This window comes from Arthrobacter methylotrophus (genome assembly GCF_039539965.1).
GTDB classification, from domain to species: Bacteria; Actinomycetota; Actinomycetes; order Actinomycetales; family Micrococcaceae; genus Arthrobacter; species Arthrobacter methylotrophus.
In genome coordinates, this window is the sequence record NZ_BAABED010000001.1 from 1,596,109 (window position 1) to 1,643,887 (window position 47,779).

82 protein-coding genes and 1 pseudogene (2 of these 83 running past the window's edge) are annotated in these 47,779 nt (G+C 63.7%); 10 read left to right on the forward strand and 73 right to left on the reverse strand.

Features of this window, described 5'->3' with window-relative positions:
- The 3 genes from ABD884_RS07775 to ABD884_RS07785 all read right to left on the reverse strand — a co-directional run.
- Positions 1 to 3,148: the 5' portion of an LAGLIDADG family homing endonuclease gene (locus tag ABD884_RS07775; RefSeq protein WP_345042202.1), read on the reverse strand. It extends 2,735 nt beyond the left edge of the window; only the first 3,148 of its 5,883 coding nucleotides appear in the window; its start codon is at positions 3,146 to 3,148; its stop codon lies off the left edge, out of view.
- Positions 3,149 to 3,209: 61 nt separating this feature from the next.
- Entirely contained in the window at positions 3,210 to 3,863 is a 654-nt protein-coding gene (locus ABD884_RS07780) for a nuclease-related domain-containing protein (RefSeq protein WP_345042226.1), read from the reverse strand.
- The gene (locus ABD884_RS07785; RefSeq protein WP_345042234.1) at positions 3,863 to 4,018 is read right to left on the reverse strand and encodes a hypothetical protein; all 156 of its coding nucleotides are present in this window, start codon (positions 4,016 to 4,018) and stop codon (positions 3,863 to 3,865) included. The genes ABD884_RS07780 and ABD884_RS07785 overlap by 1 nt, the downstream gene beginning before the upstream one ends.
- Before the next feature lie 99 nt (positions 4,019 to 4,117).
- On the opposite strand from ABD884_RS07785, the gene ABD884_RS07790 reads away from it, so the two are divergent.
- Entirely contained in the window at positions 4,118 to 4,456 is a 339-nt protein-coding gene (locus tag ABD884_RS07790) for a hypothetical protein (RefSeq protein ID WP_345042239.1), read from the forward strand.
- A 12-nt stretch (positions 4,457 to 4,468) separates the two neighbouring features.
- Here ABD884_RS07790 and ABD884_RS07795 read toward each other — a convergent pair whose 3' ends face one another.
- The 3 genes from ABD884_RS07795 to ABD884_RS07805 form a co-directional block, all read right to left on the reverse strand.
- Positions 4,469 to 5,866 carry a hypothetical protein gene (locus ABD884_RS07795; protein WP_345042254.1) on the reverse strand — a complete coding sequence of 466 codons (1,398 nt, stop codon included), beginning with the start codon at positions 5,864 to 5,866 and terminating at the stop codon, positions 4,469 to 4,471.
- The gene (locus ABD884_RS07800) at positions 5,860 to 8,325 is read right to left on the reverse strand and encodes a type IV secretory system conjugative DNA transfer family protein (protein WP_345042262.1); all 2,466 of its coding nucleotides are present in this window, start codon (positions 8,323 to 8,325) and stop codon (positions 5,860 to 5,862) included. Before ABD884_RS07800 ends, ABD884_RS07795 begins: the two co-directional genes overlap by 7 nt.
- A 353-nt stretch (positions 8,326 to 8,678) precedes the next feature.
- Positions 8,679 to 9,044, reverse strand: coding sequence for a hypothetical protein (locus ABD884_RS07805; protein WP_345042271.1), 366 nt, complete (start codon positions 9,042 to 9,044; stop codon positions 8,679 to 8,681).
- A gap of 20 nt (positions 9,045 to 9,064) precedes the next feature.
- Here ABD884_RS07805 and ABD884_RS07810 point away from each other — a divergent pair, with 20 nt between their 5' ends.
- Positions 9,065 to 9,466, forward strand: coding sequence for a hypothetical protein (locus tag ABD884_RS07810; protein WP_345042276.1), 402 nt, complete (start codon positions 9,065 to 9,067; stop codon positions 9,464 to 9,466).
- A gap of 12 nt (positions 9,467 to 9,478) precedes the next feature.
- The gene (locus ABD884_RS07815; protein WP_345042283.1) at positions 9,479 to 9,703 is read left to right on the forward strand and encodes a hypothetical protein; all 225 of its coding nucleotides are present in this window, start codon (positions 9,479 to 9,481) and stop codon (positions 9,701 to 9,703) included.
- A gap of 332 nt (positions 9,704 to 10,035) precedes the next feature.
- Here ABD884_RS07815 and ABD884_RS07820 read toward each other — a convergent pair whose 3' ends face one another.
- The 11 genes from ABD884_RS07820 to ABD884_RS07870 form a co-directional block, all read right to left on the reverse strand.
- Positions 10,036 to 10,452, reverse strand: a complete 417-nt coding sequence (locus ABD884_RS07820; protein ID WP_345042288.1) for a hypothetical protein — start codon at positions 10,450 to 10,452, stop codon at positions 10,036 to 10,038.
- A 109-nt stretch (positions 10,453 to 10,561) separates the two neighbouring features.
- The gene (locus tag ABD884_RS07825; protein WP_345042295.1) at positions 10,562 to 10,732 is read right to left on the reverse strand and encodes a hypothetical protein; all 171 of its coding nucleotides are present in this window, start codon (positions 10,730 to 10,732) and stop codon (positions 10,562 to 10,564) included.
- A 79-nt stretch (positions 10,733 to 10,811) separates the two neighbouring features.
- Complete coding sequence (locus ABD884_RS07830) at positions 10,812 to 11,003, reverse strand: hypothetical protein (RefSeq protein WP_345042300.1); 192 nt, start codon at positions 11,001 to 11,003, stop codon at positions 10,812 to 10,814.
- A gap of 104 nt (positions 11,004 to 11,107) precedes the next feature.
- Positions 11,108 to 11,299: a hypothetical protein gene (locus tag ABD884_RS07835; protein ID WP_345042307.1), complete on the reverse strand. Its 192-nt coding sequence runs from the start codon at positions 11,297 to 11,299 to the stop codon at positions 11,108 to 11,110.
- Positions 11,300 to 11,363: 64 nt separating this feature from the next.
- Positions 11,364 to 12,272 carry a Clp protease N-terminal domain-containing protein gene (locus tag ABD884_RS07840; RefSeq protein ID WP_345042325.1) on the reverse strand — a complete coding sequence of 303 codons (909 nt, stop codon included), beginning with the start codon at positions 12,270 to 12,272 and terminating at the stop codon, positions 11,364 to 11,366.
- The gene (locus ABD884_RS07845; protein WP_345042331.1) at positions 12,265 to 12,762 is read right to left on the reverse strand and encodes a hypothetical protein; all 498 of its coding nucleotides are present in this window, start codon (positions 12,760 to 12,762) and stop codon (positions 12,265 to 12,267) included. Before ABD884_RS07845 ends, ABD884_RS07840 begins: the two co-directional genes overlap by 8 nt.
- Before the next feature lie 70 nt (positions 12,763 to 12,832).
- On the reverse strand, positions 12,833 to 13,657 hold the full coding sequence (locus ABD884_RS07850; protein WP_345042348.1) for a Clp protease N-terminal domain-containing protein: 825 nt from the start codon (positions 13,655 to 13,657) through the stop codon (positions 12,833 to 12,835).
- On the reverse strand, positions 13,650 to 13,880 hold the full coding sequence (locus tag ABD884_RS07855) for a hypothetical protein (protein WP_345042355.1): 231 nt from the start codon (positions 13,878 to 13,880) through the stop codon (positions 13,650 to 13,652). The genes ABD884_RS07850 and ABD884_RS07855 overlap by 8 nt, the downstream gene beginning before the upstream one ends.
- Positions 13,881 to 13,898: 18 nt before the next feature.
- Positions 13,899 to 14,429, reverse strand: a complete 531-nt coding sequence (locus ABD884_RS07860; RefSeq protein WP_345042373.1) for a Clp protease N-terminal domain-containing protein — start codon at positions 14,427 to 14,429, stop codon at positions 13,899 to 13,901.
- A 36-nt stretch (positions 14,430 to 14,465) separates the two neighbouring features.
- Complete coding sequence (locus ABD884_RS07865; protein WP_345042381.1) at positions 14,466 to 14,879, reverse strand: hypothetical protein; 414 nt, start codon at positions 14,877 to 14,879, stop codon at positions 14,466 to 14,468.
- A 133-nt stretch (positions 14,880 to 15,012) separates the two neighbouring features.
- On the reverse strand, positions 15,013 to 15,255 hold the full coding sequence (locus ABD884_RS07870) for a hypothetical protein (RefSeq protein ID WP_345042396.1): 243 nt from the start codon (positions 15,253 to 15,255) through the stop codon (positions 15,013 to 15,015).
- Between the two features lie 7 nt (positions 15,256 to 15,262).
- On the opposite strand from ABD884_RS07870, the gene ABD884_RS07875 reads away from it, so the two are divergent.
- A complete protein-coding gene (locus tag ABD884_RS07875) occupies positions 15,263 to 15,451 on the forward strand; it encodes a hypothetical protein (protein WP_345042401.1) in 189 nt (62 codons plus the stop codon).
- Here ABD884_RS07875 and ABD884_RS07880 read toward each other — a convergent pair.
- From ABD884_RS07880 to ABD884_RS07915, 8 genes are all read right to left on the reverse strand, one after another.
- Entirely contained in the window at positions 15,444 to 15,773 is a 330-nt protein-coding gene (locus tag ABD884_RS07880) for a hypothetical protein (RefSeq protein WP_345042405.1), read from the reverse strand. The genes ABD884_RS07875 and ABD884_RS07880 overlap by 8 nt on opposite strands.
- Before the next feature lie 11 nt (positions 15,774 to 15,784).
- Positions 15,785 to 16,270, reverse strand: coding sequence for a hypothetical protein (locus tag ABD884_RS07885; protein ID WP_345042422.1), 486 nt, complete (start codon positions 16,268 to 16,270; stop codon positions 15,785 to 15,787).
- Positions 16,271 to 16,302: 32 nt separating this feature from the next.
- Positions 16,303 to 16,758, reverse strand: a complete 456-nt coding sequence (locus ABD884_RS07890) for a deoxycytidylate deaminase (RefSeq protein ID WP_345042431.1) — start codon at positions 16,756 to 16,758, stop codon at positions 16,303 to 16,305.
- A 5-nt stretch (positions 16,759 to 16,763) separates the two neighbouring features.
- Entirely contained in the window at positions 16,764 to 17,099 is a 336-nt protein-coding gene (locus tag ABD884_RS07895) for a hypothetical protein (RefSeq protein WP_345042444.1), read from the reverse strand.
- Positions 17,092 to 17,367 (reverse strand): hypothetical protein, encoded by a 276-nt coding sequence (locus ABD884_RS07900; RefSeq protein WP_345042450.1) that lies wholly within the window; start codon positions 17,365 to 17,367, stop codon positions 17,092 to 17,094. Before ABD884_RS07900 ends, ABD884_RS07895 begins: the two co-directional genes overlap by 8 nt.
- A 243-nt stretch (positions 17,368 to 17,610) precedes the next feature.
- Positions 17,611 to 17,991, reverse strand: coding sequence for a hypothetical protein (locus tag ABD884_RS07905; RefSeq protein ID WP_345042454.1), 381 nt, complete (start codon positions 17,989 to 17,991; stop codon positions 17,611 to 17,613).
- A 136-nt stretch (positions 17,992 to 18,127) separates the two neighbouring features.
- Positions 18,128 to 18,751, reverse strand: a complete 624-nt coding sequence (locus ABD884_RS07910; protein ID WP_345042459.1) for a hypothetical protein — start codon at positions 18,749 to 18,751, stop codon at positions 18,128 to 18,130.
- Complete coding sequence (locus ABD884_RS07915) at positions 18,741 to 18,902, reverse strand: hypothetical protein (RefSeq protein ID WP_345042467.1); 162 nt, start codon at positions 18,900 to 18,902, stop codon at positions 18,741 to 18,743. The genes ABD884_RS07910 and ABD884_RS07915 overlap by 11 nt, the downstream gene beginning before the upstream one ends.
- Positions 18,903 to 19,025: 123 nt before the next feature.
- Between ABD884_RS07915 and ABD884_RS07920 the strand changes: the two genes are divergently transcribed.
- Entirely contained in the window at positions 19,026 to 19,253 is a 228-nt protein-coding gene (locus ABD884_RS07920; RefSeq protein ID WP_345042472.1) for a hypothetical protein, read from the forward strand.
- Positions 19,254 to 19,703: 450 nt separating this feature from the next.
- Complete coding sequence (locus tag ABD884_RS07925; RefSeq protein WP_345042478.1) at positions 19,704 to 20,942, forward strand: hypothetical protein; 1,239 nt, start codon at positions 19,704 to 19,706, stop codon at positions 20,940 to 20,942.
- Positions 20,943 to 21,218: 276 nt separating this feature from the next.
- Here ABD884_RS07925 and ABD884_RS07930 read toward each other — a convergent pair whose 3' ends face one another.
- Entirely contained in the window at positions 21,219 to 21,356 is a 138-nt protein-coding gene (locus tag ABD884_RS07930; protein WP_345042486.1) for a hypothetical protein, read from the reverse strand.
- A 217-nt stretch (positions 21,357 to 21,573) separates the two neighbouring features.
- Here ABD884_RS07930 and ABD884_RS07935 point away from each other — a divergent pair, with 217 nt between their 5' ends.
- Together ABD884_RS07935 and ABD884_RS07940 are read left to right on the forward strand one after the other, a co-directional pair.
- Positions 21,574 to 21,987, forward strand: a complete 414-nt coding sequence (locus tag ABD884_RS07935) for a hypothetical protein (protein ID WP_345042493.1) — start codon at positions 21,574 to 21,576, stop codon at positions 21,985 to 21,987.
- A 33-nt stretch (positions 21,988 to 22,020) separates the two neighbouring features.
- Entirely contained in the window at positions 22,021 to 22,275 is a 255-nt protein-coding gene (locus ABD884_RS07940) for a hypothetical protein (protein WP_345042499.1), read from the forward strand.
- On the opposite strand, the gene ABD884_RS07945 is transcribed toward ABD884_RS07940, so the two are convergent.
- The 7 genes from ABD884_RS07945 to ABD884_RS07975 form a co-directional block, all read right to left on the reverse strand.
- Complete coding sequence (locus tag ABD884_RS07945) at positions 22,268 to 22,939, reverse strand: hypothetical protein (RefSeq protein ID WP_345042505.1); 672 nt, start codon at positions 22,937 to 22,939, stop codon at positions 22,268 to 22,270. The genes ABD884_RS07940 and ABD884_RS07945 overlap by 8 nt on opposite strands.
- A gap of 415 nt (positions 22,940 to 23,354) precedes the next feature.
- The gene (locus tag ABD884_RS07950; protein ID WP_345042510.1) at positions 23,355 to 24,053 is read right to left on the reverse strand and encodes a hypothetical protein; all 699 of its coding nucleotides are present in this window, start codon (positions 24,051 to 24,053) and stop codon (positions 23,355 to 23,357) included.
- Entirely contained in the window at positions 24,050 to 24,541 is a 492-nt protein-coding gene (locus ABD884_RS07955; protein WP_345042514.1) for a hypothetical protein, read from the reverse strand. The genes ABD884_RS07950 and ABD884_RS07955 overlap by 4 nt, the downstream gene beginning before the upstream one ends.
- A gap of 119 nt (positions 24,542 to 24,660) precedes the next feature.
- On the reverse strand, positions 24,661 to 25,002 hold the full coding sequence (locus tag ABD884_RS07960) for a hypothetical protein (RefSeq protein WP_345042520.1): 342 nt from the start codon (positions 25,000 to 25,002) through the stop codon (positions 24,661 to 24,663).
- Positions 25,003 to 25,007: 5 nt separating this feature from the next.
- A complete protein-coding gene (locus ABD884_RS07965) occupies positions 25,008 to 25,265 on the reverse strand; it encodes a hypothetical protein (RefSeq protein WP_345042525.1) in 258 nt (85 codons plus the stop codon).
- A gap of 35 nt (positions 25,266 to 25,300) precedes the next feature.
- Positions 25,301 to 25,999 (reverse strand): hypothetical protein, encoded by a 699-nt coding sequence (locus ABD884_RS07970; protein WP_345042530.1) that lies wholly within the window; start codon positions 25,997 to 25,999, stop codon positions 25,301 to 25,303.
- An 8-nt stretch (positions 26,000 to 26,007) separates the two neighbouring features.
- Complete coding sequence (locus ABD884_RS07975) at positions 26,008 to 26,829, reverse strand: hypothetical protein (RefSeq protein WP_345042535.1); 822 nt, start codon at positions 26,827 to 26,829, stop codon at positions 26,008 to 26,010.
- 169 nt (positions 26,830 to 26,998) lie between these two features.
- On the opposite strand from ABD884_RS07975, the gene ABD884_RS07980 reads away from it, so the two are divergent.
- On the forward strand, positions 26,999 to 28,351 hold the full coding sequence (locus ABD884_RS07980) for a hypothetical protein (RefSeq protein WP_345042542.1): 1,353 nt from the start codon (positions 26,999 to 27,001) through the stop codon (positions 28,349 to 28,351).
- Positions 28,352 to 28,363: 12 nt separating this feature from the next.
- Here the strand turns inward: ABD884_RS07980 and ABD884_RS07985 are convergent, their stop codons facing one another.
- From ABD884_RS07985 to ABD884_RS08155, 36 genes and pseudogenes are all read right to left on the reverse strand, one after another.
- Positions 28,364 to 28,576, reverse strand: a complete 213-nt coding sequence (locus ABD884_RS07985) for a hypothetical protein (protein WP_345042547.1) — start codon at positions 28,574 to 28,576, stop codon at positions 28,364 to 28,366.
- Positions 28,577 to 28,595: 19 nt separating this feature from the next.
- A pseudogene (locus ABD884_RS26170) lies at positions 28,596 to 28,727 on the reverse strand (helix-turn-helix domain-containing protein); the annotation flags it as partial.
- A gap of 220 nt (positions 28,728 to 28,947) precedes the next feature.
- A complete protein-coding gene (locus tag ABD884_RS07990) occupies positions 28,948 to 29,289 on the reverse strand; it encodes a hypothetical protein (protein ID WP_345042554.1) in 342 nt (113 codons plus the stop codon).
- 31 nt (positions 29,290 to 29,320) lie between these two features.
- Positions 29,321 to 29,782, reverse strand: coding sequence for a hypothetical protein (locus tag ABD884_RS07995; protein WP_345042560.1), 462 nt, complete (start codon positions 29,780 to 29,782; stop codon positions 29,321 to 29,323).
- 284 nt (positions 29,783 to 30,066) lie between these two features.
- Positions 30,067 to 30,363, reverse strand: coding sequence for a hypothetical protein (locus ABD884_RS08000; protein ID WP_345042565.1), 297 nt, complete (start codon positions 30,361 to 30,363; stop codon positions 30,067 to 30,069).
- A gap of 56 nt (positions 30,364 to 30,419) precedes the next feature.
- On the reverse strand, positions 30,420 to 30,884 hold the full coding sequence (locus ABD884_RS08005; RefSeq protein ID WP_345042570.1) for an ATP-dependent DNA ligase: 465 nt from the start codon (positions 30,882 to 30,884) through the stop codon (positions 30,420 to 30,422).
- A 126-nt stretch (positions 30,885 to 31,010) separates the two neighbouring features.
- On the reverse strand, positions 31,011 to 31,886 hold the full coding sequence (locus tag ABD884_RS08010) for a hypothetical protein (protein ID WP_345042576.1): 876 nt from the start codon (positions 31,884 to 31,886) through the stop codon (positions 31,011 to 31,013).
- A gap of 135 nt (positions 31,887 to 32,021) precedes the next feature.
- Positions 32,022 to 32,990, reverse strand: a complete 969-nt coding sequence (locus ABD884_RS08015) for an MmpS family transport accessory protein (protein WP_345042585.1) — start codon at positions 32,988 to 32,990, stop codon at positions 32,022 to 32,024.
- 2 nt (positions 32,991 to 32,992) lie between these two features.
- A complete protein-coding gene (locus ABD884_RS08020; RefSeq protein WP_345042592.1) occupies positions 32,993 to 33,502 on the reverse strand; it encodes a hypothetical protein in 510 nt (169 codons plus the stop codon).
- A gap of 164 nt (positions 33,503 to 33,666) precedes the next feature.
- Positions 33,667 to 33,954, reverse strand: coding sequence for a DUF4031 domain-containing protein (locus ABD884_RS08025; protein ID WP_345042598.1), 288 nt, complete (start codon positions 33,952 to 33,954; stop codon positions 33,667 to 33,669).
- A 161-nt stretch (positions 33,955 to 34,115) separates the two neighbouring features.
- A complete protein-coding gene (locus ABD884_RS08030; RefSeq protein ID WP_345042604.1) occupies positions 34,116 to 34,397 on the reverse strand; it encodes a hypothetical protein in 282 nt (93 codons plus the stop codon).
- A gap of 103 nt (positions 34,398 to 34,500) precedes the next feature.
- A complete protein-coding gene (locus ABD884_RS08035; protein WP_345042609.1) occupies positions 34,501 to 34,968 on the reverse strand; it encodes a hypothetical protein in 468 nt (155 codons plus the stop codon).
- Between the two features lie 172 nt (positions 34,969 to 35,140).
- The gene (locus ABD884_RS08040) at positions 35,141 to 35,290 is read right to left on the reverse strand and encodes a hypothetical protein (protein ID WP_345042616.1); all 150 of its coding nucleotides are present in this window, start codon (positions 35,288 to 35,290) and stop codon (positions 35,141 to 35,143) included.
- 11 nt (positions 35,291 to 35,301) lie between these two features.
- The gene (locus ABD884_RS08045; RefSeq protein WP_345042622.1) at positions 35,302 to 35,913 is read right to left on the reverse strand and encodes a hypothetical protein; all 612 of its coding nucleotides are present in this window, start codon (positions 35,911 to 35,913) and stop codon (positions 35,302 to 35,304) included.
- Complete coding sequence (locus ABD884_RS08050; protein ID WP_345042629.1) at positions 35,903 to 36,112, reverse strand: hypothetical protein; 210 nt, start codon at positions 36,110 to 36,112, stop codon at positions 35,903 to 35,905. The genes ABD884_RS08045 and ABD884_RS08050 overlap by 11 nt, the downstream gene beginning before the upstream one ends.
- Positions 36,109 to 36,345, reverse strand: a complete 237-nt coding sequence (locus ABD884_RS08055; protein WP_345042634.1) for a hypothetical protein — start codon at positions 36,343 to 36,345, stop codon at positions 36,109 to 36,111. The genes ABD884_RS08050 and ABD884_RS08055 overlap by 4 nt, the downstream gene beginning before the upstream one ends.
- An 81-nt stretch (positions 36,346 to 36,426) precedes the next feature.
- The gene (locus ABD884_RS08060) at positions 36,427 to 36,735 is read right to left on the reverse strand and encodes a hypothetical protein (protein ID WP_345042638.1); all 309 of its coding nucleotides are present in this window, start codon (positions 36,733 to 36,735) and stop codon (positions 36,427 to 36,429) included.
- 136 nt (positions 36,736 to 36,871) lie between these two features.
- On the reverse strand, positions 36,872 to 37,156 hold the full coding sequence (locus ABD884_RS08065; protein ID WP_345042642.1) for a hypothetical protein: 285 nt from the start codon (positions 37,154 to 37,156) through the stop codon (positions 36,872 to 36,874).
- Positions 37,157 to 37,183: 27 nt separating this feature from the next.
- Entirely contained in the window at positions 37,184 to 37,597 is a 414-nt protein-coding gene (locus tag ABD884_RS08070) for a hypothetical protein (RefSeq protein ID WP_345042649.1), read from the reverse strand.
- A 10-nt stretch (positions 37,598 to 37,607) separates the two neighbouring features.
- Positions 37,608 to 37,802 carry a hypothetical protein gene (locus ABD884_RS08075; protein WP_345042654.1) on the reverse strand — a complete coding sequence of 65 codons (195 nt, stop codon included), beginning with the start codon at positions 37,800 to 37,802 and terminating at the stop codon, positions 37,608 to 37,610.
- Positions 37,803 to 37,841: 39 nt separating this feature from the next.
- Positions 37,842 to 38,543, reverse strand: coding sequence for a hypothetical protein (locus ABD884_RS08080; protein ID WP_345042662.1), 702 nt, complete (start codon positions 38,541 to 38,543; stop codon positions 37,842 to 37,844).
- Complete coding sequence (locus ABD884_RS08085) at positions 38,540 to 39,118, reverse strand: hypothetical protein (protein WP_345042667.1); 579 nt, start codon at positions 39,116 to 39,118, stop codon at positions 38,540 to 38,542. Before ABD884_RS08085 ends, ABD884_RS08080 begins: the two co-directional genes overlap by 4 nt.
- Positions 39,119 to 39,199: 81 nt before the next feature.
- On the reverse strand, positions 39,200 to 39,514 hold the full coding sequence (locus tag ABD884_RS08090; protein WP_345042673.1) for a hypothetical protein: 315 nt from the start codon (positions 39,512 to 39,514) through the stop codon (positions 39,200 to 39,202).
- Between the two features lie 88 nt (positions 39,515 to 39,602).
- Positions 39,603 to 39,911, reverse strand: a complete 309-nt coding sequence (locus ABD884_RS08095) for a hypothetical protein (RefSeq protein ID WP_345042680.1) — start codon at positions 39,909 to 39,911, stop codon at positions 39,603 to 39,605.
- A 40-nt stretch (positions 39,912 to 39,951) separates the two neighbouring features.
- Positions 39,952 to 40,395 carry a hypothetical protein gene (locus ABD884_RS08100; protein WP_345042686.1) on the reverse strand — a complete coding sequence of 148 codons (444 nt, stop codon included), beginning with the start codon at positions 40,393 to 40,395 and terminating at the stop codon, positions 39,952 to 39,954.
- Positions 40,388 to 40,921 (reverse strand): hypothetical protein, encoded by a 534-nt coding sequence (locus ABD884_RS08105; RefSeq protein ID WP_345042692.1) that lies wholly within the window; start codon positions 40,919 to 40,921, stop codon positions 40,388 to 40,390. Before ABD884_RS08105 ends, ABD884_RS08100 begins: the two co-directional genes overlap by 8 nt.
- Positions 40,922 to 41,003: 82 nt before the next feature.
- Positions 41,004 to 41,726 carry a hypothetical protein gene (locus ABD884_RS08110; protein WP_345042701.1) on the reverse strand — a complete coding sequence of 241 codons (723 nt, stop codon included), beginning with the start codon at positions 41,724 to 41,726 and terminating at the stop codon, positions 41,004 to 41,006.
- Complete coding sequence (locus ABD884_RS08115; RefSeq protein WP_345042711.1) at positions 41,716 to 42,399, reverse strand: helix-turn-helix domain-containing protein; 684 nt, start codon at positions 42,397 to 42,399, stop codon at positions 41,716 to 41,718. The genes ABD884_RS08110 and ABD884_RS08115 overlap by 11 nt, the downstream gene beginning before the upstream one ends.
- A 71-nt stretch (positions 42,400 to 42,470) precedes the next feature.
- Positions 42,471 to 42,962: a hypothetical protein gene (locus ABD884_RS08120; protein WP_345042718.1), complete on the reverse strand. Its 492-nt coding sequence runs from the start codon at positions 42,960 to 42,962 to the stop codon at positions 42,471 to 42,473.
- On the reverse strand, positions 42,955 to 43,251 hold the full coding sequence (locus tag ABD884_RS08125; RefSeq protein WP_345042723.1) for a hypothetical protein: 297 nt from the start codon (positions 43,249 to 43,251) through the stop codon (positions 42,955 to 42,957). The genes ABD884_RS08120 and ABD884_RS08125 overlap by 8 nt, the downstream gene beginning before the upstream one ends.
- Before the next feature lie 49 nt (positions 43,252 to 43,300).
- Positions 43,301 to 43,663 carry a hypothetical protein gene (locus ABD884_RS08130; RefSeq protein ID WP_345042727.1) on the reverse strand — a complete coding sequence of 121 codons (363 nt, stop codon included), beginning with the start codon at positions 43,661 to 43,663 and terminating at the stop codon, positions 43,301 to 43,303.
- The gene (locus tag ABD884_RS08135) at positions 43,660 to 43,905 is read right to left on the reverse strand and encodes a hypothetical protein (protein WP_345042732.1); all 246 of its coding nucleotides are present in this window, start codon (positions 43,903 to 43,905) and stop codon (positions 43,660 to 43,662) included. Before ABD884_RS08135 ends, ABD884_RS08130 begins: the two co-directional genes overlap by 4 nt.
- The gene (locus tag ABD884_RS08140; protein WP_345042741.1) at positions 43,902 to 44,222 is read right to left on the reverse strand and encodes a hypothetical protein; all 321 of its coding nucleotides are present in this window, start codon (positions 44,220 to 44,222) and stop codon (positions 43,902 to 43,904) included. Before ABD884_RS08140 ends, ABD884_RS08135 begins: the two co-directional genes overlap by 4 nt.
- Positions 44,209 to 44,487 (reverse strand): hypothetical protein, encoded by a 279-nt coding sequence (locus ABD884_RS08145; RefSeq protein ID WP_345042748.1) that lies wholly within the window; start codon positions 44,485 to 44,487, stop codon positions 44,209 to 44,211. Before ABD884_RS08145 ends, ABD884_RS08140 begins: the two co-directional genes overlap by 14 nt.
- Positions 44,488 to 44,576: 89 nt before the next feature.
- On the reverse strand, positions 44,577 to 45,521 hold the full coding sequence (locus tag ABD884_RS08150) for an ATP-grasp domain-containing protein (protein ID WP_345042758.1): 945 nt from the start codon (positions 45,519 to 45,521) through the stop codon (positions 44,577 to 44,579).
- Positions 45,522 to 45,684: 163 nt separating this feature from the next.
- Entirely contained in the window at positions 45,685 to 45,918 is a 234-nt protein-coding gene (locus ABD884_RS08155) for a hypothetical protein (protein ID WP_345042763.1), read from the reverse strand.
- Positions 45,919 to 46,195: 277 nt separating this feature from the next.
- On the opposite strand from ABD884_RS08155, the gene ABD884_RS08160 reads away from it, so the two are divergent.
- Positions 46,196 to 46,372, forward strand: a complete 177-nt coding sequence (locus ABD884_RS08160; protein ID WP_345042768.1) for a CsbD family protein — start codon at positions 46,196 to 46,198, stop codon at positions 46,370 to 46,372.
- Between the two features lie 185 nt (positions 46,373 to 46,557).
- On the opposite strand, the gene ABD884_RS08165 is transcribed toward ABD884_RS08160, so the two are convergent.
- The 4 genes from ABD884_RS08165 to ABD884_RS08180 form a co-directional block, all read right to left on the reverse strand.
- Positions 46,558 to 46,836, reverse strand: coding sequence for a hypothetical protein (locus ABD884_RS08165; protein ID WP_345042774.1), 279 nt, complete (start codon positions 46,834 to 46,836; stop codon positions 46,558 to 46,560).
- A 39-nt stretch (positions 46,837 to 46,875) separates the two neighbouring features.
- On the reverse strand, positions 46,876 to 47,103 hold the full coding sequence (locus ABD884_RS08170; protein ID WP_345042780.1) for a hypothetical protein: 228 nt from the start codon (positions 47,101 to 47,103) through the stop codon (positions 46,876 to 46,878).
- A gap of 99 nt (positions 47,104 to 47,202) precedes the next feature.
- Positions 47,203 to 47,487, reverse strand: a complete 285-nt coding sequence (locus tag ABD884_RS08175; RefSeq protein WP_345042787.1) for a hypothetical protein — start codon at positions 47,485 to 47,487, stop codon at positions 47,203 to 47,205.
- 63 nt (positions 47,488 to 47,550) lie between these two features.
- Positions 47,551 to 47,779: the 3' portion of a hypothetical protein gene (locus tag ABD884_RS08180; RefSeq protein WP_345042793.1), read on the reverse strand. It continues 71 nt past the right edge of the window; only the last 229 of its 300 coding nucleotides appear in the window; the start codon falls outside the window, past its right edge; it ends in the stop codon at positions 47,551 to 47,553.

Genomic DNA, 47,779 nt, shown 5'->3' on the forward strand with positions numbered 1-47,779 from the left:
AGAACTTGATGATCGGCGTGGTGGTTCCGTTCGGTGTGTAGACATCATCGCCGAGTTCGAGCTCGTCATTGCGGGCCCATCCCGTAGGAAACTTCTCCGAGACAGGGACGGGCAGCCGTGTGTCCAGGGTCAGGTCTTTGAGGTCACCACCGCCAGGCAGTGTATCCAGCATCTTCGCGGACAGTTTCTGCGTTCCGAGCAGCAGGTTAACGCCGGCGGAGGCAGCCTCGCGTGCCAGCTTCCCGGTGAACGTGCCGATCTCCTGCTTGGCACGGTTGATGGCGATGATCTCTTCGCGGAGGACTTCTTCCTCAGGATCATCCGAGGCTGGAGGAACAATTTCCTTCTGCATCAGCGAGGTGAATTCGTCGATGAGCACGACCAGCGGCGGAGGCGGGTCGGCGAGCTCGTGGTAGGAACCGACTCCCATGGCGGAGTTGATCTTGCGGCGCTCGACCACGATGGCGTAGACCGCTTTCAGTGTCGCAGCCGCCTCGTACAGATCCACGGCGAAACCTGCCGCGTAGTCCTTGGCGAATTTGAAGTCCGCTGCCGCTTTCATCGGGTCGATGATGAACACCAGAGCACCCTTGACCAGCATGCCGTAGACGAACCCCTGGGCGAGCACGGACTTGCCGGAGCGGGTCACGCCGGCCAGAAGGGCGTGAGGCGAGGTGATCGGGTCGAACATGATCGGTTCACCCTCAATGCCGGTGGCGAAGGGGATGTAGTGTCCGGAGTTGTCGACCGCGTCAAAGTCGAATGAGACCCGGTCCGGCATCGGGTTTTCCGGGCAGCTGAGAATGCGGATGCTGCTGGCCGATGCCGTCCGTTGGACGTCGATGAAGATGTTGTCGGTTGCGGACTTGAGCTTTTCGGTGACAGCGCGGACCATCGTGTAGTCGAGCCCGGCCGGCAGGTTGAAGTCGGTGACGGTGACCTTTTCGTTGTTGGGCAAGGAACCGACGCTGGTCAAGGTTGGGAGGAGGCCGCCGGTGCCGGAAACGCCGGAGTCCAGGAATGCCTGCTCCCAATCCAAGGACGCCAGATACTGCTCGTGTCGAGGACTGGCGAGCTGGACTTTGGAGGGACGGGCACCAACAACGATGGTGCAGCCGTCTTGGGCGGCGGCGACACGCAGCCACTCGGATGCCCAGTGCTGGCGAATGGTCTGAGCGGCGGTCCGGACCTGGGCGAGGGTGACGCCGCCGTACAGGCGCAGTTCGATCTTCCAGATGTGCTGGCGTGATTCCGGCTTGGTCAGGCAGGTGACGGCAGCGATCTCGGGTCGATCGGCCAGACGCGCGGCCTTGAACGCCTGATTGACGAGGCCGGCAAGTACCCACTTGGGTGCATCTGAGCGGGGGACCGGCGCCAGGTCATCCGGCTTGGCCGGTACAGCCTCGGAGGACCACCGGACGCAGAACGCCTGCGGGTGCCGTTCGCCCGGACGCTTGCCGGTTCCCTGGAAGCCAGTCATGGAGACGAACGGTGCGGCGTTCAGGGTGGAGTTCAGCTTGTCTTCAAAGACGAAGAAGTCATGCGGCGTCATGCCCTGACGGGTAATGAAGGCCAGGTTGTGGACGGTGACCCCGTTCTTCAACCGGGCGGTCGCCGCAGTGGAGGCTTCCATGATCGGCGGGTTGGCCTTGTGCTTCGGGGCGGCTTCAGCCCAGCGGTTGTTCCAGGCGTCTTCGTCGGCGAGCTTCTTCATGTCCTTCGTCGTCAGCCCGCAGGACGGATCCCAGTTGGTGTTGGCATCGAGCAACGCACCGGCGTAGGCGCAGCCGACACCGTTCTGTGCGCGGTGGTCAACGAGGACCAGGGCGTTGAGCACTTCGGCCATTTCGTTGCGGCCGTTGGCGCGGATGTAGGAGGCGGGCGGCCCGTCGGGCAGGTACCAGGTGATGGCCCAGGCGGCGCCCCCTGCGGCAGGCGCGGGCTGTGCTTCCTCACCGTCTTCAGGTTCCTCTGCCGGCGCGGGCGGGGCGGTGAGCAGGTGCACCTCGTCGATGACGGGGCGGGAGTAGACGCCGTCGGCGGCCCAGGCGATCGCGCAGCGGGCCAGCTGGTAGACGACCTCTTTCGGGGTTTCCGGGTCGGTGATGTCCGGCATCTGGTCGGAGGGCCAGCGGACGATCTCGAACCGCAGCGGGTGCTTGGTACCGGGGACCGGGGAGTTATTGGAGTCCAGGTTGGGGACGTCCAGGACGGCGAACTTCGCGCCGGTGCCCAGGGTCGGGTTGATCTTCTCGGCCATGACGAAGTACGGGGCTGCGCCGGTGCCGGACGGGGCGTCGAAAGTGTCGATGATGGCGGAACCGACTTCCTGCCGGTCGATAAGCCGCGGGGCCGGGTCCTGCTTGAGCATCTCCCAGCGGCCCTTCCATTCCTCGCGCGCAGCAACCACGACGCGCCAGTGCTCGAGCGCCTCGGCGATCCACGCTTTGGAGAGCAGGGCGAGGGGGCCGCCGGTGAGGACCAGCGCCCAGATCGCGGGTTCCGGGATGGCCGGGACCTTGGCGGCTGTGGTGGCGATCGGCAGCAGGACAGTTGCGATGGTGCCGACAACGCCTCCGACGACGATCCCGCCGATGGTCAGTCCGATGACCTTGGGCCGGTTCTTCTTGACCAAGGCGATGAGCGAGTCGACGCGCGCCCCGGGGTTCTCATCGTCGGCGACCTGGGTGCGGCGACGGGAGGCGGCGTACTGCGCGACCGCGATGAAAGCTGCGGCCGCATCGATCCATGGACCGTACCCGGCGGTGTACTTGATGTCGGTGACGGGGATCAGGTACGCGGCGGCACCGGCCCACACGGCAGCCAGGAAGGACAGGCGCGGCTTGAGTCCGGGGAGCCAGTCCAGGTTGGGCAGAACCAGTTTGAATTTCAGGTCTTCCCAGAGCCGGTACTTGTTCATGGCGGCCTGCTCACCTGGGCTTGCCGGGGACGGGTAGCCGCGGGCGTCCTTCTTGCCGGTGAACATCGCAGGCGGGTACGTCCACGCCGAGACGAGCAGACCGGCCCAGATGGCGGCGATGCCGGGGTAGCCCTGGTAGATGAGGTAGCCTGCCGCGGCGGCCGCGCCGACCATCACGAGTCCGGTGATCGGCTTGCCTGGTGCCTGGTTCCTGCGTGGTGCCGCCATGGTGGCCTTTCTAGGGGAAAGCTTTTCTGGGTTCTCTATGCGCCGACGGGTACGGCGGCTGTCAGACGAACGGGTCAGCGTCGGCGTACACGTCGAGCCGTGCCGGCCGGGGCGGAACACTGAGCCGATCGGCCGCGGGCTGCCGTGTTGCACGCGGCGCCTTCACGAGCAGCTCCTGGAGCCGGCGGACGATGGCCGGGTCGGCGGAGCCGCCGCGGACGAAGGACCTCATGAACGGAACGATGCGCAGCCCGTTGACCACTTCGGCGCCCGGGACGTTGAGCATCCAAGTGCTGAGTGGCTGCCCGTCGCGGGAGGACCAGACGACCAGGCGCGGGGTGAGGACCTTCGCGCCGGTGCCTTGCAGGAATGCGTTCATCGCGTTGGAGACGTACTCCTGGGACTTACCAATGTGCGGTGTCTTTTCCCAGCCGCGGCGGTAGCCGAGCATCGACCAGTAGAAGCCCGGCTTCCACATCTTCGAATCGATCAGCAGCACCGACTTGCCCGACACGACGGCGTGGTCGATGTTGGCTTTGAAGCCGGGGAGCGGGATCCGCAGGTCGTGCAGGACGGCAGCCTTTTTCGCGAAGCCGTTCAGCAACCCCTCAGTCTTCTGCTCGCCCTTGGCGCCGATCCTCGCGACGTTCTCGTTCACCGCCCAGGACGTGTCCTGCAGGCCGGTGGCGGCTCGGCCGTAGATGCCGTTGCTCATCAGGACCAGAAGAAACGGACGACGGTCCAGATGCCGAGAAGGACCACGATGGTGCCGAGGACCTTGGCCCCGGACCCGAACATCCAGTCCTCGATGTCTTTCTTGTCCTTGGCACTCTGATCCAGGACGCGTTCTTTCAGATTCTTTTCGCTCATACCCTGAAACATGCGTAGGCAATGAGGCCACGGGTGTCTGATCATTGACCTGACGTGACCCCTCGCGTACACCTTGAGAAGGCTAAAAAGGAGGACAGTATGGGACTGTTGGCAAAGGTCTACCGCAACGAGGCGCTGTGCTCTGTTCCTGCGGCCTTGAATCGGTGGTGTGAAGGATGGGGCGCGGATCCTGTGGAGGACTACACCATCACAAAAGAGTGGGCTGGTGGTGAGGACGGGGCTGATTACTACATCTTCGGAATCGAATTTGCGACCAGTGGTCACAGGTTCGAAGGTGAAGTGCACTACCGCGACGGGACGAGCACACTTCACTCATGGCCTGGCCATGATCCGGATGCGCTCAGCGACCCAGATGCCACGACTCAGCAGGTGCCGGTGGTGGTGGCGCCTGTCCCTGACCCTGGTGACCGACGCTAGTCCGCACCTGGATCACCATTCGATGCGCAGTCTGGCCGGAAGTTTCGCGTCGCCGCCGTTGCCGACCGCGCCGCCGAGTGGCCGGCCCTTGGTCAGGTGCGGTTTGGCCGGGGCCGGGTGCGGGACCTCGACGCCGGCCCGGTCCATCGGGGAGCCGATCATCGACGTGTGGTCACCTTTCCGCATCCAGTGCGGGGTGGCGGCGAGCAGCTTGGAGTTCTCCAGGACCGCGGTGGCGTCGAAGGTGTGCCACGGCGTGAAGGCGTAGTCGGTGAGGAGTCCACGGGTTGCCCAACGGTCCGGTCCGGTGGCGTCGTTGATGGCGAAGTCTGCTTCGAGGTTGAGGAAGGATTCGCTCATCAGGTGCCGGTCCGGGAACCATTCCTCCCAATGGGCGACACCGATCCGGGCGGCAGGGGAGTCCTGGCCGCGGCCGGGGAACTCGCGCAGGACCTGGGCCATCTTGCGGTAGATCTCGTGCCGCGGGTCTGTGCTCGTGTGCCGGGGTCGGTCCGGGTGCGGGGCGGCGATGAACACCACGGTCAGTCCCGAGGTCTCCAGCGGGCGCTCGGAAATGATCTGCGCCCAGCGCCGGACCTTGTTCTCGAACGCCGCCGATGCGGTCGCCGTCAGCTCGAACACGATGCGCATCCCGTCGGTGCGGATGATGGTCCCATCGGCCCGCCGGCTGTCGGCGCTGGCCAGCTTCTTGCCGAGTCCGGCGCCGGCGAGCAGGTCGAGGGAGGACAGCTTCTCGCCCAAGACGGCACCGACGGGCAGGTACTCCGCGGCGCGCAGCGCGAGCTCGGTGGAGAGGACGTTGTGCCGGTCGTACTGGCCGCCGGTGGACCATGGATGTCCTGCGGTAACGGTCAGCCATTCCGGGTTGGTTAGTGTCGGCTCGATGGCTTTGGTGAACGAATCCGAGTTGGAGGTCCGGAGAACAACGTTGCGGTTCATACCAGGGGTGGGCCGACTCTTGTTCGGGTAGGTGCCGATGTCGATGATGTCCAGGGCGAAGGACGCAGCGAGGCTCGAGTAGTTCGGGTCCAGGAAGTACCGGCACCCGGTGAACGCGGCCAGCTGCTCAGAGGAGACGGTCCTCCAGGAATCGAGCACCCCCCACGCGGCGAGCCGGTCGGTGCGTCCGCGGTTGGCGGTCAGGATCCGCATGGCCTCGCCGGGGTCAAGGTTGAGCTTGGCGTTGCCGGAGTTGATGCCTTCTGCCTTTTCGTAACGGGCGATGGCGCCGGTCATCCAGTTCGCCTGCGAACCCGGGGCCCACAACCGGTCCCAGTACGGGTCCCGGCGGCTGTGCATCGCCAGGTCATCGTCCGGGTTGGCCGAGGGCATCATCTCGGCGTGGATGCCGTCTTCAACGATGCGGCGGTCGGGGGCAACGGCTACCACGGGTATGCTCCTGCGGGTTCGTGGGTGTATCCCTGCGCGGTGGCGTAGGAGGACATGTCGGCTTCGAAGTTGGGCAGCTTGACGATGAACGCGGACTGCCGGCGCTGGTCCACTTCGGAGCGGACCACAACGTGGTATGGCTCGAGGTGTTGGATGTCTTCGGCGGTCCACTCGGCACTGGAGCCGACGTTCGCGGCGACCTCGGATGCGGTCAGCGGGTCCGTCTGGGCGAAAGAGATCAGCGTCGAGTAGGTGAGGATGTTGTTGCGCAAGGAAGGCGTGAGCTGCTCGGGCCGCTGCGTGGCGAGGATGGCCCGGATGCCGTAGGACCGGCCCTGGTCGCGGATCCACGCGATGATCTCCGGGGAGGTGCCGGCGAGGAGGGAGAGCTCGTCGGCGAAGATCGACACGGAGCGGCGGTCCTCCAGCCAGCCGGAGCAGGTGCGCTTGAGCGCGTTCTGCAGCGAGTACATCAGCAGCGAGGAGATCTGCTGGTTCTGTTCGTCATCAAGGAGGATGCCCGAGGGGGAGGACCCGGTGTTGATGACGACGGAGCGGTGGCCTTCCAGAATGTCAGCCCAGCTGACCTTCCTGCGCGACGGGGACCACCAGTCTTCCAGGATGAGCAGCTGTTCGAACTTGTTCCGGGGCGGTTCCAGGAACGGCCGGCGTGCGGATTCGGACCTGTCCTCGAAGAGGGAGGAGATGGCGATGTACGCGTGCTCCAGAACCTCGTCGGGCTCGCCGCGTTCGCGCAGTTTGATGCCGAGCGCCTTGATCCCGTTGGCGAGCTGTACAGCGATTTTGTCGGAGGTGCCGGCGAGCAGCTGGTACGCGTAGTAGAGCGGGGACATGCCGTGCTTGAGGATCCGGTCATCGCGGTCTTCGATGGAATCCAGGACGCGGGCGTCCACGGACAGGGCTGCGGTAAGGACCGAGACGATTGTCGGGAAGGACCGGACGCCGATCGCCTCGGCGCCGAAGGTGTACTTGAGCGCGTTGGTGAAGAAGACGGCCTTGGCCGCGTTGTCACCCGGGATGCCGAACAGATCGATCGCCGGGGTGCGGGCATCGGCGACGTCGATGGCGAGAACCTTGTCGCCCAGGGCGTGCGCCCATTGGATGTACTTGGCGACGCCGTCGCCCTTGGACTCGAACGCGATGAGCGTGTTGTCCGTGCCGGGGTAGCCGGGCTTGCCGGCCGGGTTGACCCTTTCGAGGCAGTGCCAGCCGAACAGGGACCGGACCAGTTGGCTTTTTCCGCTGCCGGGTTTTCCGACCACTGCCACTCCGAAGAGCATGGCGGCCGCGGACAGGTGGGGTGATCCGTCGTCGTTGCTGCCCAGCAGCGGGCCGATCTCCTGCAGCATCACCGGAGGCGTGGCGCGGGCCCGGGTCGCGGCAACACCGGAGACGGCGCCAGCGTGCGGGGAGACCATGCCGACGACCACATTGGGTCCGACCAGGAAGGTATCCGGCGCCAGGGGGTAGTCACCATCAGAGGCCGGCACGAACTTTTCGAACGGAACCTTCTCGCCGTTAATTGTCCGGCTGCCGCGGATGGTCTGCTCTTTCCTCGGCGGCCGGGGTTTCCCGCGGCGGGCCGCCGGCAGGGCAAACACCGGGGCGGCCAGGCGGTTGCGGAGCTTCGTTTCGGGGGAGGGGATGCGCCCGGTCAGGGAGGCCAGGCCGAGGACGGCGGCGACGCCGGAGAGCACGAACAGAAGCGGGGCCGCCATAGCCGGAATGTACTGGGCGTAAGCGGCGGGGATCATCGGCAGGCCGAACATGGTCGCCGCTGCGAGCAGCAGGCCGGCCGGAAGACCGAGCAGGAGACCGTGATGTTTCGGGGCGAACCGCACACCCGAGTCCAGGTCAAAACCGGGCAGGCCGGCGGTGACCTGGGAGAGCAGGGACGTCACTTCCTCCTTGGAGGAACCGCCCGCGGTGATGGAGACAGCGACCGCGGTCGGGGAGGTCGAGTGGTGCGTCGGAACCGCGGTGCCGAGACGGTTTCCCAGCCACGGCGTGTAGTGCTTCCGCTCCTTGTTGGAGGGCTTGCGCATCGTGACGGACACCCAGGAACCTTCCGGCATCGCGTTGGCCAGTAGCCGCGGAAGTTCGGTCGGGTCAATGCCGGCCTGGGTCTCTCGCAGCGCGGGGGAGGGCTTGTAGTTTAGCGTCCCGATGGCCGGGGTGTCGCCTAGATCCTCGGGCATCTGCGCTTCCTCGGCGCGTGCACCGACGGTGTGGGCCAGGTGCAGCGGGGCGTTCGTTCCGAGCGCGGCGGCCGGCAGGATCAGGTAACCGTTCAGCCCGGTCTTCTCGCGGCGGGTCAGGAGGGTCGCCTGGCCGTTGTTGGTCGCGGCGGACGCGAAGGTTCCGGCCCGCTGTGTGAAGGTTGTGGGGTTTGTGTCGATGCCGCCGGCTCGTGCCAGCCGGAAAATGCGTTGCTCCATACCCTGGAACATGCGTAGTTTCATGGGCGACGGCCCTACAGACCCGAATAGGCGGATTTAGGGCTTTTCACCGACTTTGACTCGCTGTAGAAATCCCCGAATCGCCCCGCGGGGCGGGAGGAACCGCGCGCCCGCTTCTGGCCTATAAAACTTGTGGTCGGCTGCGAACATGTCTGACCGTCATGCGCAAGCGTTTTGGTATCTTCGAGGCGGCCTCGTGGCTTTGCTGCTTGTACTTCTTCTGTGTGCGGCTGCTTCTCGGAAGTGACAGGCCTTTTCCGAATTTTCCCCAAAAACTTTTGGGGCCTCCCGTGTCGTCGTGTCCTCGCCAGTGTGTCGCCTGCGGCGGGCCTTTAACACGCCTGCGGCGGGCAGCGGGTGCCTGGTGGCTTTGGTTTGTTGGAAGCCGAATGTTTGTGGCGGGGTTTGGCCTGCGGCCGGCGGGTGGGTGTCTGGCACACATAGAGGGTGGGTGGAAGTTGTTGGCGTGGTGGGGGCTGCGCCCCGGTGGTGTGGGTGGCTGGGTTCCGGTGTTGGCTGACGGTGGGTGATGCCTGCGGCGCGGGGAATCGGACCGTCACGTTGTCCATGTTGGTGCACCGTAGCGGTGGACATATTGCTTCGCAATGGTTGATCCGCTGGACGATTTGTAACGCCGGTCCGCTTCTTCGCCGTGACAGCCGCTGGCGCGGGGCGCTGATGTCCACGACGTGCATCATGCCGTGAACAATTCGTCCACATGACGGGGCGCAGCCCTGAGATTCTCAGCGAGAAGCACGACGGAAACCCATCCGTTCACCGTCCGCCGCAGGCGCCATCACCGCCGGAACAAGACACCACGGATGGACCACCGTCCCGGGGCGAAGCCCCCGTGAAACACATCGTTGACCGCGCTGGAAGACGAATCGAAAAGCAAGGGGCGAAGCCCCTCGGGAAACATCACGACACCATACCGACAGGACCGACGCCGGCGAAGCATCTGCGCCGCAGGAGCAGGGGAAGTGGCGCAGCCACTGACAACGAACAACAATCCGTGAACCAGCACGCCAAACAATCCGGGCACCTGACCGCCCGCCGCAGGCGCCACCACGGTGAACCAACAAACCAAGGAGGGACCACCCGGCCCAGGGCGGAGCCCTGAGAAAACCATGAAGTGCAACGGAACGAGGAACAGGTGACGCAGGAACCAGTCCGGCGCAGCGAAACGGGGACGCGGCGGAGCGCAGCGACAACGAAGGCCCCGGGGAGCGGGGAATGGACAAGGCCCCGCCGCGCAGCGGCAGAACCCCAGAAAGAACAACGAGTCGGGAGACGAGGTGGACAACACGGGCCGTGCGCAGCACGGGCGCGGAGCGAAGCGAAGCACGAACAACAGTAAGAGACGAAAAGATCAGCCGCGGCGAAAAACGTGCCGCGGAGCTCACGGCCGCCAGGCCGGGGGCTCGGGCCGCCAGGCCCAGAAGAACACAAAGAAGAAACACAACGCGGAGAACACAACGATGGACTGGACGATGAACGAACCGGATCACGCCAAGGGCGAGGGGCGCAGCCCCGAGTCCTCTTAATATGCCTGTCCAGCCGCTGCCACCAAAACTTTTCACACCGGGTCCACGGCTATCGCCGGCCCATCACACCGCACCACCTGACGGCGACGCGGGCAGGGAAGCCGAGAGGGCTATCGCCTGGGCGGCTGGGGCGGTGCGGATTTGGTCAAAGGACCTTCACCGGGACGAGGTCATAGCTGTTGTCGCAGCCTCCGCGCGGCGGGGTGTGCTCGATGCCGTACAGATGATCCGAGATGGATCGGTCGGGCTTGGCGGCGACAACCCGGATCCGGAAGAGCGGCACGGCAGCGTTCTCGGGCTGGACGAACGGCGTCGCCTGCGGAACCATCCACCGTCCGTTGCTGTCTCGGACGACCTTCACCTGATCGCAGCGGTCGTTGACTCCGAAGCAGGCGGACACGCTCGTGCCGGCTGGGAGCCCGGAGAGGTCAAGCTCGACCGGGCCCAGGTTGACGAAGCCGACGGCGGGGCAGACCGCCGGGGTGCAGCCGGACGCAGAAAGAGCCACCACCAGCGCCGGAAGCATCGCCAGCATTAGTCCTCGAAGTCCCCTCGTCTTCATGGCGTCAGAGTAACGCCGTCGGAAAGAAAACAGCAGAGCCCCGGCCATGGGCGTGACCGGGGCTTTGTTTAGAAGTAGGGACGAGTGCGAGTTGGGCCTGGCGGAACGCTCAGACGCGGGGGGCGTCCTCCGCGGGGCTGGAGGTGTCGGGACATGGATCGGCAAGGGCTTCACGCCGGGTCGCGGACGTGCGCGCGAGAATCACGAACCTGATCAAGCGATAGGAGGCGACTCCAAGGAGAATCCCGACGAGAAAGTTGATGGCGAGGGTGATGGTCATGCCACTCATGTGTGCGGACCGAGATGCTTCCGTCCCCGGTGCCTTCCGGTCGGAGACTTCATGGCGGATGCCAGGCAGGTCAGCGGCCGGCGCGGTCCAGGGCTTCTTTGGCTTGGGCTATCGCCTGACGGGCCTGGCGCAGAGCTTCGGCCTGCTCGCGATTCGGACCGGCGCCGTCGCGCCAGTCGGAACGGAGTTCATCCTCGACGTCGCCGAGCATGGCGAACGCGTTAGAGCGCATTTCATCGAAGGTCGGAAGCGTAGAAGACATCAGGATCCTTTCATCGGTCACCGTACAGCGCCGGCTTTGGCCACCAGAGTACCGGCTCGGTGTCTTCCGTCGGGAGGTACGGGCTTTCGGCGACCTATCCTTACTCAGGGATGCTCGGCGGTTTCCCGTTCGTCGGCGGTGTCTCCTTCGAGGGGGCACTCGGCGTCGCCTCGACTGCCGGGGTTACTTGCCGTGTCCTTGTTGCGTCTGGCAATCAATGTGGTCCACGCCAGCAGCACCAACAGCATGCCGGCGGTGATGGGGAGGGCGATCACGGATGAGCCGATGTTTGTCATTGCATGCCTTCCGGGAAAGAGAATGGCGGGCTCCACGGCAGGCCGGGTGCGGAGTCGATTGTCGTCATGTCCTTGAGCTGCTTTCGGCAAGGTGAAGGGTCGGGGTTACAACGCGGGACATGATGCTGACGCCGGTGTACTCGACGGCGCGGCCCAGGATGCGGTCCCTGCCGCTGGAGTCTTTGCCGTACAGCTCCTGCACGTGCGGGACGAGAATGCGGATCTTCACGCTCACACCCTGGACGCGCGTGAAGTCCTCGGCAGCGGCGAAGGCATCAGCGTAGGAGGTGAACCGGGACCATGAATCGAAGCGGTTTCCTGGAAGTGGGATGCCGACGTCGAAGAACTCCCCGTCGCTGAGTTGCAACGGGAACGGGGCGATGTCCTGATTCGGATGGGCGGTCTGTGCGGTGGCAAGGTCCGGGTAGATCTTGCCACCGTTCTTGAAGACGGACTTGCCGACCGGCAAGTACACATCGCAGGTGCGTGCGGCGGTCGGGGACGGCACCGGGGTGGATTCGCGGATGGCGGCGTGGACCTTTGCGTCGGTGATGCCGAGCCGCGCCAGGACTCTCCCTGCAGTGGAGTCTTCGGCGCGGGTCAGTCCGGCGAGCAGGTGCTCGGGGCCGATGTGGTTGTCGCCGAGCATCATGGAGGCCCGCAGTGCGTACTCGAGGACCAGCTTCAAGTCCGGGGTGAATGGTACGTGGCCGGGGTTCGTGCCGGAGCCACGCTCCAGCTCGGGCATGGTCTGGTCGATGATGACCTCCGGGGTGGTGCCCAGGGCGGCGATCACCGCAGCTGCCTTCGGGGAGATGCCTTGCCAGTTCTTCCAGTGCGGTTTCGGAGCTGGGTGGCCGGCGACTGCGAGGAGCAAGTGGCCTGTGCTGATGTGGTCCAGGCCGCGGTAGTCGGCGATGTCCTTGGACATCATGATGGCAGCACGTGCGGCGCCGTCGAATTTCTCAAACACTGGTGGACTCCTTTACGGGTACGGCACTGCGGACCTTCGCGGGGAACAGGTCGTCACCGAGGTCGGCGGTGCGGACCGGGGCTTCCAGGAACCGGGTCCAGATGGTGCCGGCTTCGTCGGTGTCTTTGCGGAGCGAGTACCCGGCGCGGGTGAGGATGACGGTGCCGTCCGGGAGGGTGTCGGCTTCGTCGCTGTCCTGGACGGATCGGACCGGTACAGGTTCGCCCAAGGAGAGTTCGATGGCGGTTTCCGCTTCCGCGTCGCCGATGACCAGGTGGTGTCCGCCGACCGGGTAGGACCCGAAGCCTTCGACAACGGCGACGGTCCAGCCGCCGCCTTTGCGTTCCTCGAATGGAACAACGACGAGGCCGCTGGAGGGCAGCAGCAGCATGAGGCCGCGGGCTTCGTGCGAGTAGCGCTGCTTCGGGAGCAGGGCGCAGTAGTCGTTGGTGGAGATGCCGTTGGCGCGGGGATCAGGTGTGTGACTCATGTTCCCAATGTGTGCGGAACACAGCGACGCCCTCACCACAACGGCAAGGGCGTCGGATCTGTGAGTCGTGCTAGTCCAAGACGGTGATGCGGGATTCAAGCGAGACGGGTTCCCAGACGATGGTCTCTGCGAGGGTCACCTCGATGCCCTCTGCGGTCTCGGCGGTGACGGCTTTGACCAGCGGGGCGACGATGCAGACGTTGGCGCCGGCGGCGGCCGCTGCATTCCGCGCACGGTTGTAGTCCAGGTGTCGGCCGGCCTCGGTCACGGGAAGCCTGCCGCCGTTGACGGCGATGAAGTATTCGCCGCGTTCGAGTCCGAAGCGGATCTCGTGAACTTCCTGGTGGAAGGCGGTGGTCGCGTCGGCGACGGCTTCCTCCGCGGTTTCCCGGAGCGGGTTCGCGTCGTACTGTCCGTCTTTTGAGACGGCGGTGAAGCCGTGGAAGATTGTCCCGCCCGTGTAAGTCCTGGCGAAGTGGGCGCCGACGCGCCGGCGGACGTCAGAGGGTTCGACGCCGAGCGCAGCCAAGGCGCGGGAACCGACGCTTTTCTCCTCCGCGATGAGCGCCAGGACGAGGTGCTCAGGGCCAATGTAATCATGGCCGGCTTCCAACGAGACGCGCAGTGCGGACTGCAGGACTTCTTTGGCGCGGGGCGTGAACGGACTGTGCCCGGAGGGTGTGACCTGGCCGCGGCCGATGATCTCGACGATCCTGTCGGTGGCCGCCTCATAGGTGACCCCCAGCTCAGCGAGGGCCTTGCCGACGACGCCGCGGTCAAGAATCAGCGCCTGGAGCAGGTGCTCGGAGCCGATGTAGTTGTGGTTGAGCGCACGCGACTCGCGCTGGGCGAGGACGACAATGTTGCGGGCGGCCTCGGTGAAGCGTTCAAACATCTGCTTCCTCCTGAATCTGGTCTTCTGTGTGTTCGAGCCAGTCGCGGATGGCTTGCTCGGTGTGCCAGCCGCCGGTGTAGCTTTCGTCGTTGCCGCGCACGTAGTCGTAGAGCTTGGGGTAGCCGGCTGGGCCGTCGAACTCCACCAGATACAGGGTGGTGTTCCCACAGGATTTGTACGCGGAGCAGCACCAGCGCTTGATGGTTTTGGGAAGGTCAGCCATGCCGTTTTCCTTTCCGGGTCAGGCGGAGAGCACGAAGCGCGGCTCAGGTCCGGCCTCCGGCGCGTCCGGTGCGGTCATCAGCTCGGTGAGGCTCTGGTTGATCGCTTCCAGGGTCGCACCGCAGGCGGTGATGGACTCGTGGGCGACCGGCACTGTGGACGTGTCGCCCGCGAGCAGGGCGTGGAGGATGTGCCCGGGGTTGATGTAGTTCACTCCGTAGCCCAGGGCGCTGCGAAGAGCGTTCTGCAGGACGAGCCGGGACGCGGGCAGGAACGGGATGTGTCCGGGGACAGGGGCGAACCCTTCGCCGATGAGTTCGACGATGTGTCCGCGGGCTGCATCGCGTGTGACGTCGTGTCCCGTGAGGGCCTGGCCGGCCGGTCCCTTGTCGCCGGTGAGGGCGAGCAGCAGGTGCTCGGTGCCGACAAAGTCGTGATTGAGCATCCGTGCCTCTTCCTGGGCGAGGACGACGGTGCGGCGGGCTGAGTCAGTGAAGCGTTCAAACATGGCGGATCCTTCGGGCCGGAGGGTGTCTTCGTTGCCTGCCATGTGTGCGGCACCGACGGAAGCCCTGCCCGCGGCCGCTTACGCGGCGCGGGTCCCGGTGCGGAGCTCCAAATCAGCAGCTTCCAGTTTCACAACGGTGGCGATAAGGATCTCCATCGCCTCGGTGGCCCAGGCGGTGTGCGAGTCGAACCGGTCGTAGGCGCCGGCGACGTTGGCACGCAGGTCGCTTGCCCGCAGGACGAGCCCGTCCATGTCCTGGATCATCCGGGCGGACGCGACAAGGCCGCGGGGTTCAGGGGTGTCGATGAGGTCCTGCAGGTCGGTGGCCAGCTCGAAAACTTCGGTTGCCAGCCCGGTGTGACCGTCCGTTTCGGCGTCCTGACCCAGCCGGTCGTAGCTGACCTTGGCCGCGCCCAGGGCGACGGTGTCCGGGCGCAGCTCGAGGCGGCGGGAGATGGTTTCGGCGTTGACGGGTCGCAGGCGAGGTGGCATGTCGGGTCTCCGGATCAGGGGTGGAAGGGCGCTGTATATGTGCGTCCTTGCCCCTGATGTGTGCGGCGAGAACCACAGCGCTCACCCCTTTACGCGTTGACCGACATGAGTGGAGGCCCGGTACGCGGTGAGTTTATTTCGCTGCCTGACAGGCCACCTGGATGCGCTTGGCCGCTTCTGGATTATCTTTCGCATCCGGGCTCTTCGAAAAGAGGAGGTAGATGCTATTCATATCGGCCTTCACCGAATCGGGTGCTTTGTCGACGACGCCCTTCAGCTGGTCCTCGTACTTGTGGTGCAGATCCGGATCATTGGAAGAGTCGATCAGTAATTGCACCGCCACGTTATATTCAGAGCATGCCTGGGCTGTGGTCATGGTTGGTGTGCAACCCGTCAGACCCAACAAGGCAGCCACCGGTATGGCGATCGACAAGAGCTTCAACTGTCCCCCAGAATTTGATGATCTCTTTGAGCCGATCTTATGTGCCGCGTGCATCTTGACCCTGCATTGCGCTGCGTCTCACTGGACGGCTGCCATGAGCCCCGGAGCGCTTCAGGTGATCATCAGCTGACCGCGCCGAGGATCGTTGCGGCGCGGCGCAGCAGGTCGTTCGCGACATCTTCCAGAGCCTCGCTCATCGTCTCCTCCATGGGGGCGTCGACTCCGACGGACCACTCCGCGGCGGGGAGATCCAGCAGCACCGCCCAGGTGAAGTCGTCGGCGAGGACGCTGACCCGGGCGACGGAGTCCTTGGCGAGCGGGGTGTGGATCAGGACAGCCTGCAGGACGCTGGGCCGGCCGGGGCGCCGGTCAACCGGCACGAGCAAGTGCGCGGTCATAGTGAGCCGCCAGTCCAAGTGGTGCCGGCCAAACGACCTATCGACGATGTTCACGGAAGTTCCTTCTACTCGGAGATATTCGGGTCGGTGGCGGGACGGTTCAGGAACCGGACCCGGCGGGGCAGGGAGATGGTCCGCCATTGCGTGTTGTGGCCCGTGACGACCTCCGTTCCGTCGGCGGCCAGGGCCGTCACGATCCTGGGATCGGCCGGGGCGACGATGACGATGTCGGCGAGACTGCCTTGCTCCCCGCCGCCGATGGCTTTCCGGTAGGCGTCACGGTAGTTGAGGAAGTTCCCGCCGTCGCTGGCGCGATAGAAGCCGGAGACCTGGAAGTACTCGCCGTCGTTGAGGACGAGTTCGACATCGTTGATGCCGGTGCCTGGTCCGGCATCGGGGTGGACGGCGCCGTAGGCGTTGTTGAACGGCGCGAACTTGAGCTCGCGGTCAGGGCCGTAGGAGAAGAACATCTCAAGGGTGTTGACGTGACCGTAGAAGGTTTCCATGCCGGTCATGTGTGCGGACTCCGGGATCGGGGTCTTCACAGTCATCGCTCCGGAGGGGCCGATCTGTCGAGTCGACGCTACTTCAGGGTGTGACCTCCGCCGGGCCATTCGACCCTGGCCAGCGGAGTCGCCCGGATGAGCTTCCAGCACCCGTCGCACGGTTTCTTCGTGGTGGAGAGTGTGGAGCCATCCATGTCCGCCCAACTGGCGCGGATGATGGCGTTGGCCTCGGCGTGGATGCTGATGCAGGCACCCGGACCGGTGTCGTAGGAGCTGCCGTAATCTTTGCCGACAGTGGCCCGCGGACAGGCGCCGCTGGTAAGGCAGCCGGCCATTCCTGACGGAGCCCCGTTATAGCCGGTGGCTACGATGCGCATGTCAGCAGTCATGATGACGGCCCCGACCTGCGCACGGGAGCAGTCGGCGCGGGCAGCAACCGCCGCCGCGATGCTCAACGCCCATTCGCTCCAGTCAGGTCGAGGATCCGAGCCGGGGGCGCCGCGGTCTGCCAAGGTGGTTACCTGTTCAGTCATGGCGCTCACATCACGTTCCAGGACTTGTCTGTATCTTCGAGGTCGTCGAAAAGTTCCAGGTGTCCGGTGTAGCCGGTGATCTCGCGGAAGTGGGCGATGACGGCGTCATGGCTGCGGTGGGCGAACACCTCGGTCCCGTCGGCGTACAGGATGTGGACTTGCCGGTCGTCGTCGAGCCCGATCATGTAGTCGGGCTCATGCCGGTGGCCGATGATTTCCCGGACGACCGTCTTGGTGTTGTCTGCGTCGAGGTGGCTCAGATGGCTGAAGTCGCCCTTCTCCCATCCTTCAAGGACAACGGTGTATTCGATGGTTTCGCGGACGGTGACGTGCTCAGGCATCGGTGGCCTCCTTCGGTGTAGCCTTGGGGGCCAGCGCTTCGCTCAGCGTGGCTTTGCGGGCGTCGAAAGTCTTCTTCAGATCCTCGGTCAACCACTGGTGGCTCATGGCCTGGTTGTGGGCGTCCTTGTGCCCGGCGGCGTACGCCTGCGCGAGGGCTTCGCGGATGACGAAGACGGTGTTGCCGGCGTCGGCCTGAGCGCTGCTGATTTCCCGCACGACGTTCTGCAGCTGCTGGTCGAGATGGGCGGGCATCGGGGTGTATGCCATGGTTTCCTCTTTCACGGGTTGGCGGCGCGGATCTGACTCGGATGATGTCGATCGCGTCCTGCAGGTCGGTGGCGGCGTAGGAGAGTGCCTGGGCCGCGATGTGCGGGGCGGCTGCGGCGATGGCCCCGGCAAACAGCGCCCAGCTACCGTGCTCGGCAAGCCAGTCAGCCTTGCTCACTCCGGGAGGCGGGGTGACTTCCCGCATCGCTTCCTTCGCGGCGTCGAGCGCGTCGGCCGTGAGGTTCATGCGTCCGCTGCTTTCCGGGCCTCAGCAGTGGCCATGTTTTCCGCCTTGATCCGCCAGGACTTGTCCGGGTTGTCAAGATCGCCGAACAGGAAGACCCGGGAAACATCGTCTCCGAAAGAGGCGGCGTGCTTCACGACAGCGTCGTGGCTACGGGATTCGAAGATCCGGACTCCGTCTTTGAGGAGGAAGTACAACTCGGCGTTCAGGTCGCAATCCCAGGAGTAGTCGGGCTCGCGGCGGCGGCCGATCTCCTCCTTGGAGATCACGGTCTCATTCAGGCGGTTACCTTCGCCGTACATCTTGTCGGCCTCGTGCTCATCGCGGGGCAGTGCGATCGTGTATTCGACGGTCTCGCGGTAGGTGATGAACTCGGTCATGAGCGTCATGTGTACGGACGACCCACGGGACCTCACCAGCGCTAGCTACTGGGGGCTGGATGATGCCGTCCTTTCGCGGCGGACGAGGCGCTGTGGGCGAATACGACGAGCAGGGCTTTGATCTCTGAGCGGAGGGTCATGCCGCCACCGCCGCGGACTGGAGGGACTTCTGGTGCTGGCGGTACTGACGGATGCCGTCCACAATCGCGTGCAGGGCGTACAGGAAGTGGAAGCTGTAGGTCTTCAGCCGCCAGTCGGTGACGTCGTAGAACTCAAACCCTCCATGGCGGAATTCCATCGCCGCGGTGATCGCCAGGGACTCGTCACCGGCCGGGCCGTACTCATGGAGGAGCTCTTCGCGGATTTCGCGCCAGACGACCGCGGCGTCCTCCAGGTCGTCCCGTCGGTTCCAGAACTCCTCCAAAACGTGCTCGACGAAGAGATCTTTCGAATACTCGCGGACCGGGCTGTGGATGTCCTGGGCCTGGACTTTCTCGGCCCAGTACGAGGGGTTGATCCGGCCGCTGCTGTTTTCGAAGAACGTGAACATGTCATCGGTGCGGGCGAACACGTAGGTGCCCATATCGCCGCGGAACGTCAGCTGCCCCGGGGTGGTGATGATTTCGAACCAGTTGAAACCGGTGCCGAACCGCAGATGGCGGTAGAAGCCCTGATCGAGGGCGACCTCCATGACGTGGTCGGCGGTGTCGGCGTGGAACCTCTCGGCGGCGCGTTCAGCGGCGGTGGGCTTAGTGTTCATGCGCCTCATGTGTACGGAACCGGCAAGGCATCTCACCACCGCCGGGCCCCACCCCGCGTTCGGTCTCCTTGAGCGTCTTGCCGGCCGACGAACTTATGGTCCTAGCCCGGCGTGGACCGGCGATGTCCGGGCCGTCGTTGGGATCAGGCACCGCGCCTTGGCGGCTTCCTCGAGTCCAGATCCTCCACCGTTGTCAGAACGCGGGGTGCGGTATTGCCCAAGATTTCCTGGAGCTTCTCCACGGCCATATCCAGCGGGCGCTGCGGTCGGCGGAATGTTTGAATTCTTCGAGCAGGGCATCGATTCAGTGCGGATGGTCATGGGAGCCATGTGTGCGGACCCGGCCGGTGCCCTCACCGGAACACGACAGGCAGGGAAACGCGATAGCTTCGTCCCCCCATCCGGAATCGGAAGCGCTTGCGTAACGCCACTGCTTGCTGGCGCCACCTTCACGCGCCTGCAATCAGAAGTTGCCGGGCCGGTAGATCATCCCCGGCGTTGAAAAGCGACCGGGGATAACCCTGGGTTCGCTCAGCGGTGTGTCGACGGGTATGGCGTAGCTGCTTTTACCGCCCTCGGCGTTGTCGGTATCGAAAGTAATCGTGCCGCCATCTTCCCAAGGACCAGTATCATCCTGAATGGTCTTGTTCGTAGTGGGTATGACGGGCTGGCATGTAGGTTCCGGCAGCGCAGCAACGTCAACCACCATCGCTTGCTTGTCGGAGGCGACGACAACATGGGTGGAATCCTTCCATCAAGCAAATGCGAATCCCCGGTTCTGTGTGTCCGCTTCTGGCGTTAGACCAGCGGAGGGTGAATAATCGCAGAACAGCACCTAAGCGCGCAGTGCAAGAGAAAAGCGAAAACATCGGGGCCAGGCCAAACCGAAGGCATGCACCCATTCATTCCCCACCAGGCTGAAATAGAAGTGAGACCAGACAGGAGCGGCCTGATGCGCCCCGCATCTGCAAAATTCGGAAATCTGCAGAATACTCGCGAGTCTGGACGGAGGCACCAAAGTCCAGCGCCTGTCCGGGTCTCAGCGGCTGGGAGGCACACAAGAAGCGGAAATATAGTCATTGTGCTGCTTGCCCTCCAGGCAGCCCTCACGGGCTGCAGCAGCTCCCCTGCCAACACGCCGGGACCGGTTTCGATTTCCCTTACGCCGACTGCCACCGGATCGGTACCTACTCCGACTGCCATGTCAACCTCGGCGCTGCCTTCCCAACCATCTGTCCTGCACGGCATAGTCGTCGAAGAATGTCTGGCATCGCAGGTGCAACTTCACTTCCTCGACCCTTCCACAGGGACTGAATTGGCCCCCGTGCGCATCTTCACAGGCACGCCAGGGTTCTCGATTGAGGCGTGCACGCCCAATACGGTGTCTTTGGTGCTAGAGCGGATCCGCCGAAATCTCTTCAGTCCCGACTTGAGCATGCTCGCGGACTCACAAACGTCGGAACAAATAACCCATATCGGGTACATACCGCAGGGCCAGGCGTTCGTTGATCTATCACCGGCGAAAGGTTCAAATTATGCGGCCAAAACACCTAGCCAAACCCATCCTGAATTCAACCCTGTCGACGGACGGCTTTGGTTTTACGACGAGACGACTCAGCACCTGGACTCAGTAGACCCGCGGCTCGGGCCCAGCAGTGTGAAGCAGGAGACCGACCCAGTCGGTGGCACTTCATCCACATTAGACTTCGAGTTCGATAACGCAGGGAGACCCCTTTACACTGACCCCTCGTCTATTACCACACTGGATGGCCAGTGGATGTTGCTTAACGACGCCGCGCAGGGGTGGTCGATAGTTTCCGCGCCTCAGGCGCACCAGCCAGACGCAACGCGTCAGCCTGTTCAGCCAGACTCAAGTGTCAAAGCACCTGGTTGTGAACCAGTGGTCTTTATCGACAACCTGAGATTTATTTGCACGGGTGGGGGGACTTTGGCGGATAGGAACAACATCTACATAACGGCGCTGACTCCAGACCACTCAGGGCTCAGCCAAACGGCGCTCCTGCCTCCCAGTGAGAACCGTGTCGATCACGTGATGGCCAGTCCCGACGGCAAGGAGATTGCCTTCCTCAGCGGAAGCACTCTTTACGTCACCAGTTCCACCAGCCAGCAGGAGCCAAGGAAGGTGGCCGACCTCCAAGGCCCGGACTCCCGTCTGGTCGCTTGGCAATAGGACCTGGGTCGCCTTTTGCTGTACGAACCTTAAAGTCAAAGATTGAGCGGGAACGTTTCCTACGAACGCGGCAGTCATGGTTGTCGTCACCCGGATCCACGACATCGGGGACTGACCGGCGGTTAGCCTAGGGCGGCTAGAACCTCCTCGGCACTATGCGACCTGTCTCGGTCTTCGGGTTTCTACAGCTTCAGCTCGGCCCAGGCACCATACTGCCAAAAGCTGCGATGGTCGCTCCGGGCGCACAGTCAAATTCCAGGTTTCCTCATCTGCACCTCAGAAGAGGATGGCCTTCAGAAGGCCGAGGGCGTCGTCCTGGGAGACTTGCATGTTCTCGAAAATAACGCTGTAGAAACCACGTGGTGTGCAGAGGGCCATATCTATTGAAACCCCACTTGCAGGCGGAACACTCATCACGGTCCAACCTCGCGAGTCCGCCCAGGGAACAGAAATTCGATTGCTGTTTTGTTCCATCATTGAACAGGTGGCGGCATATGACGTGGTGTCGTCCGTCGAGTACTTGCCATACACACTAGCCCCTGGGCCGCCCTCTGGCTTCAAGTAGATGCAGATGAGCGCACCATTATCGTCGCCGCTAGTCTGCAAGGGAGGTGCCCCCGGAAGTCGGGACATGAAGGCTTCCCCTGCGGTGCAGGCGTCAGCTTTTGGAGTCCCTTCCGGTCGTAGCAACGACCCGGGCTGCGTCGGCGCCTGGGCCGGAGTCGTGGTCGCTACCGTCGGTACGGGACTGGGCGGCGCAACGGATCCGGTGATAGCCGTGGAGGGCTGGGGCCCCTGGACCGGACCCGATGGAGCCGAGCACGCGGACATGGCCGCGAGCACGGCGATCGTGGCAGGGATCAGGGCTGCGTATCTGACCATTGGGCCTCCGAATCGACTTTCGATCATTGTGAGCCGTGATGCGGTGCCTGTCTATGGCTATCCGATGCTCCAGGGCACCCCCGGACCACTGGTGGTGACTCACCGGCGCGATGCCCAGACCCGTACCGTCTCTCTGAGCGGCTTGTCCGCCGCGGTCCCTTGATGTACGACGGGCGTAGATGTCGAGCGTGCGGCAGTGCGGGCACGGATTGCCCGTCTCGGCGCAAAGCTTCAACGCTTCGCAAATACGATCGGCGGGGTCCGTACTCGCCGGCTCCTGCTTGACGAGGGCCAGGCGAATCTCCTGCCGGGTGGGCAGCTTGAGTATCTCCCGGAACTCATTGAGTTTGACCAGGTCTTCCGCCGTCGGCTGGCCGCCTGGTACCGGCGGACCGGGGTGTGTAGGACCAGGACCGCGGCCAGCCCGGCTGTATCGTCGGCCGTCACTTGATACCTCCAACGGCAGCTTCATCGGCTGCAGCGAAGGCGGCGATCATGGCATCACGGACCGGGCGGATGGAGCTGAGGGCACCGTGGCGGGTCATTTCGCGACGGAACGCGTTCACCGCGGGCGCCAGGCGCGGATCGGCGTCCGGAGCCGTGTCCTGGTTGTGCGGGAACTCGAACATTTCGTCATCGAGGATGCGTTTGGCACGCTCGGCCAGGAAGTCGGCAGCTTCCACGCCACCCTCCTTGCCGATGTCGCCGCGGGACTGAGCATCCTCAGCCGCAGCGATCAGCGCGTCGGCCTTCGCGTTGCGTTCCTGGGCTGCCAGGGCGGCAGCAGAGGCAGGCTCGGGGGCCGAGGCGAAAACAAGGAAGTCGCAGCGGATCTCCGCCTCCTCAGCGGCGGTCAGAACACGGCCTTCCGCCTCGGCATCCTCGCGTGCGTACTCGAGGGTGAAGTCCAACTCGCGTTGGAGATCGTTGACCATCGCGACTGCCTGGTGTTCGTACCGGGCGCGGATGTTTACGAAGATCGGGCCTTTGCAGGCTGGGTTCTTGCAGGTCGAGAACGGGCCGTCCTCACGGCGGACGGGCTGGTGCTCGGCGATCGATCGGGCAATGCGGTCCAGTGCGCGCATCCGGGGTGTGTATTCCTCAGTCCAAGTCATAGACCCCATGTGTACGGAGCGGGCGACGCTCCTCACCGGACGGGCCGGCAGGTTTGTCGCATCTGATGCAAGTCTGGTCGGCGCGAAGAAACACCGTGGCCGACCCGCACGCATTGCAGTGACGCCTCGTTACGGGGTGGGTCCTATCGCATTCCCCGCACTCGATGATCGGAATACCGGTCTGGGTGGTCGGAGTCATCTGGATCGCCGTTCACGCAGTGTCCTTCTTGTCGCCCGTTCCATGACGATCTTCCGAGCCTCGATACTGACGGGGTCACCCATTGGGATGTCCAACATGGCCGACAGCTCGTCTTCGTAGTACGGCCCGGTTACCCACGGCAGCCGACGGGCTTGTTTGAGCCGACGCAGCTCATTGGACTGAATCCGCTGCGCATCGTAGCGGCGCTTGCCCACGTCAGCCTCCGATGCCGACGTGTTCGGTTGATTCCGAGGGCTTCGGGATGTCGAACTCGTGGTTGCCGGCGGTGGCGACGATAACGAGCTCCTGCAGGTGCTTGGCGGCGCGTTCACCGATGTTGATGTACCAGCCACCGACCATGAGCTGGTTGCGGTCCTGACCGGCTCCGCCCTTGATGACGGTGCCTTCGACGCCGAACTCACCGTAACGCGGGTGCTTGAAGAAGGCCGTGACCCGGTCGCCCTTGTTGATCTCGGCGATCGTGGCGGCGAGGGCCTTTGTATCGCGGCGGACCTTCGGGGCAGTTGGTGTCTCGACGGTATCCATGGGTTCTCCTGCTGGTTGGATGTCTGCGGTAGTGAGGTCGTCGCCGTCGCCGTCGTCGTGGAGTGGCGTCGGCCTGGCCGAAGCCTCGGGGCTCGGGGGTGCCTCGACGGGGTCAGGGGCATCCGTCGTCGCGACGACGGCGGCGGCGGCGGCGGTCGGCGTCGGATAGTGGACAGGTTCGGGAAGCTGCTCGGCCTGATGCCGGGCGAAGGCCAGAATGGCGTCGTCTTCACCGCCGGGCGCTTCGAGGACCGTGCCGCATTCCGTGCCGTTGCACCGGATGCGGGTTACATTCTTGTTCCACGTGTAGGTGGCATGGCCGGCGAGGACCACGGCGGCCGCGTCGATGAAGTCCAGGACGGCGGTCATGGCTTCTCTTCACCGAGTCCGTCGATGAAGTCGGCGACAGCCAGCTGGGCGCCAGCCATCATGCGCAGCAGGTCGGTGTCCATGGTGACGGGGTAGATCGCGGACCCGGCCTGGACTGCGCCGTCGTCACCGGAGAGCTCGGCGATCGGCAGGAATGACCGGGGGACCAGGACGAACTCTTCCAGGACGGCAGCTGTGGCCTCGTCGTCAAAGTTGAGGACCTGCCGCAGGTCGATGACGTGCTGCTTGGCGGGCGTGTAGGAGAGCCTTCGTGCATCCGGGGTGTTGTCTTCAGCGCGGTAGTGGATCCACCCGGTTAGGGGGATATTGCTGATGGGTCGTTTCATCCAGCGTGTGGCGGTGATCTGCTTCGATGCGGCCCATTCCTCCATGTCTGTCTCCGGCATGGCGTGCCAATGGTCACCCGGTGCCCAGAGCCAGTGAGTGGCCTCGACGGGCTCGGGGCCGTAAATGTCTGCGTAAACCATTACCTAGCCTCCTTGGGTTACGGCGGCGAATTCGCCGACGATGAGATGGGCGTCCGGGCTGTCGACTCCCGGGTTCCAGACCGCTATCGGATAGGTATCGACTGGGCCGTGTTCGTCGCTCACAGCGGGTTCTCCACGAGGGCCAAGATGCGGCGGACAGCAGCTTTCAGGCCTTCCTTCTCCGGAACACTCGCCATGACGTAGGGAATCCCCATCAGATCGAGGCCGAGGAAGTTGGCGGCGCGAACGATGGCTTCCTCGTCGTGGATTTGCTCGTCAGCAGTCTGGAGCTCACGCATGGCGTCTTGGAGCCGCTTGGCGATGGGATCGTCCGGCTGCGTCGTAGTCAGCTGGTGGGCTTTTGCCTGGCACCGCTGGTGGAAGACCTGGTCGAATTCGAAACGGAGGATGGCGCGTTCCTCGAGCGGGGTGAGCGCGGTGATAACGGGACGGGTCGTCATTTTCCCTAGATTCCGGCGACGGAGCGGACAGCCGCTTCGCCGCCATAGTCGTTAGCGTGAAGGGCGACCGCGATGAACGGCCAGCTTGAGGCGATGATGAACTTGTTGGTCATGTCGGCGACAGCCCACAGCTCGAAGACCTTGGCTGTGAAGCTACCGGGGATTGTGCCGCCGGACTTACCGAGGTGGCCGAGCAGGTCGGTCGCATACTGGCGTGCCTCGGGGCAGTAAGGGCTGCGCTCAGTGCTCTTGGTAGGGTTCATGCACCTCATGTGTGAGGCAGCACGACAAACCCTCATCACCGGGCTGCCAGTAGCACCATAATTTTCTGGGCTACCGCTTGTGGGTCATCGCTCCGGAACGGCGTGACTGGTCCGTTCGGAACATCCTCGACCTCGTAAGGTTCGCAGTGGGTGACGTACACGGTCACCCGATGATGGAACTGCTGCCAGATAAACGTGGCGCTGCCGTCCTGGTTGTGGAAGTCGACACCGTGGGGCAGGCCCAGCTCGATGATGGCCACGCGGAGCGCTTTGGCTTTGTTCTCGACCTCGGGGTCTTTCAGGCCAACGCGGAGACTGTTTTCGACGATGATCTGATCCAGGTCCGCCTGGATGTGCAGCGGGGCGTCGTGAACGGTGAGCTCGGCCGCGACTTGCTGGAGCTGGTTGCGGACGGTCAGGAACGATTTTGCCAACTGTGTGGCAATGAACGCCTCGACCTCGCGGGCACGGTGGGCGTCCAGGGACAGGTGCGCGCCCAGCGGCATCCCGCACTGACAAGTCTCCTGTGAGTACGTGTTGTGGTCGGCGCCGTCGAACTCGATGTTCTCCCCGTATTCGGAGTGGAACTCGATCAGGTCTGAGACCGATGACGTCTTTGCGGTTATCTCAACCATGTCCCTGGACTCTATTCTGGCCAATCCTCGGTCCACAGGAGTTGAGTAGGCGGAGATGCCGCCCGGATCGTATGCCTCGAAACTATTCGGGTCTTGCATGGCGCTTCCTATCGGCCGGCGCTGAGAGCGACGGCGAGCTCGATGATCTCCTGTTCGGCGACGGCCGCGTTGACTTCCGCGGCGTAGTCCTGAATGGCCTCGACAGCTTTCTCTGCAATCTGCAGGGTGACATTCTCGGCTGCCACGGCTGCCTCGTACTCGTCGCGGACTTGCTGGACCCGGGCGTCGGCGACGGCGGACCGGGCGACGCGCCGTGCGTCTTTGCTCAGGGCCGGGCGGTCGATGTATTGGCCGATCGCGGAACGGGCGTCGGCGTCCAACTGACATGCCATGGGATCGTTTCCGTCCAGCTGCTCCAGTACACCGTCGAGTCGCTGGCCGAGGAGGTTGACCTGTTCCCGACGCCCCTTCGGGAGTGAGCGGGTGCGGACGATCCGCCCCTCGTAGCGGCCCCATGCGCCCTCCAGGACTTTGCCCCACTTCTTCCAGGCGATGAGGTCAGTCACGATGCCGGCGATGCCGAGGGCTGCACCAATGAGGACCAGCGCTCCGAAAACTTCGACGCCGGCGTGCAGTTGCTTCGCGAAGTCATTCGGCAGAGCGTGGGAGTCCTCCATGACCGTGGTTGCGAACCAGAGCGCAACGCCGGCGAGGTAGGACCCGAGAAAGGTGTACCCGCCGATAAGGCGGAGCTTGCGTCCAGGTACCGGAAAGCTGTCAGTCAGCGGCTTGAGCTCGTCGACGGTGAGGTCACGGTTGAAGGCGCTGGACTGGCCGTAGGGAGCGGTGATTCTGTTGCCAGCGGGAGCCTTGTAGAGGTAGGGCCAGGCGGGGGCAAAAGCGGCCTTGGCCGTAGCAGTCTCGGTCATGGGTCTCATGTGTACGGCGGCTCCTGTTTCATTGCCCGCTGAGCATTTTCGTCACAAGACCGCATATCTGTCCGGCGCCGATCCGGCGCGATAACATCAGGCGTCGACCAGTCTTCAATAGGCTGTTCGCAGAGGCAGTGGCCTCCTTGACCTTGGAACGGGTGGTGTCGTGGGGACACGTGACGACGTGGTGATTGCCTATGAAGGGGCACACCACATCATGGGCAGCGATACCGGCAGGATCCGGATCTGGAAACAGACTTGGTTTTGGCGCCGACGCATCGCAGATTTCCCGTCAACACCCGAGGGCGAACAGGAAGCGGTCGCCGCCTTCACTGCCTTGGAACCGCAAGGAGTACTCCTGCCGCCTCCGGGCCGTGTGCTTCGTCGACCCACAGCCCTCACCAAGGCCGGGATGGTCCTCATCGCTGCCCTTGGAGTCGTCCTGATTGCAGTGGCTGCGCTCGTTCCGACCATGGCTGGTTCAACGTCGGCAACCACCGTGCAGGACCAGAACAAGAACCCCGAGGGAGGCTGGGAGTACACGGATTCCGTGACGGCGATGTTCCTCCAGTGGACCCGCACCTCCTCAACCGTCAAAGGCTCGCTGGCAATGGTTGCAATGGCCAACAGCGCTGCAGAAACAGTGACCACATCCAACGGGGCTTTCACCGGCACGATTGACGGTGACAGCGCAACGCTGTCTTTCACGGGGCTGTTCGGCTCGTCATCAAACATTGCCGCCCAAGTCCAGGGCGACAACCTTGTGCTCTCACTGCCCCTGAAGGACGGGACCTTGCGTGCGCTGACGATGAAGCCGGCCGCGGCAACGGACTACAACCAGGCAGTCACCACTTTGCAGGGTCGGGCCTCCACGAACCACGCCAACCAGGTCAAGGCTTCAATGGATGCAGCGAGTGCAGCCGCCGCCCAAGCCGCCCAGGTAGCGGCTCAATCTAAAGCCGACAATGCCGTCGATGAAGCGGCCGCCCGGCTGTCGTCGGCGGTTTACAGTGCGACCGGCGATGCGAAGACGGTGCGCGGCGACGACACGTCCATCGCTTCGGACCTGACCTCAATGCAAAAGGACGTCAGTGCCGTCCAGACGCAGGCTGACAAGGTCAAAAAGGAGGTTGGGACGCCGGCGGGGGAGTACGGCACCACCTGTCTCGATGCCGGTGAGGCCGGGCTTGATGCAGGGACCGTCGATCTGGACGCAGGCACTATCACCAGAGCCCTCCCGGCACTTTCCTCGGACCGTGACGCGCTGGCAAAGGATCTCGCAGCCATCGCTGCGACCAAAGACGCACTGACCAAGGCGGAGGCCTCTGACCCGGGTCATAGCCCGGGCGGACAGGAAACCGTGCCAAATGACGCCGCCATCGCATCGGCCATTTCCGACGGCCAGGCTGCCCTCGACGAAGGTGCGGCGACAGCGAACTCGGCCCCGACCAGTGCAGCGCAACTGGCGCAGCAGGCACACAGCATCGCCGATGGGGCCAAGCTGACAGGCGGTTGCTGACCGCGAAACCTGTCAGGCGAGCAGAGTGTCTACGCGGCGCATCGCGCGTCGCTGGAGTTCGCTCAGCAGATCATTGTCGGAAAATGGCTGAAGAGCATGGGCACGGATGATCCTCAGTAATCTCGCACGGTGGTCCTCCCTGAACTGACCGTTCACACTCGCGAGCTTCCCGGATTGCCGCGCCGATACGCCGCTCGACATGGGGAACGCGGCGGGCCGGGACACCTGTCGCCTCCCAGTTGACGATGGTCCGCGGCGATACGCCGAGCCGGTCAGCGAGTCCTGCCTGGGTGAGGCCAATGTGCCTTCGCGCCAGGCGCAGATGTTCTGCTCCGATCTCAGTACGACCGCTATCAGAAGTGCCCACGGCAGTCATTTGATCGAACCTCCGAGCTGGCGGTGAGGCGGACCGGCAAAGGGCGTCATGTTTTTGGATCGCGGGCAAGGACAGGCCCCTCGCACTGGGTGGGGCCCAGCGGTGGAAGTGTGTGACGTCGGAAGGTGCGGGAGCGCAGTATCGGCACACTCCGCAGGGATCCTGACGTGTCCAGGCTGCCCAGGCTGGGATGCTATGGCCTCCAGTGCGGCAGTGGTGCTCACGCGGCTTCCGCAACGGCCCGCTCGTACACACTGAGGATGTTCAGGGTGCTGATGCCGTTGTCGGAGATGCAGGGGCTGAGGACCTGGATGGCGTCCGGCACACCGTCAGAGCCGTTGTAGTGGGCGAACCACCAGGCTTCCTCAAGATCGGCCGTGTACCTGACCTTTCCGTTGCTGCCGGTGGCCATGAACAGCTCGCCGGGGTGGAGCGTGACGGTAACGAGGGTCATCGGCAGCGCCTCGTAGCTTGAGAAGCCGGGCATGACGACAGTGCGGTGGCCATTGGAGGCGCAGACCTTGCTGATCGTGAATTTGGCGGCAACAGGTGTATCAGTCATAGGACTCATGTGTGCGGCGCTCTCCCCGCCCCTACCCGCGCAGGTGCTCCGGGAGTTGCACCTCGTCCGGGTTCAGTTCAGGGCGGGCGCGCAGGTAGCGCAGCGGGTGACGGAAGGACCGGCCCGACCAGGCGACGTCGGCGCTGACTTCCACCACGATGGGCTCGACCCGGGTCAGGTGCACAGGTTCTTTGTCCTTGGTGAACCTGTCCAGCATGCCGGGGCTGATCTGCTCGGGCCAGGGGTGGTCCGGGCGGGGAATGTGCAGGTGGGCGGCAAGGGCTCTGGAGGCGGCGGCACTCAAGGGCGAGGTGCGCCCGACAATCCAGAGCCGGTCATGCATGGGCAGCCCGGCGACGACGGCGGATGGCCGGTCCCGGCGACCTATGACGGCGGCACAGACTACGTGAATGTCATCTCTGTGTTTGACCTTCAGCCATTGCCGGACGCCGCCTTCGTATTGTTGTCCGGCGCCTTTGACGTTCCCTGTCAAGTACAGCGTGTCGACCCAAGTCGGAAGAAATGGGAATGCTGAGAGGCAATGATATTTGGCATGGCGCAGCCCAGGGGGTGGGATCGCCTTACGGGCTACGCCGTGCGATAACAGTGAGAAAGACAGCCACCTATCGGTGGGCGGCATGTCGGCAGGGATCTTTATCCTGGGGGTCAGAGTGTCAGAATCTGGATCCGAGGTAGTAGCCCAAGAAGCCTGCGAAGAGTGTCACGCCGACTCGACAGCACGCGGCGATCGGGGGCTTGAACCAGGTTTTCGGTCTTTTAATTCTTCGCCGCCGTAGCCAGGCTTTCACTGTCTTGGGCGTACTGGCTTTTCTGGAGCAGCAGGATGTTGTTCTCACGGTACGTCTCCCGGAATCCTTTTGAGGCGAGGAATTTCAGCGCGGTCCTTGGGCTGTAGTTGCCGTCTCCACCGCCACCCGTGTTGTCCTGGCAGTCCGGCGACAGCAGGATCGGCGTCCCAGGACGCACACCGGCCCGCTCCTCGTCCTCCGCCAGGCCATCCCAACCGCCCAAGACCGGCAATCGCTTCGACTCGACAGACCGCCCCGCCGGCACCCAAAAAATACGCCATCCTAGCACCACTCACACCCCTCTTGAACCGCATCAACACGCTAATTCAACAGGGAATTGCAGACAAGCCCTTCGATGCCGGTGGCCGGCATCTCTTCGAACCACTGCGTGGCCAGCTCGAAATCAGCGGTGGTGGGGGAGAGGTTCAACGGCGGGGACCAGCCGGAGGCCAGTTCCTCAAGGAGTGTGCGACGGTCCCGCAGCATGATGTTCCGGGTGTCGTGCCCGGCGACCGCGAGAACATCGAACGCCGCGAACGAGGCAGGCCGTTCCTTCACGAACCCGGGCAGGGCGGCTTTGCCGGTGATCATCCGCTGCTGGAGTGAGTTGAAGTCGAGGCGGTCGTTTGACCAGATGAGCGCTTCGCCATCGACGACACAACCGGCCGGGATCTGTTCGATGGCGGCTGATGCTAGCTCGGGGAAGTACTTGGTGAGGTCTTTGCCTTGCCGGGACCAGAGCGTGGCGCCCTTGTCTTCGATGGCGATGGCAATTCGGCATCCCACTTGGGCTCATAGAGGCAGCCGCCAGGCAACGTATCCGGGGGCGGGATCCGGTTCACGGCCTTCGCCATTGCCAGAGCCGGCGGACGAAGCCCGGGCGGCAGATCGGACATTTGTTATCCTCACCACCTAATGGGCGTAGCTGCAGTCCACCACAGCGAACGCCCCTGTCGAAGTATGTTTCGACACTTCTCGTCCGTCCAGCAGAATCTGGCAGGTGATCGAGTGGCTGGCCGCTCCCGCCTGGGCCGTGACGTCCAGTGAGGTGAAGCTGCGGGAGTCGAAGATGTGGCCCGGGAAGGTGTAAGTCTTCTCGACTGGGCCTGGCACCTCGTCAGCCGCCTGCTCTGTTCCCATCTGGCCACTAACGAAGTTGCCGTAAGTGATGACACCGATCGTTCCATCGGTTTCGATGCGGTATGTGACGGTGGTCGTGGGCGAGGGAGTGGGCGTAGGTGTTGGCGTTGGCGTTGGTGTGACCGTGGGCGTCGGTTTCGGCGTGGCTGTCGCCACCGGTGTACGGGTCACTACAGGGGCGGAAAGGTATGCCTGCATGCTTGCTGTGTATGGCGAGTCCGGGCAAACAAGTAGTGCTGCGCGGAGGAAGTCATGCTGGGTGAACGTGCGATTGTCCCCGGCCGTCATGCTGTCGTTCCATTCGGCGCAGATTGCGACAAGGTCCCCGTAGGCCGGCTTATAGGCATTGACATCACCGGCTGGGACCACAGCTAGGGCCTTCTTGTCGTCATCAGTGAGTTGGACGGTATTTTCGCCGGACCTTTCCTTCGTGTAACAGCTCGCGAAGGGGGTCTTTTTGGCGGCCGTCCACGCCTCGGGCAACGAAGCATAGTAAGTGGAGACCTGCTTCGTGTCGCGGCAGAAAATATCGAACTTATCGCGGGTAGCACCGACGCTTCCCGTATTGGATGCCGACGGCGAGCCGGAGCATGCCGTCAAAGCTGCCACAGCGAAAAGAAGCACGATGCTGAGCCGTCGGACGGCCATGGGATCCCCCAGGAATAGATGCGGTGATGATGGTTCTTGATGAATCGTAACCGGGGGCGACGGGTGCGCCTGCGACTCGCCCGTGATCTCCAATTTGAGACTCGGTGACCTCCAAGGAATGACCTGTCTATCAGGTCAATATGCGGTTCCCGAGCAGCTAGCAATTGTGTAGGCTCCGGATGAGGTGACTGTCGAAACAACAGTGCCGTCCACGGTGATCCTGCAGGTCACCGTACCGGATGATCCTTGGTTCTGGGCAAGAATGGAGACGTACGCACCGGGATTCACAGTCACGGTAAGCCCTCGTTCGCCACTGTCTTTAGCGGTTATTGGAACCTTGAGATTTGATTGTTGAGAGATGCCCGAGGCGGTCGACATAGTGATGTCAACAACCTTGGCCGTACCCTCAACCTCGTAGACGACAGTTCGTGACGAACTAAGGCGCTGGCCTGACGACGCCGGGGAGGAGGCAGCGGATGTGGCCTTTGACGCGGACGAACTCATCCAAGACAGGGCGGCTACGACCACGAGTGTGGCAACGGCCGTGCCGCCGATGACCTTGGCGGCGATTCCCCAGAGCGACCTTTGCTTTCGTTCCAACCCCCAGCCGGTCGGCAGCCGCACTGGTTGCTGGCCTCTTCGGAGAGCACCCGCATTTGGTGTGGTTGTTGTCTTTGGCGTCCCGGGTTGCGGTGCAGGATATGGGGGCCGTGACGGGGCCGGTTCCGGAAGCGGTCGCGCGTCGGGGCCGACAGCCGCAATGTAGTCTCGCTTGATGCCGGCGATGACCTCGGTATGGCGTGCCTGGGCGCTTCTGCGATGATCCAAATAACGTGAATGCCGGCTTGCGAGGGTGTCTATGGAAGCACCTGTTGCCAGGGCTGATGAATAGCTTCTATCAAGGCCGAGCAGTTCGGCGTCCCGACGTGCCTGAGCATCGTCGAGACGCGCAGCAAAATCAGCCCAGGCTGCGTTCTCGGTCATTCTTCCCCATTCTTGCCGGCGAATGCCGCTCGGCTTCAACCCGACAATATACGAGCTCACCCAGAAACGGGTGCGGTCCTGTGCCGCGTGGACACAGGACCGCTGATGGAGTTTTGCCAAGGCTAGAAGCTGCCGTCCCCTCCGCTGTCACCGCCCCAGCCGGAGTCGCTTCCGCTGGAGTCGTTCCCGCCCCAGCTGGAGTCATTGCCACCCCAACCACCGTTGTCTGACGGAGCCTCATAGCTCGGCTCGTACCGGGGTTCCTCGCGGCTTTCGTAGCGCTCTTCCTGGTACTCCTCGAAGCGCTCCTCGCGGTGTTCCTCCCGGATTTCTTCGACGACTTCCTCGGCGATGATGACGTCCATGAGGCTGGGGCTCCGGTACGCGAGTGGCTCGACGTACACGGGGCGTCGATCCACCACGAGGGGTCGGTTGTCGACGTACACCGGAGCGGGAGCCGCCGGGCGAACAGGGTATTGCTGCTGAGGACCTTGTTGTGGCGTAGTGCGCACGGGGCCTTGCTGCGGTGTCTGACTGTTTTGCTGGCTACGTTTGATCAGCAGGTAAGTGATGAGGCCGACAAAGGCCACGATCGCGATGACCAGGACCACGACGAGTGGTGCGTTCTTCAAAATGGTTCTCTTTCTGATCGTGCAGACGGACGCAGATCAGCGCCCGTGGTGGGTGAGGGGGCTCGTCGAGGGATGACTAGCCCGGAGCCAGCCCCTGAACCCGGGACTGGAGCAACTGCTGACTCAGTCCCATGGGCCGTATGTGTGAGGCAGCAGCCGAAAACCTACTCGGCTGCTGCCCGGAGTTCCTCTTCGAGGCGTTTGCGGCGCAGTGCCGCCTCCCGGTAGGTGATTTCGACCGCGCCTTTGGCGACGGCAAGGCGCCGCTTCGGTTCGGTCACGTCGAAGTGCTCCTTCGGTGTTCCCGGGTATTGAATCCAGGACGCCCTCAGTCCCAGGGACATCGCAAAGGCAACGAGCTCTTCCGTGCTGTCCGCGAACATGTGGGACCACCGACTGGTGAGCCGGCCGACGGTCGCCGGAATGAAAGCGTCGTCGATGTAGACGCTCACCCCTTTGCCTGCTGGAGGGCATCCGTGGCGGCAACGAGGATCATGGAGCGGAAAGGATGATGGGGCAAACGGTGACGAAAAATTCCTGGGAAAAGCTGCATGGCAGGCATGTGTGCGGAGCGCACAGTTCGCCTACCCGATGAGACTCGGGCGCGGGTTCGCTAGTGGAGGTTGAAGAACGCCTTCGGGTCATCGGAGCCGAGAAGGTCCCGGTGGAACGGGATGGCATCCACGGGGTCGGTGTCCCGGAAGAGGACGGCCACCGTGGTCGAGTGAACGACCGTGTAGCGTGTGAGGCCTTCCGTCCAGGACGCCAGCCCGGTGTACTCTTCGACGTCCAGGTCGTTGCCGATGAGGCCGCGGTCGCAGAGCAGTTTGAAAACTGCGTTCCACGCCCGGTCCATCAGGTCGTTGATGGCCGCTTCCACCGTTGGAGTGCTCATAAGCCGATAGTGGCACCGCGGCCCGACAATGGTGGGAGATCGGGCGCGTGTGTCGCTAGTCCGCCCTTAACGGCACTTGAATGGCTCTTTCTACCAATCCGTTTCACCCACGCTTTGCCTTCCTTTCCCGACGGCGGTCCTCGCGGGCGACCCTGCGGGTCATAGGGGCGATGGCGGGGTTCGCTGGAGCGGCGCCGGCCAGCCGTTCTTTGAGGTCCCTGATCGCTTCGCGGTGCGCAGCGATGAACCTGTCAGCCTCCTCTTGGGATCGGGGCAGCTGTCCGGTCTCGCCCGCTTGGCGCTTCTCAATGCACGCGATGAGGAGCTTCCGGTTGGCAATCGATTCCTTGAGAGACCGCTTGCGGTGGGCCAGGTCCGACGCGCCATCGTCTGCCAGCCTGTAGATCCGGGCACGGCGTGACGCCTGCTTGACGGTGCCCGCGAGGTTCTCGCCGGGTTCAATGCGGATGCCGAAGTAGGACTCCGGTTCAGGGTCTTTAGATGCCATGGTCAGCCTTCTGGAAAGTCGCGGCGGCAAGGCGCCGCTGACGTCGATGTGTGAGGCAGCCAAGCCATCTCTCACCGGTCACGGGAAGGACCGCCCACCATCGATGGCCGGGCCCTTTCACGGGGTTCACAGAGCGCAAGCTGCTGCGACTAAAGGAACCGCGCCTCGGTACCTTCACTGGGCTGGTGGAGTGGGAAAGAGGTGCACGCACCGCAGTAACTTGCAGGCGTTTCTTCTATACGTCCTCTCGGCGTTCCCACTCTGCGTGGGCAGCGCGCCAAAGTGAAGTGTCCTTCTCGTCCTCACCATCCTCAACAAGCCGGTCAAGCAGCTCGTCGAGTTCCCGCTGGGACAGATTTCGCGGATCGGTCGGTTTTCTGGTCACGGAGTCTTCCTTCAGGCGGCGCTGCTGGCCAGGTCGGCTGCCGCGCGGGGTTGGTGGATGGAGCAAGGCGACGCGGTCATACAAACGCCACAATGCGGGGCGTACCGTCGGCCGAAGGTCACCGGCGCATCCCGGTGCAGCGGTTCACGGTGTGCGGTCCTGGCCGCGGCGGACATCAACGAGATGATGAACGCCAGAGGAGGTTCTTCCGGACTCAGCCGGGGCGCTGACTTCTTGGCCCGGAGCTTCCCGGTGGCATCGGGCGCCAGCAGACCCCACCCTTCGGGCAGTTCGCCGGGCTTGACGATGGACGCATCGGGGACGACCAGCCACCAGTGGTGCATGTACTTTTTGATAGCTTCTGCCTTGTTCGGGTCCCGGAGTTCCGTGAGCCAGTCGGACCGGGAGACCTTCACCTCGTGGCCGTGCAGGGCCAGCTTCTCGCCCGCATGGCCGCCGCCGTATTTGTCACCGGCGACGAAGTCAGCGATCCGGTCCCCGTCGGCATAACCCAAGGACGATTTGACGTGCTCGGCCCTGACCCAACGGTCGGCGATGGTGCCCCTGCGGATGGCCGTGTACCGGTCCAACAGCAGGTTCAGCATGTCCCGTTCAGTTGTCAATGGCGGGCCTTGGCCTGTTGTTCCAGAACTTGAACACCGCGGCCAGGATGAGACCGACGACCATGAGACCGATCGAACAGAAGATCATCACCGGGCCGTAGGCCAGGGTGAAACCGCACAAGCTGGCAATACCGGCGGTCAAGCTCAGCGCCGAAGCAGTGAGGAATATCGACCTAAGTACGACGGCCTGAATTTTCACGGGTGAAGCACCTCGGCGGCAGAACGATTGGCGGCGGCACGGGAAATGCCGTAGTTGACGGCGCCGTAGACGGCAATGATGATGGCACCGACGATCATGCCCGCCACGGGGAGCTGCAGCAGTTCGGCTGTTCGTTCAGGTGCCTCGCTCACCATGCCTGCCACGGGGATAAGGGAAAGTGCGGAAAGCTGCAGAGGTGCTGCAACGGCGACCTCGAGGAGTGAAACGCTCATGGTTGTCCTTCTGTTGATGGATGGTGCTCGTGGATCCAATGTGTGCGGACCCGTCGACTCCCATCACCGGCGGGACGTGGGTCAGTTGCCAAGGTCCTCGTCCTCCGGGGCGGGAAACCACTCGGCGAGGAGGGCATCGACGCGCTCTGCCCGGTGGACGGCGAAGGCTTCGGCGGCGGCGTTGTTGTGACCTTTCCCGACCTTGATCTCCATGAACCGGCCGCAGCCCCAGGCGTTGCAGCGGATTTCGGTGGAGTAGGAGTGGCTGTATCCGGGGTGTTCGGCTTCTACTTGGCGGATCGCAGCGGTGACTGCTTCCGCAGGAGCTGTCAGCTCGAACCCGGCCGTGTCCCCAACCAGGGCGGTGAGGTCTGTGATTTCGATGCTCATGGTGTACGCCTTCTTCGCCGATACCTTCTAGTGACTCCTATGTGTGCGGCATCACAGGACTCAATCGACGCTGATGTAATCAGAGCCCGCCGCTGAGTCGATGCGGGGGTTCCGGAGCGATGGGAGAGTTGCAGTCTCAGGCACGGGCGTCTTCCAGCACCTCTGCGGAGGCTGTCTGCCACTCGCCGGCGACGGCCGCAAAGCTGACGAGGTCGCGGGAGACAAGGACGGGGCGGTTGTAGGTGGGATGGACATCCATGATCGCTTCGGCACCGGCGAGGGTTCCCGTGTTGACTTCATGGATGCTGAGTCCTGCCTTGGCTGCGGCGTTGAGGACGTCTGTGATGGTGCCGGGGCCAACCAGCTTCAGCAGGGGGTCGGCTTCGTAGATCGCGTCAATGCGCGGGTCAATGTTTTCCATGGGGACCATGTGTGCGGAGGAACCGTTTCAACTCACCGCGCGGGCTCCGCCGTTGTCGAAATAGACACGGACGCGGGCCCGGTAGTCGGTGGTCTCGTCCCGGAGAGTGCGGATCCTGTCCTCGTCCTCAATTAGCAGCGAATCGGTGTACGCGCTGGTCCACTGTGCGCGTGCGCCGCGGCTGGCGAGGAGCCGGTGGCGAAGACGCCTCAGCTCCCAGGCTTTCTGGGCGGCCTTCCCGATGCTGCGGGCAGCGGTATCGGCAATGAGGGAGTAGTACTCGTGTTCGCGGATACGACCCAACGGTGCCATGACGTTCGCGCATCGACGGGCATAGACGTGCATTTGTTCCGGCCGGCCCCAGGACGCAATCACCAGGCCGCTGAGGAACCCGGTCTGATACTCCAGGCAGTCAAGGTCCAAAGGTGTCAGCTGCGGCATATGGTCACGCTCAATTGTCGGACCCGCGCCAGTGCGTCTTGCGTCCCTGACCGTCGGTCATCAGGTGTGCGCCACGGTTGTCGTGTCCGGCCGGCTTCTCGCAGGTCCACAGCGTCTTCCCTGCGAACTCGGTGTCTTTGAGCGGATCGCGGACCTTGTCGCATGTCGAAGCGGGGGTCTGTGCGATGGCTGTTGATCGTGTCATGCGGGACATGTGTACGGAGGGCGGGCCAGCCGTCCCCGCTCAGGCGGCGATGGCGTATTCGTGGTCTTCTGCCGTGTCGATCGTCCATCCGTTCGCGACAGCCCGGTTCCGGGCACGGGCGGCCTGGGACCTGTCCGGGCCGGTGGCCTCCGACGGCGTGGTCGTCCTCATCGTCTCGTACGCCCGGGCAACTCCGGCCCGGATTTCCTCGGTCGTCCCGTGACCGGCCAAAAGCCAGCTGATGTTGGTGGCGAGGGTGCCGGCCTGTTCGGCGATGGCCTTTCCGGTCCAGCCAAGGCTGTACAGCGACTGGATCTGGCGTCGGGGAACATCCCCGTCGACTTTCCTGCCGGGCCGCCTTTCGAGCCCGGCGATGTCGCGATAGGAGATCGCATTGAGGGCCTGCAAGGTGCTGGCCTTCACGGTTGCAGGTTTCCTGCCGTTGCGCCCAAGCCGGGCAAAGTCAATGACATTAGGGTGGACCCCGCACAGGTGCGCGATCTCCGCCGTCGTCATGCCGGCGTCACGGAGGGCGTCGATGCGGGTGCGGGCCAGGGCCGCGTCTGCCATTTCACGCTTGGGTTTCAGTGCCGATGATCTTCGGTTGTAGTCCCGGTTCGCGTCCGAGCAAGGGATACACCGGCATCGGTGATACCCGTACATGTCCCGGGTGCCGTGTTCATGGGATGCTAGGGGACATTCGCAAACAGGCAGCACCTTCACCTTGCGCGGCCGGGTCATGCCGTGTCCTCGGCGTCGTATTGGTCCCAGCCGTGGGTGGCAGCCCTGGCAAGGGCGTTGTCGTACCGGATCTGGTCGAGTTCGGTGACCCGTGGGGCGCACCGACCGCGGAGCCGGCCATAAAGAGCGTCGACTTTGAGCCGGAAAGCCTCGGTGGTCCGGTCCCCGTCGCGGAGCCCGCGCAACGCGCTCTTGGCCAGGCCGCTCTCCTGATGGAGGGCATCGATCGACCATCCGAGACAGTACAAGGACTGCAGCTGGGTGCGTGCGCCATCTCCTGCGACCTTGGACGCAGGAGGCAGCTCATGGGCGGCGATGTCTTTGGATTTGATGGCCAGCAGGGCGTTCAGGGTGCTGGCACGGACTTTGGTCATCGGCTTGCCCCGGCGTCCGTTGCGGAGAACATACAGCTGCGAATGGTGCACAGCGCACATCTCGGCAATGGATTCCATGGTCAATCCGGCACGGAGCAGCAGCTCGATCCGGTCGCGGGCCGGTGCGGCGTCGGCCCATTGGACGGAGTTGCGGTGCCGCGTTCTCTGTTCGGGCAAAATCAAGGAGGGCATGAAGTTCATGTGTGCGGAGGCTGCGGGAGCTCTCCACGCAGAAATCCCCGGTGCCGGATGAACCGGTGCGGGGATTTCTGTTGAGGATGGTCAGGCGGACCGTGGCCCGTCGAAATCGCGAACGATCCTAGTCAACGTTCTGATGTCCGTGATCCCGGTTCCCATGCAACGCTCCAGCTCCTGGGCCAGCCCGCAGGCGTCCATCACGATCTGGATGGCGTCCAGCAAGGCCAGGGAGACTGCGAGGTGGTGGCGGTGCCCGAGGGAGCCGGCGACCCGTGCTTCGCCGGCGCGGTAGGCTACGACAGCTTTGCGCAGCAGCTCCTGCAGAACCGCATCGGAGATGACATGAACCGCGACGGCCTGCGGCTTGGCCTGGCGGGGGAAATCGATGATGACGGTCACTGTCCGGCTCCTGACTGCGTAGTTGTCCTGTGACCGCTATGTGTGCGGCGCCGGGCAATCACGTCATCAGGTCCGGTGTGTTGGCTGGTCAGGCTTCGGGGCCGGCGACGAAAAGGTCAGCGACCTCGTAGTCCACTGATCTGCGGGAGGCGAGCTCGTCGATGGCACGCCGGTGGAAAGCTGCCAGGTTTCCGGCTTCGCGTTCGGCGAGGATGAGGACCGGGTCCGTGATGTCAGCTTCGAGCCCGCTCCCGGCAAGGTCCGTGACCCAAGTGCGTACCGCGGTCGACTCGAACCGTCCGCCGGCCGCGGTGGAGCGCAGGGTCACGATGTCCTGAGGGCCGTCTGCCTCGGGGGTCAGCCGGAAGTCTGTGGTGAGAACCGGGCGGGTTTCCATTGCATGATCCTCACACCGCGGCGTGGTTTCCGGCAAGGGATCAGGCTTCGTGCAGCTGCCAGGGTCCGGGGTGGAGCCGGTGGGTGAGGACCGCGTCCGGGTCAGAGTCCAGCGCTGTGGTGAGTGCTTGGAGGGCTGCCGGGAGGCTGTCATGGACGGTGACCGGTTTGTGGCTGTCCAGCCAGCCTTTCTCGTACAGGGACCCGATTCCGAACTGCTCCAGCGGTTTATAGAGCAGGATGATCGGCTCCTTGGCCCCGTCGAAGAGTTCCTTGTCGCTGGGATCGGCCCGCCATGATGAGGAATGCCAGGTCCGCACGCCGTAGATGATGGACAGGGTCCAGGCGGTGCGGAAGTACGGCTGCGTTTCGGAGCGGACCAACACGACCGAGTGTTTGGGAAGCGCGGCAAGTTCCTCGAGCGTCTCGATGGTCGTGCCGGGCAGCATTCCGGCTACGGAGGGCTCAGTGATTGATTCAGCCACGGTGTGTTTCCTGGTTTCCGATGAGGGCGGCGGTTTCGAAGACGTTCATGGTGTCCGGGACGCGGGTGACCGTGCCGGTGGAGACGCTGACGAGGTAGTTGTTGCGGACGAAGGTCCGGCGCTGATGGTCCAGGATGCCGTGGGTGACGCACCGCAGGTCCGGGTAGCCGTAGAGGGGAACGTCGCTGAAGAGCGGGGCCGAGCCGTCGGCGTTCGTGGCCGCCAGGCCAAGGTAGCGGCGGAGCGAATCTTTGACGCCGGCAACGTCGGTGAGCGCGGCGGAGGTGATGGCGCGGGCCAGTTCCCCGGCGTCGTCGTCCCGTCCGAGGAAGCCTTCGGTCAGTTTGAGGATGCGGTGGAGCCGGTCACCGAGTTGCTCAACGCCGGCGGCGAGGTCTTCAACAGGGAAATGGTCGGCAAGCACGAGGTCCTTGTTCATGGACATGAGGCGGTGCTCATCGACCGTGGCGCCCAGGTCGGTGGGGTCGATCCCGGCGGTGCCGAGGATCGTGTCGAGGGAAGTCATGCACACCATGTGTACGGACATCTTCTGGGATCTCCCCGCGGCCTTGGGGAGACGGGCTGTGTTGTTCGCGACGACGACAGGGTCAGCTCAGCGACATGCGGAGTCGCTCAACTCCGGGTGCTCCTTCAGGAACCAGTGCCATGTGCTCAGGATTGATGGCCAGGTGGCCCAGCATGTTGGCGAGGTGATCCCGCTCGGCCGGCTTGTAGGTGACCCCACGAAGATCGGTGGCGCCGACGACGGCGGCAAGCGTGAGGAAGTCGGTGATGTGCCGCTCCCGGCCCGGGTCATCCGTAATCGTCAGGGCGGAGGCCTTGCCGATCAAACAGCCGAGCAGCGACGGACGGTTGACGCTGCCCGATGCTGATCCTGCGACGACGTCGACGGTTTCAGCCCGGTCCAGAGCCTGCTGGCTGGCCGGGGCAGCGATTGTGGTTCCGCCGGTCACGCCTCGGCGGCTGTCCGCGCGTTCGCCAAGGTGCCGGGGTATTAGGACGTCCACCATTGCATCTCCGCGCAGCCATCGGTGCTGGTGTCCTTCAAGGGATTCGCCCGCGGACTCGAAGTTGAGCTTCACCAGGAGGGCAGTGAAGTCACGGAGCATCGTCGGGTAGGCGCGGATGTCCAGAGCCATATCGGCGTCTTTGGTTGGCCGGACGAAGGGAGCCCCGCGCTCGATCGCATGAAGGTAGACGGCCTGCCCACCGACTAGCACCCAGCCGTGCGGCATGGCGCGGTGGATTTCGAAGACCGCCTGCCAGGCCTCCTGCTGTTCGGCGAGCATGACCGGGAGATCAACTGGCATGGAGGTGGCTCCTCAGGATTTCGCGCGCTGCATCTTGTTCACGAACGCCGGGGCGCTCGGCCAGATCCGCAGCAATCAGCAGTGGAGGAAGCTCATCGGGAACATTGTCCGCGACGTGGAGGACAACATTCGGGCGTTGGCCTGCCCGGGCCGCCACAAGGAACCAATCCTTGATCAGCGCATCGAAGTCTTTGCGGTTCACGTAAGCCTCGAGTTCCGAGCTGGACAGCAGCCCGGACTCCGGGTGGGAAACACCTGAAGGCCGCACGCGTGGATCCTCCCGCAATTCCGGAAGATCGGCCGGGCTGGAGGAGAGCTCCACCTTTTCGGCACGGTTGGCCAGCAGGGATGAGGCAAGCCGTAGAGGGTCGGGTGCTTCCAAAAGCCGGTGCCACCGCTGGATCAGGCGATGTTTCTCGACTGGTGAAAGATCGACGGGGTCCATTCCGCTAATGGCCTGATTGGGCGCGTACAGGAGAAGTTGCCAGGCACTTCGCTCGGACAGTGGCCGTCCGGCTGGACCGCCAGGTCGGTATTGCGCAGCATCGAGTTCGTCTACGACCCACCGACCGCCGACCCGCTGGCCGCGAATGCGTCCGGACTGGACGAGAAGCCTCGCCCGGCTCTCGTTGATATTCAGGCGCTTCGCCAGTTCCGGAATACTCAAAGGCATATCTAAATCATATCGGAATCGCTACGAATCTGTAATAGGCTAGGCTTCGAGGTCCTCAAGCCAGGTGAAGGTCATGGCGTTCCTTTCGGGAGCCACAAGACGGAGTAGGTAGCGCTTTCGCGCAGAAGCCGTTCGGAGGATTCGGGCCAGTCGGCGTCCGTGGTGCAGAACCAACGGGCGAGCCGCATACCGCCGATGACCGCGGTCCGCTTCTGGTATGCATGCGGTTTGCCGTGCGGATCGTTGTCGATGATGATGGCCAGCACAGGCAGGGCATCGAGGGCTTCCGGCGTGGACATGATCCCGTCATCGACCAGTTCCGGGGCCCCGGCGATCGGATCCCAGACGGTCAGCACCGAGTCCGGGCGGAGGTATGGGTGGGAGCCGTTGATCAGGATGGCACCGTTCTTCAAGTGGTAGATAGTCTCCGCCTGATAGTTGTGCACGTGGCGGCCTTCGCGGGAGGTCTTGTTGCCGTCCCGGTAGGTCAGCGACCTGAAGTGCAGTCCGCGGTGCTCGGATCCGAGTTCACCGGCTCGGATGGTTCTGGGGATGCTAGGCATTCTCCGGCTCCCGCGTGTTCTGCCGTCCTTCGACGAAGGGCAGGGAATCGACGACGATGGCGCGGTGCCCATCGACCCAGGAAGTCCGGTTGTCATCGCGGTTCGGGTTGGCGTACCGTCGCCATGAACCGGAGCGGTTCAGCTGGTCCATGTTGCCCAGCTTCACTTTTACCTTGATGTCCACGACCTCGGCGGTCATGATCGCAGGGTAGCGTCCGCCGGTCACGTAAGTGACGATGTCGCCGACATGGATGGTGGCCCCTCGGGCATCAGTAGCAGTAATGGTCATGGGCGTTATGTGTGCGGAGGGCGCAGCCGTCCTCCCCATGTACCGCCGCTCATTTGACCCAGTCAGCAGCCATTTCGGCAAGCTCGGCTTCGGCAGACGCTTCCAGCTCAGCCAGGCGGGCCTGCCACCAAGCTTCGCGTCCGAGCACGAATTTCCTGCGCTTCCAGGATGACTGAGCTCTCAACAGGGCATTCCATTCCAGATCGACACGCAATTGGCAGACGCCGACGAGTGTCTTCGCGGTGGCTGCAAACTGCTTGGCCTCTTCGCGGATCTCAGGGTTCTCGTCGTCCCACAATCGAATCGCCTGCCAGCGGCAGAAAACACGGAGCTTGAACGGATCCTTCTCTTGCCTGACGAAAGCCAGATATTCGGCGGCTGTCATCTCTGCCCCTACTCGACCTGTTGTCATGAGGTCCTCCGCTCCTCGGTGAGCTCGGCGGCGCGGTAATAGCGGCGCAGCTTCCTCAGCTTGGCGACCTGCTGATCCGACCACCCGTGCCGTCCGGCAAGCTCTTTCATGGCAGGCCCGTCCCAACCTACGGCGATGCCGTAGATCCAGGCAGTGTCCCGTGACTGGGCCCAGTCCATTGAACTCAGGGTCATTGCATGGTGCAGGGAGCCCAGTGGGTCAGTTCCCGGGGTCTTCGTCATAGGGTTGCCTCCTGCACCCGGGCCGCTTCGGCTGCCTGCTTGTCTTCCAGGCAGATGATCCGTTTCAGCTCGTCGTGTACGGCCAGGGCGTCGGGGAATCCACCGACCATGCCGTTGGTCTTCCAGCGGTCGATGAGGTCGCCGATGGCGTCGTTTGTCATCTCCAGGAAGAACAGGACATAGGCCTCATGCAGCGGCACGCGTCGGGTCCAGTTCTCATCGCGGGCGTAGGCGTCGTGGAGCTCATTGGACGCCGCGAAGATCCGTTCCGAGTGCGGGACGTCAGGGCGGGGAGCATCAATATCAATCGGAAACACGGGGCACCTCCGTCACGGCTTCCCAGCCACCGAGGATGAGCCGGCGCTCAACGCTGTGGCCCTGCTTGAGGACGACACCGATCTGCGACTCGTCCAGGTCCATCCAGGTCGTGTCCCAACTCGGGTGGTTGCGGTACTGGTACTCGGGGGTCCCAGCGTCATCCACGGCCATCTGGATGTCGGTGAGGAGGCCGGTGAAGTCCTGGTTCCGGGACGCCCGGTGGCGGGCGAGAAGCTTGGTCAGGTCAGCGTGAAGGTTTGCCATGCCGATCATGTGTGCGGAGGCTCGGCGGCCGCTCCCCGGGCAGCAGAACGCCGCCCGCCCCGGATGTCGGGACGGACGGCGCGCAATGGCTAGTTGTCGAGTTCGTCGTGAATGCGCAGGGACTCGTCGGCAGGGCCGGTCTTGACGTCGACGATCTTCACGACGGGCGCCGTGTTTGTTCGGACGCCGGTGGGCAGTGGCCGGGCCCGGGTCAGGAACAGCTCGTCAGGTGTCCACGCCCACCGGTTGTGGCCAGGTTCCTGGGAGGCGAGGACGGATTCAATGACCCCCTCAGATGGTGCGTGGTAGATGTTGGATGACCAGGCGGCGTTGGCTTCGATGACCGAGAAGTCCCCGTCCGCGTCCGTGCCGACGTCAAGGGTGTAGCCCGGGGGCTGGTTGGCACCCATGGCATCAACGACGGTCTGGGCGAACGCTGCGGCCTTGGAAGCGTCCGGGGCGCGGCCTGCCTCGTAGGCATCCCAGGTGATGGTGACGATGCTGTCGCCGACACCTGGCAGCGTGGCCATGTAGAAGGAGGCAGCGGTCACCTTGCCGTGAGCGATGAAGCAGCGGTACTCGCGTACGTACTCCATCGGCTCCGAGCCGAGATAGTGAAGGCCCAAGACACCGTCGGTGTAGTCGAACGCTTCAAAGAGGGAACGCTGGAACTTCCCGCGACCGATGTGAAGACCCGCCGGGACCGCAGAATGCTTATGCTCGGCAAGTTTGTAGAACTTCGGCTTGAAGCCCTTGTATGGCATCTCTTCGATCGTTCCGGCCCATACATCGCGGCGCAGAAATTCAGCCGGCACGGTCGTCAGCCACTCCGGGCCAGTGGACAGGAAAGGGTGCCTGATGCCGGTCTTGAGAAGCCGGATTGCCCACGGACCGGAGCACCAGAGCGCGGTTGAACCGTCGAGCCTAGGTGCATCCAGGCCGAGGGAGTGTTCGACGTCGATGGTGCCGGCGGCGCGCAGGTCATCGGCAACCCAGCGGGCGCTGGTGACGACGGTGAGCTTCTCATAGCTCATGCGCGGTCCTCCTGTCGGACGGAGCGCTTGCCCGCGCGGCGGGCGCGGCGGCGAAGGGAGGGTTTCTGGTCGCCGGTGTTGCAGTACACACAGCCCCCGTTGGCGGACTCGGGGCAGCGTTTGTCCGAATGAGGGCGACCCCTCCGGTCCCGGTCGGTGCCGCTCATTTAGCGGGCCGGACCTTGTTCCATGCCTCCCAGTTACAGGAAATGCTGTCGTAGCCGTTGTCCCGTACACACACGAGCGGATCGCCTTGCACATTCGTCTGGTAGACCTCGAGCTGCTTGCTGGACGGCTGGCTTTTGTCCACGGATGCTCCCGGGTGGCTGCCGCAGGCGGTAAGTCCGGCAGCTGCGGAAAACACGATGGAAAGAATGGTGAAAGAGCGCTTCATCATTGGGTTTCTGCTTTCAGGGTCAGGAGTGGCCCGAGGCGGTAGATGACCCGCGGGCCGGGAGACGTGGAGTGGCCGCGTCATGGGTCACATGTGTGCGGAGATAGGAGTCCGGCTCACCGCCTGATGGAAGCAGGCGGTGAGCCGCCAACCGGGGCCCTGTACGTCGGATAGACAGAGCACCGGCATCGCCACGATTTTTGACGGACCTGTACCTACAATTAATTGTCGGCCTCCACGGAATCCACGACGCGGGGGCGTTCAATCAAGGAGGACCACAATGGGTTTGGGTGACAAGATCCACAACGCTGCCGAGAAGCTCCACGGCAAGGGCAAAGAAGCAGTCGGAGATGCCACCGACAACGACCGGCTGAAGGCCGAAGGCAAAGGGCATCAAGTCAAAGCGGACCTGAAACAGGCCGGCGAGAAGGTGAAGGACGCCTTCAAGAAGCACTGAGCCAGGCAGATTGAACGGAGAGGCGCGATCCGGTTGGGCCGCACCTCTCCTTTCTCTTGAGCGACGCCGCTCAATATCTAGCCTTTTACTAGACCTCTGTAGATCTCGGTACAGAAATGCCGTGGCCGCTACGAGCCGTGCGGGTCAATGAAATGCGATCCGTCGTGTGCGGGGCCGATGGCGCTTCAGGCGGACCACCGGCGGGCGATGACCTCGCGGATTCCGGCCCCATCGGCGACAGAGACCCACTGGCCGTTGCCGGTGCAGGTCATCAGTTCGAATTCGAGGCCGGGCTGGGCGGCCAGGACACGTTCTGCGTAGCGGAGCGCGCCATCTTCGGTGGACCAGACGGAGATGCCGCCGGTGTCTTCGGAATAGGAGGAGAGCATCGCGCCCCAAACCTGGGTGGTTGCAACGGTGAGGGGCAGTGCGGAGGGACGGGGACGGGTCAGTGTGGTTGTCATGGACACCATGTGTGCGGAGAATCCGTCCCCGCTCACCGTCTAGGCTGCGGTAGTGAGCTGCTGCTGGTGGATGCCGGGTTTACGGGTTGGGCGGGCCGGGACACGGACGGTCCGGGGGCGTGGAGGCGCGGCTACTTCAACGGCGTCTTCAAAGCCGGCGTTGAGGGTGTTCCGGATGGTCCGGTACAGGGCGGAGCCCAGCCAGATGAACATGGTGCTGGCGAACAGCCAGTAGCCGTAGACCTGAAGAAGATACGTGAGGAACATGGGCCTCATGTGTGCGGACAACCGGTAAATCCTCACCCTGAACGCAACAGCCCCGCCGGACAATGCCCGACGGGGCTGCTGCAGCGTGATGTGAGTGGGTCAGTGGCGGGCGGGGAGGATAGAGGTTCGGCCGGTCAGATAGTCCAGCTGGGCGAGCTTGTGTTCGAGGCGGGGGATCGTTTCGGCGGCTCCCCGGGCCTTGTTGATGAGATCCAGGGTTGCGGCGCGGTCCTGGGACCATTTGGCGACGATGAGGGCCTTCTGGGTCTCATCCAGGGCGGTTGCGGGGGCAGTGTCCAGATGGTCCGCGAGAACCGCCTGTCGCTGCCAGGCGTCTTCGAGCTGGTCCGGTGCGCCGACGGGCGCGATCAATGTTGCAGTCATGCCAGGTAAGTGTGCGGCTGCCGCGCCGGTACGGTGATGGGCCCATCTTTCAAGGGGAGGATGTCACCGGTCGCTGGTCTTCCAACTGCACTCCACGGCAGTTGTTCCGTTCGTCCCGGTGCTGACAGAGTCAGTGGCGCAGTTGAGCCCGAACGAAGTGCCGCCGAAATGAAGGTCGAGTCCCATTGTCTGATCAGCAGGCTTAGCGGGGCTGGTTGCCGGCACGGGACTAGCAGGGGTCGGAAGCGAGGTGACATCCAGGGTCCGATCAAGAACAGGAGTCCCTGCCTGG

What these genes read in the sequence shown, in the direction of transcription:
- ABD884_RS07780 (WP_345042226.1), bottom strand. Translation starts at nt 3,863, where the DNA reads ATGAGCAACGGCATCTACGGCCGAGCCGCCACCGGCCTGCAGGACACG.
- ABD884_RS07785 (WP_345042234.1), bottom strand. Translation starts at nt 4,018, where the DNA reads ATGAGCGAAAAGAATCTGAAAGAACGCGTCCTGGATCAGAGTGCCAAG.
- ABD884_RS07790 (WP_345042239.1), top strand. Translation starts at nt 4,118, where the DNA reads ATGGGACTGTTGGCAAAGGTCTACCGCAACGAGGCGCTGTGCTCTGTT.
- ABD884_RS07800 (WP_345042262.1), bottom strand. Translation starts at nt 8,325, where the DNA reads ATGGAGCAACGCATTTTCCGGCTGGCACGAGCCGGCGGCATCGACACA.
- ABD884_RS07805 (WP_345042271.1), bottom strand. Translation starts at nt 9,044, where the DNA reads ATGATGCACGTCGTGGACATCAGCGCCCCGCGCCAGCGGCTGTCACGG.
- ABD884_RS07810 (WP_345042276.1), top strand. Translation starts at nt 9,065, where the DNA reads ATGACGGGGCGCAGCCCTGAGATTCTCAGCGAGAAGCACGACGGAAAC.
- ABD884_RS07820 (WP_345042288.1), bottom strand. Translation starts at nt 10,452, where the DNA reads ATGAAGACGAGGGGACTTCGAGGACTAATGCTGGCGATGCTTCCGGCG.
- ABD884_RS07825 (WP_345042295.1), bottom strand. Translation starts at nt 10,732, where the DNA reads ATGACCATCACCCTCGCCATCAACTTTCTCGTCGGGATTCTCCTTGGA.
- ABD884_RS07830 (WP_345042300.1), bottom strand. Translation starts at nt 11,003, where the DNA reads ATGTCTTCTACGCTTCCGACCTTCGATGAAATGCGCTCTAACGCGTTC.
- ABD884_RS07835 (WP_345042307.1), bottom strand. Translation starts at nt 11,299, where the DNA reads ATGACAAACATCGGCTCATCCGTGATCGCCCTCCCCATCACCGCCGGC.
- ABD884_RS07845 (WP_345042331.1), bottom strand. Translation starts at nt 12,762, where the DNA reads ATGAGTCACACACCTGATCCCCGCGCCAACGGCATCTCCACCAACGAC.
- ABD884_RS07850 (WP_345042348.1), bottom strand. Translation starts at nt 13,657, where the DNA reads ATGTTTGAACGCTTCACCGAGGCCGCCCGCAACATTGTCGTCCTCGCC.
- ABD884_RS07855 (WP_345042355.1), bottom strand. Translation starts at nt 13,880, where the DNA reads ATGGCTGACCTTCCCAAAACCATCAAGCGCTGGTGCTGCTCCGCGTAC.
- ABD884_RS07860 (WP_345042373.1), bottom strand. Translation starts at nt 14,429, where the DNA reads ATGGCAGGCAACGAAGACACCCTCCGGCCCGAAGGATCCGCCATGTTT.
- ABD884_RS07865 (WP_345042381.1), bottom strand. Translation starts at nt 14,879, where the DNA reads ATGCCACCTCGCCTGCGACCCGTCAACGCCGAAACCATCTCCCGCCGC.
- ABD884_RS07870 (WP_345042396.1), bottom strand. Translation starts at nt 15,255, where the DNA reads ATGACCACAGCCCAGGCATGCTCTGAATATAACGTGGCGGTGCAATTA.
- ABD884_RS07885 (WP_345042422.1), bottom strand. Translation starts at nt 16,270, where the DNA reads ATGACTGTGAAGACCCCGATCCCGGAGTCCGCACACATGACCGGCATG.
- ABD884_RS07890 (WP_345042431.1), bottom strand. Translation starts at nt 16,758, where the DNA reads ATGACTGAACAGGTAACCACCTTGGCAGACCGCGGCGCCCCCGGCTCG.
- ABD884_RS07895 (WP_345042444.1), bottom strand. Translation starts at nt 17,099, where the DNA reads ATGCCTGAGCACGTCACCGTCCGCGAAACCATCGAATACACCGTTGTC.
- ABD884_RS07900 (WP_345042450.1), bottom strand. Translation starts at nt 17,367, where the DNA reads ATGGCATACACCCCGATGCCCGCCCATCTCGACCAGCAGCTGCAGAAC.
- ABD884_RS07905 (WP_345042454.1), bottom strand. Translation starts at nt 17,991, where the DNA reads ATGACCGAGTTCATCACCTACCGCGAGACCGTCGAATACACGATCGCA.
- ABD884_RS07910 (WP_345042459.1), bottom strand. Translation starts at nt 18,751, where the DNA reads ATGAACACTAAGCCCACCGCCGCTGAACGCGCCGCCGAGAGGTTCCAC.
- ABD884_RS07920 (WP_345042472.1), top strand. Translation starts at nt 19,026, where the DNA reads ATGTTTGAATTCTTCGAGCAGGGCATCGATTCAGTGCGGATGGTCATG.
- ABD884_RS07925 (WP_345042478.1), top strand. Translation starts at nt 19,704, where the DNA reads ATGCGCCCCGCATCTGCAAAATTCGGAAATCTGCAGAATACTCGCGAG.
- ABD884_RS07930 (WP_345042486.1), bottom strand. Translation starts at nt 21,356, where the DNA reads ATGAGTGTTCCGCCTGCAAGTGGGGTTTCAATAGATATGGCCCTCTGC.
- ABD884_RS07935 (WP_345042493.1), top strand. Translation starts at nt 21,574, where the DNA reads ATGAAGGCTTCCCCTGCGGTGCAGGCGTCAGCTTTTGGAGTCCCTTCC.
- ABD884_RS07945 (WP_345042505.1), bottom strand. Translation starts at nt 22,939, where the DNA reads ATGACTTGGACTGAGGAATACACACCCCGGATGCGCGCACTGGACCGC.
- ABD884_RS07950 (WP_345042510.1), bottom strand. Translation starts at nt 24,053, where the DNA reads ATGACCGCCGTCCTGGACTTCATCGACGCGGCCGCCGTGGTCCTCGCC.
- ABD884_RS07955 (WP_345042514.1), bottom strand. Translation starts at nt 24,541, where the DNA reads ATGGTTTACGCAGACATTTACGGCCCCGAGCCCGTCGAGGCCACTCAC.
- ABD884_RS07960 (WP_345042520.1), bottom strand. Translation starts at nt 25,002, where the DNA reads ATGACGACCCGTCCCGTTATCACCGCGCTCACCCCGCTCGAGGAACGC.
- ABD884_RS07965 (WP_345042525.1), bottom strand. Translation starts at nt 25,265, where the DNA reads ATGAACCCTACCAAGAGCACTGAGCGCAGCCCTTACTGCCCCGAGGCA.
- ABD884_RS07970 (WP_345042530.1), bottom strand. Translation starts at nt 25,999, where the DNA reads ATGCAAGACCCGAATAGTTTCGAGGCATACGATCCGGGCGGCATCTCC.
- ABD884_RS07975 (WP_345042535.1), bottom strand. Translation starts at nt 26,829, where the DNA reads ATGACCGAGACTGCTACGGCCAAGGCCGCTTTTGCCCCCGCCTGGCCC.
- ABD884_RS07990 (WP_345042554.1), bottom strand. Translation starts at nt 29,289, where the DNA reads ATGACTGATACACCTGTTGCCGCCAAATTCACGATCAGCAAGGTCTGC.
- ABD884_RS08010 (WP_345042576.1), bottom strand. Translation starts at nt 31,886, where the DNA reads ATGGCCGTCCGACGGCTCAGCATCGTGCTTCTTTTCGCTGTGGCAGCT.
- ABD884_RS08030 (WP_345042604.1), bottom strand. Translation starts at nt 34,397, where the DNA reads ATGAGCACTCCAACGGTGGAAGCGGCCATCAACGACCTGATGGACCGG.
- ABD884_RS08055 (WP_345042634.1), bottom strand. Translation starts at nt 36,345, where the DNA reads ATGAGCGTTTCACTCCTCGAGGTCGCCGTTGCAGCACCTCTGCAGCTT.
- ABD884_RS08060 (WP_345042638.1), bottom strand. Translation starts at nt 36,735, where the DNA reads ATGAGCATCGAAATCACAGACCTCACCGCCCTGGTTGGGGACACGGCC.
- ABD884_RS08065 (WP_345042642.1), bottom strand. Translation starts at nt 37,156, where the DNA reads ATGGAAAACATTGACCCGCGCATTGACGCGATCTACGAAGCCGACCCC.
- ABD884_RS08070 (WP_345042649.1), bottom strand. Translation starts at nt 37,597, where the DNA reads ATGCCGCAGCTGACACCTTTGGACCTTGACTGCCTGGAGTATCAGACC.
- ABD884_RS08075 (WP_345042654.1), bottom strand. Translation starts at nt 37,802, where the DNA reads ATGACACGATCAACAGCCATCGCACAGACCCCCGCTTCGACATGCGAC.
- ABD884_RS08080 (WP_345042662.1), bottom strand. Translation starts at nt 38,543, where the DNA reads ATGACCCGGCCGCGCAAGGTGAAGGTGCTGCCTGTTTGCGAATGTCCC.
- ABD884_RS08085 (WP_345042667.1), bottom strand. Translation starts at nt 39,118, where the DNA reads ATGAACTTCATGCCCTCCTTGATTTTGCCCGAACAGAGAACGCGGCAC.
- ABD884_RS08095 (WP_345042680.1), bottom strand. Translation starts at nt 39,911, where the DNA reads ATGGAAACCCGCCCGGTTCTCACCACAGACTTCCGGCTGACCCCCGAG.
- ABD884_RS08105 (WP_345042692.1), bottom strand. Translation starts at nt 40,921, where the DNA reads ATGACTTCCCTCGACACGATCCTCGGCACCGCCGGGATCGACCCCACC.
- ABD884_RS08110 (WP_345042701.1), bottom strand. Translation starts at nt 41,726, where the DNA reads ATGCCAGTTGATCTCCCGGTCATGCTCGCCGAACAGCAGGAGGCCTGG.
- ABD884_RS08115 (WP_345042711.1), bottom strand. Translation starts at nt 42,399, where the DNA reads ATGCCTTTGAGTATTCCGGAACTGGCGAAGCGCCTGAATATCAACGAG.
- ABD884_RS08120 (WP_345042718.1), bottom strand. Translation starts at nt 42,962, where the DNA reads ATGCCTAGCATCCCCAGAACCATCCGAGCCGGTGAACTCGGATCCGAG.
- ABD884_RS08125 (WP_345042723.1), bottom strand. Translation starts at nt 43,251, where the DNA reads ATGACCATTACTGCTACTGATGCCCGAGGGGCCACCATCCATGTCGGC.
- ABD884_RS08130 (WP_345042727.1), bottom strand. Translation starts at nt 43,663, where the DNA reads ATGACAACAGGTCGAGTAGGGGCAGAGATGACAGCCGCCGAATATCTG.
- ABD884_RS08135 (WP_345042732.1), bottom strand. Translation starts at nt 43,905, where the DNA reads ATGACGAAGACCCCGGGAACTGACCCACTGGGCTCCCTGCACCATGCA.
- ABD884_RS08145 (WP_345042748.1), bottom strand. Translation starts at nt 44,487, where the DNA reads ATGGCAAACCTTCACGCTGACCTGACCAAGCTTCTCGCCCGCCACCGG.
- ABD884_RS08150 (WP_345042758.1), bottom strand. Translation starts at nt 45,521, where the DNA reads ATGAGCTATGAGAAGCTCACCGTCGTCACCAGCGCCCGCTGGGTTGCC.
- ABD884_RS08155 (WP_345042763.1), bottom strand. Translation starts at nt 45,918, where the DNA reads ATGATGAAGCGCTCTTTCACCATTCTTTCCATCGTGTTTTCCGCAGCT.
- ABD884_RS08160 (WP_345042768.1), top strand. Translation starts at nt 46,196, where the DNA reads ATGGGTTTGGGTGACAAGATCCACAACGCTGCCGAGAAGCTCCACGGC.
- ABD884_RS08165 (WP_345042774.1), bottom strand. Translation starts at nt 46,836, where the DNA reads ATGACAACCACACTGACCCGTCCCCGTCCCTCCGCACTGCCCCTCACC.
- ABD884_RS08170 (WP_345042780.1), bottom strand. Translation starts at nt 47,103, where the DNA reads ATGTTCCTCACGTATCTTCTTCAGGTCTACGGCTACTGGCTGTTCGCC.
- ABD884_RS08175 (WP_345042787.1), bottom strand. Translation starts at nt 47,487, where the DNA reads ATGACTGCAACATTGATCGCGCCCGTCGGCGCACCGGACCAGCTCGAA.